This window comes from Nitrososphaera sp. AFS, assembly GCF_009898475.1.
GTDB lineage: Archaea > Thermoproteota > Nitrososphaeria > Nitrososphaerales > Nitrososphaeraceae > Nitrosopolaris.
On record NZ_QURE01000006.1, the window covers coordinates 1 to 53,637 of the forward strand.

55 protein-coding genes and 1 pseudogene are annotated in these 53,637 nt (G+C 41.0%); 33 read left to right on the top strand and 23 right to left on the bottom strand.

Annotated elements, in window-relative coordinates:
- Positions 1-291 precede the first annotated feature (291 nt).
- Positions 292-942, top strand: coding sequence for a CDP-alcohol phosphatidyltransferase family protein (locus DYY65_RS01085; RefSeq protein ID WP_201449245.1), 651 nt, complete (start codon positions 292-294; stop codon positions 940-942).
- Here DYY65_RS01085 and DYY65_RS01090 read toward each other — a convergent pair.
- The 3 genes from DYY65_RS01090 to DYY65_RS01100 form a co-directional block, all read right to left on the bottom strand.
- The gene (locus tag DYY65_RS01090) at positions 934-1,221 is read right to left on the bottom strand and encodes a 30S ribosomal protein S26e (protein ID WP_162476151.1); all 288 of its coding nucleotides are present in this window, start codon (positions 1,219-1,221) and stop codon (positions 934-936) included. The genes DYY65_RS01085 and DYY65_RS01090 overlap by 9 nt on opposite strands.
- Positions 1,222-1,346: 125 nt before the next feature.
- Positions 1,347-2,231 (bottom strand): prephenate dehydratase, encoded by an 885-nt coding sequence (gene pheA / locus DYY65_RS01095; protein ID WP_162476152.1) that lies wholly within the window; start codon positions 2,229-2,231, stop codon positions 1,347-1,349.
- Positions 2,185-2,775: an exosome complex RNA-binding protein Csl4 gene (locus tag DYY65_RS01100; RefSeq protein ID WP_162476153.1), complete on the bottom strand. Its 591-nt coding sequence runs from the start codon at positions 2,773-2,775 to the stop codon at positions 2,185-2,187. The genes pheA and DYY65_RS01100 overlap by 47 nt, the downstream gene beginning before the upstream one ends.
- Before the next feature lie 289 nt (positions 2,776-3,064).
- Between DYY65_RS01100 and DYY65_RS01105 the strand changes: the two genes are divergently transcribed.
- The 9 genes from DYY65_RS01105 (at position 3,065) to DYY65_RS01145 (ending at position 12,820) form a co-directional block, all read left to right on the top strand.
- Positions 3,065-3,793, top strand: a complete 729-nt coding sequence (locus DYY65_RS01105) for a 6-hydroxymethylpterin diphosphokinase MptE-like protein (RefSeq protein WP_162476154.1) — start codon at positions 3,065-3,067, stop codon at positions 3,791-3,793.
- A gap of 240 nt (positions 3,794-4,033) precedes the next feature.
- Positions 4,034-4,735 (top strand): hypothetical protein, encoded by a 702-nt coding sequence (locus tag DYY65_RS01110; RefSeq protein ID WP_162476155.1) that lies wholly within the window; start codon positions 4,034-4,036, stop codon positions 4,733-4,735.
- A gap of 8 nt (positions 4,736-4,743) precedes the next feature.
- On the top strand, positions 4,744-6,276 hold the full coding sequence (gene guaA, locus DYY65_RS01115; RefSeq protein WP_162476210.1) for a glutamine-hydrolyzing GMP synthase: 1,533 nt from the start codon (positions 4,744-4,746) through the stop codon (positions 6,274-6,276).
- Positions 6,277-6,726: 450 nt separating this feature from the next.
- Positions 6,727-7,827 (top strand): DegT/DnrJ/EryC1/StrS family aminotransferase, encoded by a 1,101-nt coding sequence (locus tag DYY65_RS01120; RefSeq protein ID WP_162476156.1) that lies wholly within the window; start codon positions 6,727-6,729, stop codon positions 7,825-7,827.
- Positions 7,828-7,870: 43 nt separating this feature from the next.
- Positions 7,871-9,076 carry an ArsA family ATPase gene (locus DYY65_RS01125; RefSeq protein ID WP_162476157.1) on the top strand — a complete coding sequence of 402 codons (1,206 nt, stop codon included), beginning with the start codon at positions 7,871-7,873 and terminating at the stop codon, positions 9,074-9,076.
- 81 nt (positions 9,077-9,157) lie between these two features.
- Positions 9,158-9,694, top strand: a complete 537-nt coding sequence (locus DYY65_RS01130) for a 4Fe-4S dicluster domain-containing protein (RefSeq protein ID WP_162476158.1) — start codon at positions 9,158-9,160, stop codon at positions 9,692-9,694.
- A 310-nt stretch (positions 9,695-10,004) separates the two neighbouring features.
- Positions 10,005-10,598, top strand: coding sequence for a hypothetical protein (locus DYY65_RS01135; RefSeq protein ID WP_162476159.1), 594 nt, complete (start codon positions 10,005-10,007; stop codon positions 10,596-10,598).
- 295 nt (positions 10,599-10,893) lie between these two features.
- Entirely contained in the window at positions 10,894-11,802 is a 909-nt protein-coding gene (locus DYY65_RS01140) for a ribose-phosphate diphosphokinase (protein ID WP_162476160.1), read from the top strand.
- Positions 11,803-11,890: 88 nt separating this feature from the next.
- On the top strand, positions 11,891-12,820 hold the full coding sequence (locus DYY65_RS01145; protein WP_201449251.1) for a ribonuclease Z: 930 nt from the start codon (positions 11,891-11,893) through the stop codon (positions 12,818-12,820).
- An 82-nt stretch (positions 12,821-12,902) separates the two neighbouring features.
- On the opposite strand, the gene DYY65_RS01150 is transcribed toward DYY65_RS01145, so the two are convergent.
- The 3 genes from DYY65_RS01150 to DYY65_RS01160 all read right to left on the bottom strand — a co-directional run bounded on the left by DYY65_RS01150 (position 12,903) and on the right by DYY65_RS01160 (position 14,568).
- Complete coding sequence (locus DYY65_RS01150; protein ID WP_162476161.1) at positions 12,903-13,592, bottom strand: hypothetical protein; 690 nt, start codon at positions 13,590-13,592, stop codon at positions 12,903-12,905.
- Positions 13,593-13,631: 39 nt separating this feature from the next.
- On the bottom strand, positions 13,632-13,769 hold the full coding sequence (locus tag DYY65_RS01155) for a hypothetical protein (protein ID WP_162476162.1): 138 nt from the start codon (positions 13,767-13,769) through the stop codon (positions 13,632-13,634).
- Between the two features lie 124 nt (positions 13,770-13,893).
- Positions 13,894-14,568 (bottom strand): hypothetical protein, encoded by a 675-nt coding sequence (locus tag DYY65_RS01160; protein WP_162476163.1) that lies wholly within the window; start codon positions 14,566-14,568, stop codon positions 13,894-13,896.
- A 238-nt stretch (positions 14,569-14,806) separates the two neighbouring features.
- Here DYY65_RS01160 and DYY65_RS01165 point away from each other — a divergent pair, with 238 nt between their 5' ends.
- The 5 genes and pseudogenes from DYY65_RS01165 to pcn all read left to right on the top strand — a co-directional run bounded on the left by DYY65_RS01165 (position 14,807) and on the right by pcn (position 18,384).
- Positions 14,807-15,025 (top strand): hypothetical protein, encoded by a 219-nt coding sequence (locus DYY65_RS01165; RefSeq protein WP_162476164.1) that lies wholly within the window; start codon positions 14,807-14,809, stop codon positions 15,023-15,025.
- 74 nt (positions 15,026-15,099) lie between these two features.
- A pseudogene (guaB, locus tag DYY65_RS01170) lies at positions 15,100-16,520 on the top strand (IMP dehydrogenase).
- Positions 16,521-16,875: 355 nt separating this feature from the next.
- Entirely contained in the window at positions 16,876-17,154 is a 279-nt protein-coding gene (locus DYY65_RS01175; protein WP_162476165.1) for an RpoL/Rpb11 RNA polymerase subunit family protein, read from the top strand.
- Between the two features lie 19 nt (positions 17,155-17,173).
- Positions 17,174-17,512, top strand: coding sequence for a transcription factor S (locus DYY65_RS01180; RefSeq protein ID WP_370519260.1), 339 nt, complete (start codon positions 17,174-17,176; stop codon positions 17,510-17,512).
- Positions 17,513-17,631: 119 nt separating this feature from the next.
- Positions 17,632-18,384 (top strand): proliferating cell nuclear antigen (pcna), encoded by a 753-nt coding sequence (gene pcn, locus DYY65_RS01185; protein WP_162476167.1) that lies wholly within the window; start codon positions 17,632-17,634, stop codon positions 18,382-18,384.
- A 443-nt stretch (positions 18,385-18,827) separates the two neighbouring features.
- Here pcn and DYY65_RS01190 read toward each other — a convergent pair whose 3' ends face one another.
- The gene (locus DYY65_RS01190; RefSeq protein ID WP_162476168.1) at positions 18,828-19,754 is read right to left on the bottom strand and encodes a dihydroorotate dehydrogenase; all 927 of its coding nucleotides are present in this window, start codon (positions 19,752-19,754) and stop codon (positions 18,828-18,830) included.
- Positions 19,755-20,198: 444 nt separating this feature from the next.
- Here DYY65_RS01190 and egtD point away from each other — a divergent pair, with 444 nt between their 5' ends.
- The 5 genes from egtD (at position 20,199) to DYY65_RS01220 (ending at position 24,778) form a co-directional block, all read left to right on the top strand.
- The gene (gene egtD / locus DYY65_RS01195) at positions 20,199-21,173 is read left to right on the top strand and encodes an L-histidine N(alpha)-methyltransferase (RefSeq protein WP_162476169.1); all 975 of its coding nucleotides are present in this window, start codon (positions 20,199-20,201) and stop codon (positions 21,171-21,173) included.
- Between the two features lie 621 nt (positions 21,174-21,794).
- Positions 21,795-22,007, top strand: a complete 213-nt coding sequence (locus DYY65_RS12340; RefSeq protein WP_162476171.1) for a hypothetical protein — start codon at positions 21,795-21,797, stop codon at positions 22,005-22,007.
- Complete coding sequence (locus DYY65_RS01210; protein WP_162476172.1) at positions 22,004-23,083, top strand: transcription initiation factor IIB; 1,080 nt, start codon at positions 22,004-22,006, stop codon at positions 23,081-23,083. Before DYY65_RS12340 ends, DYY65_RS01210 begins: the two co-directional genes overlap by 4 nt.
- 258 nt (positions 23,084-23,341) lie before the next feature.
- Positions 23,342-24,331, top strand: coding sequence for a DHHA1 domain-containing protein (locus DYY65_RS01215; protein WP_236561583.1), 990 nt, complete (start codon positions 23,342-23,344; stop codon positions 24,329-24,331).
- Between the two features lie 138 nt (positions 24,332-24,469).
- Positions 24,470-24,778, top strand: coding sequence for a MarR family transcriptional regulator (locus tag DYY65_RS01220; protein ID WP_162476174.1), 309 nt, complete (start codon positions 24,470-24,472; stop codon positions 24,776-24,778).
- Here DYY65_RS01220 and DYY65_RS01225 read toward each other — a convergent pair.
- The gene (locus DYY65_RS01225; protein WP_162476175.1) at positions 24,766-25,149 is read right to left on the bottom strand and encodes a cyclophilin-like fold protein; all 384 of its coding nucleotides are present in this window, start codon (positions 25,147-25,149) and stop codon (positions 24,766-24,768) included. The two genes, DYY65_RS01220 and DYY65_RS01225, sit on opposite strands and share 13 nt — an antisense overlap.
- A 90-nt stretch (positions 25,150-25,239) precedes the next feature.
- On the opposite strand from DYY65_RS01225, the gene DYY65_RS01230 reads away from it, so the two are divergent.
- Positions 25,240-25,737: a DNA-directed RNA polymerase subunit K gene (locus DYY65_RS01230; protein WP_201449246.1), complete on the top strand. Its 498-nt coding sequence runs from the start codon at positions 25,240-25,242 to the stop codon at positions 25,735-25,737.
- 30 nt (positions 25,738-25,767) lie between these two features.
- On the opposite strand, the gene DYY65_RS01235 is transcribed toward DYY65_RS01230, so the two are convergent.
- The gene (locus DYY65_RS01235) at positions 25,768-26,280 is read right to left on the bottom strand and encodes a cupredoxin domain-containing protein (RefSeq protein WP_201449247.1); all 513 of its coding nucleotides are present in this window, start codon (positions 26,278-26,280) and stop codon (positions 25,768-25,770) included.
- A gap of 388 nt (positions 26,281-26,668) precedes the next feature.
- Between DYY65_RS01235 and carA the strand changes: the two genes are divergently transcribed.
- Together carA and carB are read left to right on the top strand one after the other, a co-directional pair.
- On the top strand, positions 26,669-27,895 hold the full coding sequence (carA, locus tag DYY65_RS01240; protein ID WP_162476213.1) for a glutamine-hydrolyzing carbamoyl-phosphate synthase small subunit: 1,227 nt from the start codon (positions 26,669-26,671) through the stop codon (positions 27,893-27,895).
- 40 nt (positions 27,896-27,935) lie between these two features.
- Entirely contained in the window at positions 27,936-31,301 is a 3,366-nt protein-coding gene (carB, locus tag DYY65_RS01245; protein ID WP_162476176.1) for a carbamoyl-phosphate synthase large subunit, read from the top strand.
- Here carB and DYY65_RS01250 read toward each other — a convergent pair.
- The gene (locus DYY65_RS01250; protein ID WP_162476177.1) at positions 31,291-32,010 is read right to left on the bottom strand and encodes a metallophosphoesterase; all 720 of its coding nucleotides are present in this window, start codon (positions 32,008-32,010) and stop codon (positions 31,291-31,293) included. The two genes, carB and DYY65_RS01250, sit on opposite strands and share 11 nt — an antisense overlap.
- Positions 32,011-32,015: 5 nt before the next feature.
- Between DYY65_RS01250 and DYY65_RS01255 the strand changes: the two genes are divergently transcribed.
- Positions 32,016-32,183, top strand: a complete 168-nt coding sequence (locus DYY65_RS01255; RefSeq protein WP_162476178.1) for a hypothetical protein — start codon at positions 32,016-32,018, stop codon at positions 32,181-32,183.
- Here DYY65_RS01255 and DYY65_RS01260 read toward each other — a convergent pair.
- The 3 genes from DYY65_RS01260 to DYY65_RS01270 all read right to left on the bottom strand — a co-directional run bounded on the left by DYY65_RS01260 (position 32,180) and on the right by DYY65_RS01270 (position 34,046).
- The gene (locus tag DYY65_RS01260) at positions 32,180-32,566 is read right to left on the bottom strand and encodes a 30S ribosomal protein S8e (protein WP_162476179.1); all 387 of its coding nucleotides are present in this window, start codon (positions 32,564-32,566) and stop codon (positions 32,180-32,182) included. The two genes, DYY65_RS01255 and DYY65_RS01260, sit on opposite strands and share 4 nt — an antisense overlap.
- Positions 32,567-32,783: 217 nt before the next feature.
- Positions 32,784-33,296, bottom strand: a complete 513-nt coding sequence (gene scpB, locus DYY65_RS01265) for an SMC-Scp complex subunit ScpB (RefSeq protein WP_162476180.1) — start codon at positions 33,294-33,296, stop codon at positions 32,784-32,786.
- A 48-nt stretch (positions 33,297-33,344) separates the two neighbouring features.
- Positions 33,345-34,046, bottom strand: coding sequence for a chromosome segregation protein ScpA (locus DYY65_RS01270; RefSeq protein ID WP_162476181.1), 702 nt, complete (start codon positions 34,044-34,046; stop codon positions 33,345-33,347).
- Between the two features lie 596 nt (positions 34,047-34,642).
- On the opposite strand from DYY65_RS01270, the gene DYY65_RS01275 reads away from it, so the two are divergent.
- Positions 34,643-36,835, top strand: coding sequence for a beta-CASP ribonuclease aCPSF1 (locus DYY65_RS01275; RefSeq protein WP_370519257.1), 2,193 nt, complete (start codon positions 34,643-34,645; stop codon positions 36,833-36,835).
- 228 nt (positions 36,836-37,063) lie between these two features.
- On the opposite strand, the gene DYY65_RS01280 is transcribed toward DYY65_RS01275, so the two are convergent.
- Positions 37,064-37,354, bottom strand: coding sequence for a UPF0147 family protein (locus DYY65_RS01280; RefSeq protein ID WP_162476182.1), 291 nt, complete (start codon positions 37,352-37,354; stop codon positions 37,064-37,066).
- 1,024 nt (positions 37,355-38,378) lie between these two features.
- On the opposite strand from DYY65_RS01280, the gene DYY65_RS01285 reads away from it, so the two are divergent.
- The 3 genes from DYY65_RS01285 to endA all read left to right on the top strand — a co-directional run bounded on the left by DYY65_RS01285 (position 38,379) and on the right by endA (position 40,780).
- Positions 38,379-39,389, top strand: coding sequence for a homoserine dehydrogenase (locus tag DYY65_RS01285; RefSeq protein ID WP_370519261.1), 1,011 nt, complete (start codon positions 38,379-38,381; stop codon positions 39,387-39,389).
- A gap of 186 nt (positions 39,390-39,575) precedes the next feature.
- Positions 39,576-40,229: a DUF47 domain-containing protein gene (locus tag DYY65_RS01290; protein WP_162476184.1), complete on the top strand. Its 654-nt coding sequence runs from the start codon at positions 39,576-39,578 to the stop codon at positions 40,227-40,229.
- Positions 40,230-40,237: 8 nt separating this feature from the next.
- Positions 40,238-40,780, top strand: a complete 543-nt coding sequence (gene endA / locus DYY65_RS01295) for a tRNA-intron lyase (protein WP_370519262.1) — start codon at positions 40,238-40,240, stop codon at positions 40,778-40,780.
- Between the two features lie 3 nt (positions 40,781-40,783).
- Here the strand turns inward: endA and DYY65_RS01300 are convergent, their stop codons facing one another.
- A complete protein-coding gene (locus tag DYY65_RS01300; protein WP_162476186.1) occupies positions 40,784-41,428 on the bottom strand; it encodes a hypothetical protein in 645 nt (214 codons plus the stop codon).
- 131 nt (positions 41,429-41,559) lie between these two features.
- Here DYY65_RS01300 and DYY65_RS01305 point away from each other — a divergent pair, with 131 nt between their 5' ends.
- Positions 41,560-43,377: an SDR family NAD(P)-dependent oxidoreductase gene (locus tag DYY65_RS01305; RefSeq protein ID WP_162476187.1), complete on the top strand. Its 1,818-nt coding sequence runs from the start codon at positions 41,560-41,562 to the stop codon at positions 43,375-43,377.
- Between the two features lie 207 nt (positions 43,378-43,584).
- Here the strand turns inward: DYY65_RS01305 and DYY65_RS01310 are convergent, their stop codons facing one another.
- The 3 genes from DYY65_RS01310 to DYY65_RS01320 form a co-directional block, all read right to left on the bottom strand.
- Complete coding sequence (locus DYY65_RS01310) at positions 43,585-43,881, bottom strand: TRAM domain-containing protein (protein ID WP_162476188.1); 297 nt, start codon at positions 43,879-43,881, stop codon at positions 43,585-43,587.
- A 65-nt stretch (positions 43,882-43,946) separates the two neighbouring features.
- Positions 43,947-44,876 carry an aspartate dehydrogenase gene (gene nadX, locus DYY65_RS01315; protein ID WP_236561586.1) on the bottom strand — a complete coding sequence of 310 codons (930 nt, stop codon included), beginning with the start codon at positions 44,874-44,876 and terminating at the stop codon, positions 43,947-43,949.
- Entirely contained in the window at positions 44,821-45,000 is a 180-nt protein-coding gene (locus tag DYY65_RS01320) for a 30S ribosomal protein S30e (protein WP_162476189.1), read from the bottom strand. The genes nadX and DYY65_RS01320 overlap by 56 nt, the downstream gene beginning before the upstream one ends.
- Positions 45,001-45,158: 158 nt before the next feature.
- Between DYY65_RS01320 and nadA the strand changes: the two genes are divergently transcribed.
- Positions 45,159-46,100, top strand: coding sequence for a quinolinate synthase NadA (gene nadA / locus DYY65_RS01325; protein ID WP_162476190.1), 942 nt, complete (start codon positions 45,159-45,161; stop codon positions 46,098-46,100).
- Between the two features lie 16 nt (positions 46,101-46,116).
- Here nadA and nadC read toward each other — a convergent pair whose 3' ends face one another.
- The 4 genes from nadC to DYY65_RS01345 all read right to left on the bottom strand — a co-directional run bounded on the left by nadC (position 46,117) and on the right by DYY65_RS01345 (position 48,435).
- Positions 46,117-47,004 (bottom strand): carboxylating nicotinate-nucleotide diphosphorylase, encoded by an 888-nt coding sequence (gene nadC / locus DYY65_RS01330; protein WP_162476191.1) that lies wholly within the window; start codon positions 47,002-47,004, stop codon positions 46,117-46,119.
- Positions 47,004-47,192, bottom strand: a complete 189-nt coding sequence (spt4, locus tag DYY65_RS12345; RefSeq protein WP_370519258.1) for a transcription elongation factor subunit Spt4 — start codon at positions 47,190-47,192, stop codon at positions 47,004-47,006. Before spt4 ends, nadC begins: the two co-directional genes overlap by 1 nt.
- Positions 47,193-47,801 carry a DNA-directed RNA polymerase gene (locus DYY65_RS01340; RefSeq protein ID WP_162476216.1) on the bottom strand — a complete coding sequence of 203 codons (609 nt, stop codon included), beginning with the start codon at positions 47,799-47,801 and terminating at the stop codon, positions 47,193-47,195.
- An 82-nt stretch (positions 47,802-47,883) separates the two neighbouring features.
- Complete coding sequence (locus DYY65_RS01345) at positions 47,884-48,435, bottom strand: hypothetical protein (RefSeq protein WP_162476192.1); 552 nt, start codon at positions 48,433-48,435, stop codon at positions 47,884-47,886.
- 412 nt (positions 48,436-48,847) lie between these two features.
- Between DYY65_RS01345 and DYY65_RS01350 the strand changes: the two genes are divergently transcribed.
- Entirely contained in the window at positions 48,848-49,153 is a 306-nt protein-coding gene (locus tag DYY65_RS01350) for a Rieske (2Fe-2S) protein (RefSeq protein WP_162476217.1), read from the top strand.
- Positions 49,154-49,263: 110 nt separating this feature from the next.
- Positions 49,264-50,643 carry a cysteine--tRNA ligase gene (gene cysS, locus DYY65_RS01355; RefSeq protein ID WP_162476193.1) on the top strand — a complete coding sequence of 460 codons (1,380 nt, stop codon included), beginning with the start codon at positions 49,264-49,266 and terminating at the stop codon, positions 50,641-50,643.
- Between the two features lie 915 nt (positions 50,644-51,558).
- Here the strand turns inward: cysS and DYY65_RS01360 are convergent.
- Entirely contained in the window at positions 51,559-52,122 is a 564-nt protein-coding gene (locus DYY65_RS01360) for a CBS domain-containing protein (protein WP_162476194.1), read from the bottom strand.
- A gap of 121 nt (positions 52,123-52,243) precedes the next feature.
- Between DYY65_RS01360 and prf1 the strand changes: the two genes are divergently transcribed.
- On the top strand, positions 52,244-53,557 hold the full coding sequence (gene prf1, locus DYY65_RS01365; protein ID WP_162476195.1) for a peptide chain release factor aRF-1: 1,314 nt from the start codon (positions 52,244-52,246) through the stop codon (positions 53,555-53,557).
- Positions 53,558-53,637 lie beyond the last annotated feature (80 nt).

The following is a 53,637-nucleotide window of genomic DNA, read 5'->3' on the forward strand; positions in this document are numbered from 1 at the left end:
TTAAACTAATGTCGTATCCATAGGTATCAAACCCTCTTTCTTTTACATACTTTGCTACAGGAAGTCCTAATTGTCCTAATCCAACAATCAGAACTTTTTTCAACTGCGCAGAAATACGTGTGTCGTTGATCTCAAGCAAATAAGTCGATATAACAGAGAAAGCTAATTATTAAAGAATTAAGAAACAATGGCAGAGAAATAATTCCCTATTAAAATTTATGTTTAGTGACTATAGAAGTGTAAATATAATACATTCAGATACAACAATATTTTCTCTTTTGATTTCTGCTCATGAATAAAGCTTCCTATAGAATTTATTATTCTATCGCTTATTTCGTTTTGAATTTGCTCAATAGGATTAGGGACACAATGGATCCGTTCATGACAAAGGTCGGCACAATCTTTGCGTCTACGGGTTTATCCGCAAACTTCTTCACTTGGTTAAGTCTAATCACTTTCACACTTGCGGGAATTCTATATGCATGTCGATCACTTGTGGGAGAATATTGGGTATACCTCCCACTCATAGGCAGTTGCCTAATACTATTGGGAGGCTTCCTGGATATAGTCGACGGAAGTGTAGCAAGGATAACCAAACAAGTGTCAAAAAGAGGATCTTTCCTTGATTCAACAGGGGATAGAATTTCCGAAGCCGTTATATTCATCGGAATTGCTAAAGGAGGTTTTGCTGAACCGACTTTATGTATGATAGCTTTGTCACTATCATTTCTCGTAAGTTATACCAGGGCCAAGGCTGAGTCTCTTCAGCTGGGCTTGGCTGGTTTAGGGCTAGGAGAGCGAGCAGAGCGGCTTTTACTTTTGGCTGTTGTAAGCTTAATCCCTGTTCCCAGGGCAATGGAGTGGGCGGTAATATCAGTGTCAATTATTGCTTCTTCCACTGTAATTCACAGAATTATTGTAGCAGCAAAAAAGTTAACGTAGTCTACCGGCGGTCCGCCGATCTAATTCAGACCTTACTTTGACTATACCCCTATGAACAGCACACGAGACACAATAGAACTTTACATCAGTAGAAGGTGCTATGTATGCCCCCTGCGATCGCAGTTCTTTTGCGAGCATGGGTTCAACCAAGGTAATCCGTCCTGTCACTTTTTTTGCCTTGTCTCGTGGTACCATTGCACCACATTGACTACAATGTACTGTACTTGAGCTACCCTTTCCACCCTTTGTCCTTCCCCTGCTAGCTCGTTTTTTTGGCATTGTTTAAAATTTATTTTTCCACCCTTTAAATCTTCTGATAATTTTGAAGTTAACCGACCATAAGATCAGAATAAATTCTCGTCTGCAAGCTAGCCAACAGTTAGAGCAACTCAAATTGGTCGATCCTAAAATCCGGAATAGCTAGCTTTGGCATATGAGCCTAATATCTTTATAAAGGCAGTTTTCTGCCCGATTGCTATTATCGCCTCCTTAACGAGTTCATCCTTAACGTGGCCTTCAAAATCTACATAAAAAAAATACTCCCAAGGCGTTTGCTTTTTAGGCCGCGATTCTATTTTCGACAAATTGATTCTTCGAGCAGCGAATTCTTCAAGTATGCCATACAATGCACCGGGTGCATGTTTGACTGAAAATATGATGGAAGTACCGTCGTGGCCAGTAGGCTCAGTTTGAATCCCAGATATAACTAGAAATCTAGTAAAATTATTCTTGCTGTCCTCAATCCCTTCCTCCAAAATCTCCATGTCATACAACTCTGCTGCTCTCTTGCTAGCAATAGCAGCCACATTCATTTTTCTATGTTGTTTGATCAATTTTACAGCACCGGCTGTGTCGTAAGCTTCATTGGTCAATAATCCTCTTCTCCGTATGTAATTCCTGCATTGGGCGAGTGCTTGGGGGTGAGAATATACAGATTTGATTTCTTCTTTCGTCTCCCCCCTGTTGCCGATTAGACAATGTATGATCCGAAGATAGATCTCCCCAGACACCGTCAGATTTGTATGGAGTAGCAAATCATAGGTTTCGTTAACACTTCCTTCTGTAGAATTCTCTATAGGAACAACTCCACATTTTGCGATCCCCCTTTCCAAACCATCGAACACTTCATGGAGAGTTTTCATTGGTACTAAGCCCGAGTTTTGAAATCGTGTAATCGTTGCTATTTCGCTAAAGGCGCCTGGCTCGCCTTGGAACGCAACTCTATCTAATAACTGACCCGACCTAAATACCTCCTCCTTGATGTATTGACGCAACTGTTTGTTTTCCATAATCATCAGTCAACTTTCTATCTTCGCTTGCACTACACTCGACGCATTTTATACCATTACCGTGAATGCGTACCGTATCTCCGCTGCAATTGGAGCAAAGCGTGTAAAGTACACCAAATTCCTTGTCATCTATTGCTATATGTATAGAAGAGTTTAGCAAGCTAATGACGCGACCTCTTATAATATCACCTACCCGGAATATCGATCTACCTCTCCTATCACGTTCACGCCCTGAAGAGCCTACTCTTACAGATGCAATAGCAGAAAACCCTGACGACGATTTTTTGTCATTTATATAAAGTATCCTCATAGACATCATGCTTCCGAAGAGCATTTCAATGAATCCTATAGTGATGTCGCCAATTTTCGGTATCGCTCGGGCGTTAACTTTGTCAGTCCTAGCTACGTGCTTCTTGAAATCATAAATCCTAGCTCCTATTGCAGTCGATCTGAGAGTGCCATCTAAAACGTAAACATTTTTGCCAGCTTCGAATTCTTCAATTAAAGCAATACTATCCCCAGGCAAGGTTGGAGACCCTGACATTTTCCTAGCATGCATAGACATAATTCAGCCGAATAGCTATAATAGTTTACTTACACAACGTAAAGGCCAATTCTTTGTACCTCTACTCCCAAAGCGATAAAAACTTACTTTGGCCATATGAAATATTCTGCAAATGTACTTCATATGGGATACAGGTCAAATCAGAAAATCGGGATAAACATATGACACATTAAGCTGTTTGCCATGAAAGTGTGCATACTCACAAGCAATCTATGGCTTGTATTAATATCAGCAAACAACCTATTAATAACTTACATGTAAGCTAGATATGAGATTTTCCGAATGGTTTCCTTATTATCAAGCAATTAGACAAGAATTTGGCTTTAGCACTGAACAAGATCAAGTAGCAGCAAACATCTTATCCAAACTGATCAAACGAAAAGCACTCGGCATAAAAGTGCTACAAAGGAAAATAGCTGGGAAGACCACGCTTATCATTGGCGCCGGTGATAGTCTAGATTCAAAGATAAAGTACATAAAGAAAAATCGAACCTATGTAAAAATAGCAGCAAATGGCGCAACTAGGACTCTAATTGAAAATCATATTACGCCAGATATTGTTGTTACCGACTTAGACAGCGATCCTGCAGTTTTGAAGAAGGCTGAGAAGGCGGGTGCAATAATGGTAGTTCACGGTCACTCAGATAACATTCAAGCTCTAAAGACTTTGGTTCCAAAGTTTAGACGGGTTTTGGGCACCACACAAGTAATGCCTGTAGAAAGCGTTTTTAATTTTGGAGGATTTACAGATGGCGATCGGTGTGTGTTCATGGCAGATGAGCTCGGGGCCAAAGAGATCATTCTGGTTGGAATGGAATTTGGTGATCGAATTGGACAGTCTTCAAAAAATATAATAACCGACGTAGAACTAAAGAGAGCAAAACTAAAGACTGGTAAGCGACTTCTTGAAATGCTTGCAAAACGTTCACGGTCCCACTTGTTCGACACTTCAGCTAGGCCGATTAGGGGATTCACACACCTGGACTCTAGCTCTTAACAGACTTGCTCTGATATTCTTTCACCTAGACCCATCTGCACATTGATTATTATAGTAAGGTAGAGGCGAGTGCTTTATAGCACTTACCAAGAAAGAGATAGGAAATAGTCGAACCTGTTTTCAAAGGCAGTGGACGAATGTGATTGAACCAGAAACCACCAGGCTTCAATGACAAGTAGGTTAGGCATAGCAATACTAAATGTGAAAACCTATTATAGCTTATGCATCAATTTGCCTGCAATGTCGAATATTTCTGAAGAGGATGTTAGACGCGCCGCCGATATTCGAGAATGGCTCACAAAGCAGATAGGTGACAAACAAGAAGAAATTGAACGTTTGCGCACTATTTTGTTAATTATAGATATGTTGTTAAAACGAGGTAGTTTTAAAACTGCCGCAAGTCTTGGAACCCTTTCAACGATTCCCTCGAAGAAATTTTCGGAAGCTTCGTCTTCGAATAGAAGTCATGATGAAGTAAACACGATTTCAGAGAGCGACAGTCCGGAATCAGAATTAGGGAAGTCGATCCCCTTACAGAGCCATCAAAACGAACCCAGAGATCAAGGAAGGGGAGAGAGATATTTAGAGACCAAGGAGCTCCGACGCATTAAAGATAATCTTCTACTTTGTACTGCGTCGATCTCTTCTGCTTACGTAGAAATAATCCCTGCGGAAGGAATTATGTTGAGCGTCGAAATCCAGCCCTTTAAGTCATTTTTCCAGAACAGAATATTAGAAGGAATGAGATCGAGAGATTTGGAGAAAGCAAACAAGGGTGAAATCTCGGAAACCGACTGTCTTAGCTATCAAATTGATACAGATGATGAATCTCACATAAGGAGAATCGTAATCAGAAATTATAGAGCAAGAGATCGACTAAACGAGATATTCAATACTTGCACTTGGGTGCTAACGAGAATGGTGGAACGGAAGGGTGGATAACGGTGGAACTGGATAAAATTATTGTGTTCGACTTCGGATCTCAGTATAGTAACCTTATTTGCCGAAGGGTTCGCGAAGCAAACGTCTACTGTGAATTATTACCCTTTGATACTTCTGCGGAGGAGATTGGAAAGATGCGTCCAAGCGGAATTATTTTTTCTGGCGGGCCTTCCAGCGTTTATTTCAAGAATTCACCCAGACCGGATAAGAAAATATTCGAAATGGGAATTCCAATTTTGGGAATATGCTATGGGCACCAGCTTATCGTGGATAGGTTTGGAGGGGTAGTAAGAAAGTCCGATGGTAGAGAGTACGGACATGCTGACCTAATTGTGGACAACAAGACCGATCTCTTCAATGGGTTGGCTGATAGGATAAAGTGTTGGATGAGCCATGGGGATGCTGCTGAAATGCTCCCTCCAGGATTCGAAATATTGGGTCATACTGAAAACTCATTCTCCGCTGCGATAGCAAATCGGCAAAGAAAGGTTTATGGTATCCAATTTCATCCCGAGGTTGTTCACACAGAACACGGAATAGAAATATTAAAGAACTTTGTCCGGACGATAAGCAAGGCAAAACCTTCCTGGAACATGAAAAGTTTCACTGAAGCGGCAATAGATGAGATCAAACAAAAGGTTGGTGAAGAAAAAGTACTGTGTGCTTTGAGTGGAGGCATTGATTCCGCCACTGTTGCCATGCTCTTGGATAAAGCTATAGGTGAGAACCTAAAGTGCGTGTTCGTGGATCATGGACTACTTCGCGAGAATGAGTCAGCTTTGGTGAGCAAATTGTTCAAGCAACACTTGCAAAGTGAAGTAATATACGTGAATGCGGAAAAGCAATTCCTTGAAAAGTTGAAGGGGATTTCTGATCCCGAAATGAAGCGCAGGATTATCGGAGAAGAATTTGCAAGAGTGTTTATGGACGTTGTGAAAGAAAACGGGCCATTCCAGTGGCTTGCTCAAGGGACACTCTATCCAGATGTAATTGAAAGCGGGGTCTCAAAAGGTCCGGCTTCGGCGATAAAAAGCCACCACAATGTGGCCGGCCTTCCAGAGTGGCTTAGTTTAAAAACCATTGAACCGTTGAGGACATTATACAAGGATGAAGTTAGACGCGTCGCAAGGCTTCTGGGCATGCCAAATGAATTCATACAGAGACACCCATTTCCAGGTCCTGGCTTGGCTGTCAGAATAATTGGAGAAGTGACTAGCGAAAAAATACGGATAGCTAAAAGTGCCAGCAAAATTATAGAAGAAGAACTAGTCGCATCAGGTCTCTACCACAATGTTTGGCAGGCCTTTGCTTCGGTTGGCGACGATAGAGCGGTAGGCGTGGTGGGAGATCAGCGGCTCTACGGCCATATAGTTATCATCAGAATCGTCGAGTCGATTGATGCCATGACGGCGGATTGGTGTAGATTGCCATATGATCTACTAAGAAGGTTAAGTGATAGAATTACTAACGAAGTGGAAGATGTCTCATGGGTCACATATGCGGTCTCGAGCAAGCCACCATCGACAATCGAGCCGCAATAGCCTTCAGAATTGATGATTCTTGGTATAAACTGAAGTAAAATTGTAACATTCAAGGTTATGCTAGTACCATCCTAGCTTAACTTTGAATCTTAGATATAAGAATACGAGGTAACGAATTGTGAGGTAAACTTTATTTCCTGTATACTTCCGAATTCGTAGGAGTCTATATTTTAGGAACGACATCCAACTCTATTTGTGAAGTCATTATCTATTAACTTCTTCGTAAACAACGTCTCGGTTTGCGAGGAAATCGAATAAGCGCACTATGTGTCCCCGTTATCGCTTCGAGCCTCTTCAAGAAAAGAGAATTTTTGTGGAAGACGACTGTATTACTAAGTAGCAGGCGAATAACAATAAAACGGATAATTAATACTGAAATACCAAAGTTTACTTTGTGCATTTGTAAAACGCATATACATTTATGGACACTTCAATTTGATATATTGATTCATGATTTCCATTAATCAGCCGTGGATTGGAGAGGAAGAAAAGTTAGAAGTTATGAAAGTGCTTGAAGAAAATGCACTAACGTCAGCATCGAATGATGGAGGAAAACGAGTTCAAATTCTGGAAACCCTCTTGGAGCGCTTTCTCAACATCGACAATGTAATAGTTTTAAACTCTGGAACCGCCGCAATATATGCCGCTTTGCTTTGCCTAGGGATCGGACCAGGCGATGAAGTACTCTTGCCTTCATTCACGTTCGTTGCCACAGCAAATTCGGTGATCGCAACCGGGGCAAAACCTGTTTTTGTAGACATAAATACAAAAGATTACACCATGGACATAAAGGACCTAAAGGAAAAGATCACAAAGAGATCAAAAGCAATCATGCCTGTACATCTTTATGGTCATCCAGCGGATATGGAAGAAATCTTAGAGGTTGCCGCCACGCAATCATTGGAGGTAATTGAAGATGCATGCCAGTCACTTGGCTCGACGTATGATAATCTACAAACTGGAACAATTGGAAAAATTGGTTGCTTTAGCTTTTATGCAAGCAAGGTCTTGACAGCCGGTGAGGGCGGCGCGGTATCGACTAAAGACAAGGAGTTGGCATCTATACTAAAAATGATTAGGAATCACGGTATGCTTGAAGGTAATGACACCAGAAGACTAGGTTTAAACCTGAGACTCCCCGAGTTATGCGCTGCTATAGCCTCGGTGCAAATGAACAGATTACCAGCACTTCTGGGTGGTAGGAGAAAAAATTCAAAAATATTGACGGAGTTGCTTTCTTCGATCCATGGCAAGTTGAATATTCCTTTTGAGAGTGAGAGGAAAAAGTTCAACTGGTACTTGTATACAGTTGCCTTTCAGAGCGAAAGTACTCGCGACAAGATCCAAAATGCACTTATTCATGAGGGAATCGCAGCAACCATATACTATGCTCCGCCAGTTCATAAGACCCCTTATTATAGTAATGTCGGCCTGGTTCATCTTCCCAATACTGATTGGGCAGCATCCCACGTTCTTTCCTTGCCCGTTCATCCTCGCCTTTCAGAAGAAGACATGAACCTTATCGTCAACTGTATCAAAAAGAAAATTTGAAATCACCCTATATTCACTTTATTTCTCGGCATAACGCGAAGACATGCGATTAATAATTTATACTGGCAAAGGTGGCACTGGAAAAACCGTAAGTGCGTGTTCTACAGCAATTTTGATTGCAGAAAAGGGATCACGTACGTTGCTTCTATCTTCTGACCCTGCTCACACTCTGGCCGATGCTTTGATTAGGCCAGATCTTGGCACGGAACCAAAGGAGGTTATTCCTAATTTGCAAGCAGTTCAAGTTGATCCGCTGGTTGAGATGAACAAACACTATTCGAGTATCCTCTCCTATGCTGCGTCTATGCTTCATACAAAGGGTTTAGACGAAACATTGGCATATGAGCTTGCCATGTTACCAGGGATGACTCAGCTGTTCTCATTGCTAATGATCGAAAATGTCGCCAGAACAAAATCCTTTGATACAATAGTTCTGGATATGGCGGCATCGGGTGAGGCGTTGAGATACCTATTTTTGCCGAAAATTGCTGGGAGCGTTGGACGAAAGCTTAGCAGTTTGGCTGGAGTTTTCAGCGGTTTTTCTAAGATATTCCAACCATTTGCGAAGGCTTCAGGGGTGCCAGAAGGGGTCTTGGAAAATGAGCTCGAGTTGTTGGATAGGCTGGGCAGGCTCAGTAAACTAATGGTAGATCGAGATCAAACTACCATCAGACTAGTCGTCAATCCTGACACTTTTAGCATCGAGAATGCTAAAAGAACATTCATGTCTGCAAGTCTATACGGTATGAGCGTAGATCTTGTGGTAATTAACAAAATCATGCCGGTAGGGAGTCCTGACCCTTACTATTCTCGCTGGGCTGAGTCCCAAAGATTGAAGGTAGAAAATGCAAAGGCCAGCTTTTATCCACTTCCAGTAAGGGAAGTTAAGCTCTATGACAATGAGCTAATAGGCGTGGATATGTTGCGGGAAAACGGCCGCGTGCTCTTCGAAACGAGTCATCCAGCCGAAGTCCTCTTCAAGGGAGATTCATATAGGTTTCACAAAGAAGGATCATCATTTCTAATGAACGTCAAGGTTCCATTCACCAAAAAGGATGACTTTGATGTAGAACGCTATGGAGATCAGATCACCATAAAGGTAAAAAATCAAACTGGTTTTATGATCAATACAATACCTTTGCCTGCTATAACCTTTAACATGAAACTTAGCAAGGCTAAGTTAGTTGGAGACGAGCTTGTCATTATATTTGAGGACACTGCCTATTCAGGAAAAAATACGAAAGCATAGAGCGTAGCAAGTCCTAATCCCAGTTCCAGTTGAGCCCACACATGATTTATATAATATGAGATCACGATTAACAGCAGATATATGCCAATAGACCCAGACTTTCCAAGAAATCACAAAGTACTTGGTAAACATATGCATTCTGACGGTGAGCACTATCACTATGTATGGGGGCCAGGCAAAACAGCTGAGGCCGCCGAGAATGAAGAAGTCAAGGCAGCATTTGCTGCACGAGGAGAAGAGATCGCTCCAGTTGGAGTACACGGAACTATGGTAGCTGTTGATTGGGATTCCTGTGTGGCAGATGGTGCTTGTATTGAGGCCTGTCCTGTCCAGGTTTTTCAGTGGTATAGGACTGAGCAGGATTTGCCGGCTTCAAAAATGGTGAATGAAACTAGTAGTGGCACTGGTAGTACCGTAAAAGAGGAGAGAAAAGATTATACAGACAAGGCTGACCCAGTACGGGAACACGATTGTATTTGGTGTATGGCCTGTGTTTCTGTCTGCCCGCCTCAAGCAATTAAGGTCGATCAATCCAACCTTGAGTTCCATGAAAAAGCCTCAGGTACTTTCAATGAATCACTCTCGAAAGGAAGTGCACCTCCACCACACGCCCATTAAAACCACATTTTTTTGAAGCCGTCACCTTTCGATGAGCATGGTAGACCTTGTGGCTAACATGCACACTCGAAGGAGACGAAAAAAGATCTTTTTTTCTAAACAAGAATTATTGCGATCTCGTAAAATCTCCGAATGAATCGACTTAGGGTGAGTCTAGTTTTTATGGGCTAACAAATACCAAATTACAATATGCAAATATTTTTCGTCTTGATAAATGACAAGTGTTTAAGTTTATTGGATTATCAATTTCACAGAACACGAACCATTGTGTTGATCAAAGGTTGTTATAAAATTCAAGAGCTTGAAATGGATGAAGCGAAATAGTTCACATATGCAAATGATACTTCCTGAGGATATCCATTGGAGGCTAGCTAAATTCATGCAAGGAAGGAAGGTTTTTCCATTCATTGAGAATAATGAACTGGTATGTATTTTCTATTTATACCTAATATCTGAGAACCATGACGAACTTGAAAGGAAAAAAGCTGTGGACGTTGCCACTCAGACTGTTAAAAGAATCAGTTTCGAGATAAATAAAAACACGAAGGGTAATAGCTATATGGACTCTGATATGGTTCGCGAGCTGTATTTAAAAAGACAGCTTCAAATCGCAGTAGACCAAGTAGAGAACATTAATTTTCGCTATGACCAAATACTGAATGATCCTATTATTCTCTCCTATTGCTTTTCTCAACATGTCTCATACTACAAACAAGATTATTTTTTTCAGATTTATGGCCCGCTTAACGAAGGAGAATACCTTAACGAGATGAGATCAACTTTGCAGGGAGCTATGATAATGCTAGGTTTTAACCGGAAAGATGAAACCATGCTGCCATTCAAACATCCCTTAATCCCATTGTATATCTGGCTTAAAGATCATCAGATTAGAGTTGGACTCTAAGCCACTGTGACACTTGCAAATTGGCCCTCGATTTTCAAACACGCAGATCATTGCGTGTAAATCATGACAACTCAAGCTAGATCAGTAATAGATCCAAGGATTTACCTGAAGGATAGATGGAGCAAGTCTTAGTAGAACCCAGTGATTTAATGGTCCGGCCCTGGAGGCGGGAATATGACATATGTTGAGTTTCCCTTCTGTGTTATACTTTCCTCCATAGAGCTGAATCTCTGGGATAGCAATTTGGATTTCTATAATCAACATTTTTATGAATGCTAAGTAAGATGAATATGGTTTGGGCAGGGAAATCTCCGTAATTGCAGGGCCTTCGTCTGTCGATTTGGCAACCAAAGTCGCCAGTTGTCTAGATGCAGATTTACTTTCTGTTGATTTTCGAATATTTAAAGATGGCGAGACAAAAATCAATATGAGTAAGCCATTCGGGAAAAATTGCGTATTAATACAATCGACTTATCCACCAACCGATAGGCATCTATTGCAGGCCCTTATGATGTTAAAGAAGTGTTCTGATAGTTCGGCAGATATCGTAGCGGTTGTGCCGTATATGGCGTACTCTCGCCAAGATCGGCAATTTTTGGAGGGAGAAGTGGTTAGTATGGCAATTGTCGCAAGATTGTTCGAGTGTGTTGGGACTAGACGATTAATCACGGTAGATATTCATAGTCCAGCTTCATTGTCCTATTTTTCGATTGACGCTCGCAATTTGAGTGCTACTGGCCTTTTGGCCAAATACGCAATCACTAATTTGAAAACAAGCCGTCCTGTAGTTGTATCGCCAGATAAAGGTGGTGCTAAGAGAGCAATGGAATTTGCTAGAATTCTAAAGGCAGACATGTTCACCTTGTCGAAAAGGAGAGATATGCAAACGACGGAGGTATTTGTGGAAAAGCAGAAGCTAAATTTCGACATTGCTGGCCGAGATGTAATTATCATAGATGATATGATAAGTACTGGTGAAAGCATTGTAAAGGCTTCTGAGTTTCTGATCGAGGCTAATCCGAACAATATTTACGCGATGTGTACTCATGCAGTTATGATCGAGGATGCTCCTAAAAAAATCGAAGCAGCTGGAGTTAAGGAGATCATCTCTACCAACTCAATTCCAAGTGCTACTGCCAAAGTAGACCTCTCATCAGTGATTTCTAGAGAGGTCGCAAGTATAATTGAACAAGCAGCCATTTGATGAAGGAAATCTTGAGTTCTCGCCACTCAGAACGGATGAAATATAGTTGTAGAAGTCAACTTAAGGCTTGGCTTTTGCGGGAAAGAATATGGTTAACATGAAGCTGATCTTCCTAGGGACATCAGCGTCCACCCCTACGGCAGAACGAGGACTTTCGTCGATGGTGATTCAGAGGGATGGCGAGTTGCTATTGTTTGATGCGGGCGAGGGAATGCAGAGAAACTTCATCAGATCTAGGCTGGGGATGAATAAGAGGATGAAAATATTTGTGACTCACATGCACGGCGATCACTGCATCGGTCTACTTGGGCTTCTACAAACATTGTCATTACATGGAAGGTTGATTCCCCTTGATGTATACGGACATGGTAAGTTGGATGAGTTTCTCAAAGAAAATATGCGAATAGTGAATTTCGGTTTGGGTTTTGATGTTAATATGCATACAATTAGGAGTGAGGGGGTAGTTGTTAGAGAAAAGGATTACGAAGTTACTTGCTGCGAAGCAGATCACCTGATCCCTTCATTTTCATACTGTCTTGTTGAGTTTGACAGGCCGGGGATTTTTGATGTTGGTGCAGCTAGGCGATTTCACATCCCCGAAGGCAGATTATACGGCATTTTACAAAATGGCGAGGATATTGTATACAATGGTGAGCTGATTAGATCATGCCAAGTAATAGGACAGCCAAGGGCCGGGAGAAAAATAGGTATCTCAGGGGACACAAGACCAACAAGAAAATTGAGGGACTTTTTTAGAGAATGTGATCTTCTGGTTTATGAATCTACTTACGGTCAAGACAGGTATAACAAGGCACTTGAAAACTTTCATTCTACTGCGTTAGAAGCGGCATCATTAGCTAGAGACTCGGGGGTTAGAAAGCTAGTTCTTACGCACTTTAGTACAAGGTACAAAGAAACATCTGTGCTCCTAAATGAGGCAAGGTCAGTTTTCAGGAACACTGAAGCCGCAGAGGACCTTAAAATAGTAGAAATCCCATATAAAGAATCTGTATCGTAATATGGCAGTGGAGTATCACGTAAATGTGTAAATTATGACTGGGTAACTCCGTCCAAACGTTGGGACATGGTTTTCCCATTTCTTATTTATTGGCCTCAGAAGGCAATTTTTCAATGATGCTTAAGATAATTGTACTAGTATTTAGGAGCACAATTCTGTGAAAAGTTGGATTGAATAGGACAACGTCGATTGCAACGGCCCTGCCATGTTCATTGACGAACTCAGACGATGACAAGTACGTGTTATACATGCATAGGTATCCTGGTTTTGACAATTGTTTGATAGGTATCATCGATGCTGGCTTGAGACTTGTAGTTTCCCCAACTAATATAAGAGCGAGGCTGCGAAAGTTGCTATCGCATGGTAGCTTTGCAGTTAGGTATCCTTTTGCTATTGTGTGCGGGGCCGAGTCATAAATAGTTATGAAATCTCTCGGAGGTAGGGTTTGATGTGACAATAAAACTGTTGCAGAATTCCTGAACGAGGGAAATACTGAAGAATTTTCATTGAATGTCATGTTGTCATTGGTTATGTTATGGTTTTGACCTTTTGCAGCTGATAAAAAAACGCTGGGATCTAAAATTTCGTTCATGACAGTCTCAACCGATTTGTTGTTTTTTGCAAAGTGATTTGAAAATACTGCCGTCATTTCTGGTTGTAGTGCCTTCGAGAAGGCGACATTCGTTTGTATAGCACCTAAAAGTATCGATAGTATAATAAAGCATGTACATGCGAAATATATCGAGTAGGATTCAGGATGATCCCCGATCATTTATGTTACCCAATATTGTCGGGTAGAAAAGAATAATTGTTATTTTTTATTGATATGTTTCTTAGCTTCGCTATTCAGGTAATGCATATCAAAATGTACTATGCCTAAATTATTAACCGAATCTCGCTTTCTCTCTGAACCCTGAACTATTTGTACTTTGACTGAGTCAATACTCAATAGTTGTCCCCATAAAATAAGGTCTGTTGCAGTAGCTTGGTTCGCGAATAATATAGAACAGTAGATACTTTTTTTGATGATAACTAATGGAACCAAATGAGAAAAATACTTTATGCATAAAAACTCAACTAATAAGATCAACGAATTGTTTAATAATTTCCAATTCCTTGACTCCTAAACGGCTAGAGGAGTCAATGATCTCCTTCTCGATCCCAATTTCCGACGCAACAACTGAACGTAACTTTTTGATATCGATGGGTATCACGCCATTAACTAAGCCTGCGCTATAAGCACGTACATATAGATTAACAATCTTCCCCATGAAGGAGGGAATGAATCGAACAAGCAGTAGCATTGCTTGACGAACAGCTTCATCGTCAGGGTTACAAATCGAAACACATTTGATAAGCGATTCCAAGATTTGCATCCGGAATCGACCTAGTTCGTCCAAAGCAGAAGCAACAATAAGGCCTGATTCACTCAACTCGTAAAATGGTACTCCTTCCATCTGTAAGGCTTTAGGGCCACGGCGCAATGGTAGTCTCCCTCCCTCCTTGACGACGCCAGAAGGAATCAAAACTTCATCTAAATCTCTAAAAATACCGGAGTACATATTTTGCCATAAAATACCCTGTTTTTTTGCAATTATCTGGGCAATTGAAGTTCTGGTTCGCAGCTCCGGACTTTGTTCTGTCGCGAGGTGGACAATAATTTCCCGTTGTCTCCTTGCTTCGCCAGTAAATTTATTGTCTTGACTTTTGAATGTGTCGAATATCCCTATACCTTGTTTTGATCTCAAACTTCTTACTTTATAAGGCTCAGTTATGTTAATATTTTTGTCTATCAGCTTTGTGAAAATTTTATGGACATCATCATATTTGGGATATAATAAGTATGGATTATTGAAGTTGTTTAATGGAATCCTTCATGAGGAATAAATGTGCTCTTCTCAAAAGTTTCAGTTGGATTGTTAGACCGCCAAGTTGAATAAATCCCAGATGCTAATTTCATATAGAGTATTGATTCTTCCAAAACTCTTGAGCGAGCTAAACAAAGAGTCCTTCAATCCACGCTACTTTATTCCTATTGGTAGGGTAGGAAACGGTATGATTTTTCGTTTCCCAGCTCTAGCTATGCGAGTGCGAGACGAGGAGGGTTTTGAAGGAACCAATTCACTTATCTTCTATTGGCTCTTCGAACCTCACTACCGCAATAAACAAGCTACAGCCAAACTGAAGGGAAATTCTATAGTATAATAAATTGCCTTCTAGACGAGCTCTAATAGAGGAAGGCTTATAACGCCATATGAGACAAGTATTTCAAAGAAAATTTGGAAATAAGGGAAGGTTTAACTTTTGATGATGTATTACTTGTTCCAAGACGTTCAGCGGTAATTTCAAGATCCCAAACTGATCTTAGAACCAGGCTATCCTCTAACATTTCACTAAATATTCCCTTGATAAGCGCAAACATGGATACCGTCACAGAGGCAAGCATGGCTATTGCTATTGCAAGGGAGGGGGGCATTGGGATCGTTCACAGATTTATGACAATTGATGATCAGGTGGATGAAATTCTGAAGGTAAAGCGCTCTGAATCAGTCATTATTGAACAACCATATACTATCAAAACAAATGCTACAATGAAGACTGCAAAAAAAATTATGGTGTATCGGGACTTCTTGTCGAACAAAGCGGCGGATTTTTAGCAGGGATTATCACGCAGCGGGATATTAGTTTAGAAAAAAACACAAGTTGTAAAGTTGAGGATTTAATGACTAAGAACGTAGTCACTTCGAAAGAAGGGACAACTATTGAACAGGCAAAGGAAATCTTGCACAATCATCGAATCGAAAAGCTGCCGCTGGTAGATAGCAATAAAAAAATTGTTGGGCTCATAACAAGTAAGGATATCCTTAAAATGGAACAATATCCACATGCTTCGAAAGACAAAAAGGGGAGATTGCTTGTAGGGGCAGCCGTCGGAGTTAAGGGTGATTATCTTGAACGTACTGAAGCTCTCCTAGAGGCGGGATCAGATGCAATAGTAGTTGATATTGCGCATGGTCACAGTGACAACGCAATTAACACAGTACAAATGATCAAGAAAGCATTCCCAAACTGTGAATTGATTGCTGGCAACGTTGCAACAGCGGGAGGAACAGAGGACCTGATTAAAGCCGGTGTGGACGCGGTCAAAGTTGGTGTTGGCTCAGGGTCAATCTGCATAACTCGTGTAATCACTGGCTCTGGTGTACCTCAGCTTACTGCAGTTATGGATAGCGTCAAAATAGCAAGTCATTACAATATACCGGTGATCTCAGATGGAGGTATAAGGACATCCGGCGACTCTACCAAAGCGCTTGCAGCTGGAGCATCTACCGTGATGGTAGGTGGCCTTTTTGGCGGTAGCGATGAGAGTCCGGGCCGAACTCTGGTAAAAAATGGTAAAAAGTATAAAATGTATCGAGGTATGGCTTCGTTTTATGCCTCACTCGGAAGAAAGTACAAAGAAGGCGTTCCTTTGGACTCGGACGATTTAAACGATTATGTTGCTGAGGGTGTTGAAGCAATGGTCCCATACAAAGGAAGCGTTGTTGAGATCATTAGGCAGATGGTCGGAGGCATAAGGTCAGGCTTAAGTTACTGCGGTGCTCATACAATCAGACAGATGCAGAACAATGCCGAATTCATAAAAATGACACCAGCCGGCAATTCAGAAAGTCATCCTCATGATGTAGACGTACTTTGACAGATTTAATTTGATTTGCCTTAAGGTTAGAGGCTAGAAACTACTGCAAGTATTCTACTCGATGTCATTTAGAATGTATGCTTCTTGAAGGTGAATAATAGAAGAAGACCATGATTACGATTGTTTTGGGATAAGAATTAGGATGAGATGCCTTGTCAACCAAATAACATAACCCCTATGAAACTGATTCAACACTCGGGTGGCTAAACATTGAAAATAGTCTAGGGATTAGCCTTACCGAAACCATGGGGCTAATTTTTCAGAAGTGTTGACGCTCCTTTTTTAGAAAGACTCAAGGCTAATAGTTTATTCTCAAAGGTATAATTTATATCCTCATAACACAAATTTGTGTCCAATGCTTGCTGAAATTCTGGATCTGGAAGATAGGGAGGTAGAAATAAAGCTGCAAGACGAGGACATATCGGTGATGTATATAATTCAGCACGAATTATTAAAGGAGAAGAATGTTGAATTTGCGGGTGTCATTCTAAAGCATCCACTTGTCGAGGACTTCTTAATTAGAGTAATAACAAAGAAAAAAGATCCAATAGCCGCATTCCAATACGCGTGCGGTACAGCATCAGAGATTATACAAAATCTTAATACTGTTCTAAGCGAAGTGTTGATTGAGTAATAGAGCGAGGTTAGATTCGGTGAAGTTTTGTCCTAAGTGTGAGAGACGTATGAAGCCAAAGATTGAAGAAGGCATATTGTCTTGTCCGAAATGCGGCCTGATTATAAAGAGAGACGAGGAGTACATAGAAGATAGAGTGGTATCAACTCGCGGGCAGGATCAATCTTCACAAAGTGCCCTCAAGATCATGGAAGGGGATAAATCGCTGGATACTATGCCAACAACGTCTATTGACTGCCCAAAATGCAAGAATGACTCGGCATACTGGTGGCTTCTGCAGACTAGATCTGCTGATGAACCCACAACCCAGTTTTATCGTTGCACTAAATGCACCCACACGTGGAGAAATTACGCATGAATACATTGCGATCGTCGAATTTTCTCGGGATATTCGTCGGTTAAAGTGGCATGCCTCTGATCACGTCTATTTCAGCAATCTTTAAAGTAAGTGGATAACTGCCTCAAGATAGAATTGAATTGGTTTTCGTAGCAAAAACAAGGTCTCCGGACGAATGGAAGGTTATATTATCTACGATCTCGACACTTGTTGACGAGGCAACTTTCGAGGCTACTGTTGAGGGAATTTCATTCAGGGGAATGGATCCCTCACATGTGGCACTTATTGATATTCAATGGCCAAATTCGACCTTTGAAAGGTATGAATGCGATGATTCAGTAAAGTTTGGTGTAAGAATTGACGAATTGTCGAAGTTGATCAAAAGAGCTAGCAAGAAAGATTCGATCGAGGTTAGTATGCTAGAGGATGGTTTGTTGACAATCAAAACACAGAATGATTATCTAAGGGAGTACAAGATAAGGCTCATTGAGAGTTCCGCAAGTTCGACGCCTTTGCCAAAGCTGAATTTTAGCTCAAAGGTTGTGTTATCAGCAAGTGAATTTGACAAAGTCTTGTCCGATGTCCAAGTCGTCTCTGAATATATCTCAATTGAGACTGAAGCCAAACTAGTAGAATTTCGTGGAAAAGGTGATTCCGGTGAAGCAACTATCAGCTTAAATTCAGAGAGCGTAGGGTTGGAAGAGATTGAGGTTAAGGAAAAAAGTCGAGCAACATATAGTCTCGATTATCTGACGAGGATAACCAAGGCAGTAAGTTCATCAGGAGGAACTATTGCAGCTGAGTATTCTAGTAAGATGCCACTGAGGCTGGAATGCAGGATAGCGAATATCGGTAGAATTCATTTTTACCTCGCTCCTAGAGTGCAAGACTAGTTCTCATAACAGACATCTGCACCAATGATAGAAATAGATTAGTAGCACTGATATTATTTACGATTCAGATGGGCTGTGATGCCATTCTGTTAATGAATACAACGAAATCGAAAAGCGATTTCATTATCTGATTATTTCAACTCTTCACAAAGTCACAAAAAAATATTTGCATTAGAGAAGCCCCGTGTAGAGAACCATACATATGAACCAATTACTCTTCAGCCAAGTCAGTAAATCTAATGAATATGATGGCGGGACCCAGGTTACTGGTCCCCCTCTATTGCATTTAGGCGAGTCGATTGCTACAATTAGCATCAATAGTGATGTGCTCCCTCGTCGCTGTTATGATGACCAGCAAGAATTTCGCGTTAGCGATTCGTCCTTATAATTTGGGGCATCTAAGATGTTAAAAATAGGTAAAGGGCTGATATTTAGAAGCCTTACTATCTATGGGCTAAACCCACCAACTCTCCTGCATTCTTCAGCTGTTTTTTTTCCAGGTACAGCTTGAGTCCTGTAATAATACTTCTAAATACACCTAAACCTTCGTAAGCGATTGCACTCCCTATCTGCACAGCAGATGCACCAGCAAGCATAAACTCCACGGCATCTTCCCATGAGAATACTCCTCCACATCCTATTACAGGTACGTCAACTTTCTCATAGATCTCATAAACGCACCTGATTGCTATAGACTTAATCGACTTACCGGATAATCCACCAATCTTATTGCTTAGAATCGGGTGTCCACTTTCGATATCTATTGCCATGGCTCGAATTGAATTGATAGCTGTAATAGCATCAGCGCCTGATTCAGTAGCGACTCTAGAAATTTCAAGCAAGTCTACATTTCCGGTTCCGACTTTAACAATTACCGGCTTTGTAGTAGCAGATTTCACGGTTTTTACGAGTTTTGCTACCATCTCCGGATCGTCTCCAACTTCTAATCCTAATTTGGCCACGTGGGGACAGGATAGGTTAATTTCGTAGCCTAAAACCTTTGAGTTGCCAAAACTACTTATTAACCTTGAGAAGTCATATTCGGAAGATCCGATCAAGCTTATTATCAAAGGAGTACGAATATTGGCTGATGCTTCAGTTGAGAATGCCCCTGCTCCAGGGTTAGCTAGACCTACGGCATTTATATAACTCCCATCTTTTAAGCAAACAACTGTTGGATTTCTATAACCCAATATAGGTTCGTAACTAATCGATTTGCTCACAATCGCTCCGGCATTTACTCTGTCAATTCTTTTGAATATATCCCCAGAAAGGCCCAAAAATCCAGAAGCAAGCATCGTGGGATTTCGCATTTCTATTCCGCCTACATTTGTCGCAAGTATGTTAGAATTTGTGTCTCTGTCTTCCATCTTACAATCATCCCAAGTCGACTTGCAGGCACTGTGGCTCAGCCGGATTATTGGACAGAAGTGATGCCTTCAAGAACTGACTATAAAATACTACAAAAGGGTTTAGGATTAATATTATTTCATGTTCCTTCGCCAGACTGGTCAAGGTACTGCTCAAGTCCTCACTTCAAATCTATATTTATTTTAATACTCTTACGTACTGAGGTTAAATTGAAGTAGTAGTATACATGCGAACAAAATTTCGCTAGTGCGACGGAATATAAAGTCTTAATCATGAACCGCCCCAAGACATTTTCTGATCTTCTTCGGAATAAGAGTCAGACATGCAAGTGAAGCTCAGTCAAATTGCTGGTAGAGAATCAATAAATAGCTAAGTTTGTTGTCTCCTTAAATTATATGTCGCGCCAATATCACACGTCGATAATAACTGGGATGAGATGATGAATGTATACAAGCCAGATAGATAATGACTTTGCTCAAAGCGTTAAAAAAGGGTTAGGAAGCAGCCGCCAAAAACGCATAGAGTCAAAATATTTTTACGATGCTGTGGGATCGACGCTTTTCGAGGAAATTTGTCGTCAGCCGGAATACTACCCATGGCGGGTCGAGACCTCGTTGCTTAGGCACCATTCCAAAGAGATAGTTGGAATGTTCGACGAGAATTTTGCGTTAATCGAGCTTGGCAGTGGTAGTTCAATTAAGACAAGGATACTGCTGCACGATCTTATATTGAGACAACCGTATGTGTATTACTTTCCGATAGATGTTTCAAAAGAGATGCTCTGTACGGCAACAAGGGGACTAGGTTCAGAATTTCCTAATCTTAGGGCTTCTGGCATTTCATCTGAGTATGTCGAAGGAATTAATAGAGCAAACAAGCTGATTTTTTCCAACCCCCAAATACCTCGTAGGAAATTGATAATTTTCTTAGGATCAAGTATAGGGAATTTTGAGCCAAAAGACTCAATTTCTTTTCTACAACAATTAAGATCTACAATGGATAAAAAAGACGGGCTCGTGGTTGGGATTGATCTTCAGAAGGACAAATCTGTTCTGGAAGCGGCTTATAACGATAGCATGGGATTCACAGCTAGATTTAACCTAAATCTTTTGACTCGAGTAAATCGGGAATTGGATGGAAATTTTGATCAACATCACTTCGTCCACCATGCCTTTTACAATTCTAGATTCAAGAGAATAGAAATGCATCTGTTGTCTACCAAAGAACAGGAAGTATATGTAGGTAGGTTATGCGAAACTTTTGGCTTCCAGGCAGGGGAGACGATCCACACGGAAAATTCATATAAATATTCATTGGAAGACATAAGGAGCATGGCTGAGAAAAGCCAATTTACTCTCAGAGCTGCTTTTATTGACGAAAAAAACTGGTTTAGCCTGGCTGTCTTTTCCCCTGGTTGATATATTCGGTTGTTTGGCAGATGTTATTTTAGATGTCATCGAATTATAACTTTAGCGGGATGAAACTGTAGATACATACATACAATACAATACAATTCAATACAATTTCAATAAGATTCTAAAATCCGTCAAGTGAAATTAGACCGAAGAGCTTCGGTTAGCCCATAACACAATTGTAAAGGTACTTATGGCTGATCCAGCTACGCCCGTAACTAATGCTCCAATTACAGCCTGGTTTAAGAAGCTCGGCACGTTAAGAGCAAACCAATGACTAATATTAGGTAAAGAGAGATACCCAATAAACCCTATCCCAAATCCCAATAGCCAAAAGGCAAAGATGGCAATTTTTCTAGACATTTGCTTGTTCACTACACAAATACAAGACACTACAGCCTAGGTTTTGAACACCGTTTATCAGATTTTGCATATTCTAAATGTTTCAATCCCGTAATAAGCATAGTTGTCAGCTTTTGTAATATATGCGACAAAAAAATCCTCGATGACAAATCCAATTTCTATTTATTTTCCCTCGGCAGGAGAGAAAGGACTAAAAAAACTTCTAATTATGGTTAAATGTTGTGACCATGTGAGATATATAGAATAATCTACACCTACTCCCAAATGGGTGTTGTGATCCATGGCCATATTTTTACAACAATTACCGTATACCATAGCCGTTGTATAGTGATTGATACTTCAGTGTATAGATGCTCAGGTTATATTGCTCATTTGGATGGAATTCACAGCAAGATTGTTAACAATTTGTGTGCAATAGATAGATCGACTCAAAGGTCGGGGATAAATGATATACAAGAGGAGTTAACTTCAGGATGAATTCAGCTGAATACTATACGCGTTGCCCCGAATGCGAGTCGGCTCTTATCCATGATTTCGCGATTGGGGAATATATATGCCAGAAATGTGGCTACGTTGTTATAGATCAGATTGACGATTATGGGCCGGAAACTAATTCATCTGACCTTGATGAGCGAATAAAGAAAACACGTGCAAGTGGATGTACTAGCCTGTCATTACATGATTATGGGATAAGAACTGAAATCGGTTTGGGCTCTAAAGACTATAGTGGCAGATCAATAGATTGTCAAATGGTGGAGCAGCTGAACAATATGAGAAGGTGGCATTCGAGAATTAGAGTAGCTACCCCTAAACAGAGGAGGTTATCAAACGTCTTATCCAAAATTAATGAAGTATGTTCAGCATTATGTTTCCCAAAAATTCTGGTTGAAACCTCTGCGATGATCTTTCGAAATTTTGAAAACAGGAGCGGAGCTAAAGGAAAATCTATAAATTCCATGGCAGCGGCGACGATATACTTGGCCTGCAAAAGATGTTCTATAGTCAGGTCTTTGGAAGAAGTCGTTTTGGCGACTGGCGCCTCAAGAGAGGACCGGTCTAGCTTAAAATTGGCATCGAAGTATTATAGAATGATGGCTATGGAAATGGGAGTATTTACAGACCCCATACAGAGCGCTGGATGTGCCCCTAGCCACCTACCAAGCGTAGCTGTGGCCGTAGGCTCACAACCTGTTATCATTTCATCTTCTTCAATCGCATCTTCATGCAGCATTCCGATACCTGTGACCTTGGCGATAGATCATTATATTGCCAAACTCGCAAATATGTCGAGGATTGATTCAAAAGTGGAAAGATTGGCAATTGAAATTGCCCATAAGTCAAACAGTCACCTATTAGCCGATGGTAAATCTCCTAACGGCATAGCAGCAGCCTACATTTATCTTGCTGCGATTTTGCTTGGAGTCAACCTTTTGCAAATTGACCTTTCAAGCCTAGCCGGGGTAACTGAAGTTACTATCCGTAATAGATGCAAAGATATATTGACTAATTTCAGGGTTATTATAACTGTAAGACCCATGGTCAAAGTGACTTGATTCTGAAAGCCAGCTGTAAATTTGGGTATTTTGGTTAAACTTCTGTTGCACTGCCTATCAATGATTAGAATAAGGCGGCTATGATTCCGTCGGACAGGTCAATTCAGTGCTGTAGACAAATAACTGAGCGCTTATGGTTCTTTTCACTAATTCTTCTGCATTCAGGAGGATTCACATGTAGATTTTATTGATGTAATGCTGAAGAGTATTCAGGTATCAAAATCTTTATACCAAGGACTTTTAGTACGAAACCAAAAGATGTCAGCAACTGCATGTCTATCTCATAAAGAGGACGTGGACGGCGTAGTATCGGCCGTGTTGATTAAGGCTGCATTCGAAGCCGATACAGTTGTCCTGACAGATTATCAGAACATTATCTCAAAATTGGATGGATTCTCATCGCCTGATTTATTGCCTAAGTTTAACCGGATTTTCGTGAGCGACCTAGGGTTAAGCAAGAAAAATGAGGGCGAATTTGTTGAGATACTGGGAAAATTAGTATCTGCTAACACTAAAGTAGTGTACATTGATCATCACGATTTGAGCGCAGATGTGGCTTCTCTTTTAAAGAAAATGGGTGTCTTGCTTATTCATTCAGTCGATGAATGTAGCAGCGTGCAGATTTACCAAAAATTCAAAAAGAGGCTTTTGCCACATGCTGCTTTCTTTGCCGCGGCAGGTTCTTTAACTGATTATATGGATACTAGGCCAATTGCATCTGCCATTGTCTCAAGGTATGATCGGCAATTTTTAATGCTTGAGTCGACTGTTCTCTCATACATTATCTCGGCAAAACAAAATGATGATGAATTTTTGATTGATCTGGTCAACTTTCTTTCTGAAATGAAATATCCTCATGATATAAAAGGTGGTTTTTGTATAGCCGAGAAATATGCACAAAAGGTTTCAGAAGCAATCAAAAAAATAGAAGGATCTATAACCAGAACCAAAAATATAGCTTACGTGCAAAACAATTTGGCACTTTCTGCGAGTGGGATTGTAAACTTTGTTCTTGGAACTTCTGACAGACAAGTCGCAATAGTTTATAAACTCAAGCAGGAAGTGGACTCCTATGTTCTGTCAATACGTGGCAACAAATCTTGCAGGGTGCACCTTGGCAGAACTGTTAACCGAATAAGTTCAGAGTTAGGAGGAAGCGGAGGTGGACATGATATGGCATGCGGCGCCCTTATTCCAAGGGACAAACTTGATCAGTTCATTCGTATTTTGGACAACCATCTGGCTTAGGTGTACTTACTTTTAAATGTCATCAAATCCTAGATAAGCTAATGCTAACGGTAGTGCAGATAACAAACCGGCCTGCGTACAATTTATAAGCCTTAATAATTTTTAACTTTACTCTTGGGCGGCGGCAAAAAAAAACCTTTGGGATCCGACAAGAGGTCTGGAACTTCTGATAGTGCAGAGATTAAGCAAGCAAAAAAAGAAGAGGCTAAGAAGCCTTCAGGAAAAATGCAGCAGAAACAAAAGCTTTCTGTTTTAATTGAAGAATCTCAAGGTAGTAAGGCAATTCAGGATATGAAAGCAATTACGATACAAGGACTTGCACGGGTTGTTGGCGTAAAGATCTCTGTAGCAAACTCTTATCTTAGATCATTGGAAGTAAAGGGTGTAGTCAGGAGCGTAGGAGGGTATAGCGGCCATAGAGTATATCAGTTAAATCAGTCGTCATGATTACGCCTCAGTATCATAACATCGCCTGGGCCAGCCCTTTCTGCGACGTCTAGGCTCATAGTAACCATTCCCAGAGGATTCATACTGTATGCTAGTTTATCTCTAAGGAAAATACATAGGGATCCATTAGATGGCAAATAAGCCACTTCACCAAGTTTGAAGGTAGACCTTTGCTTCTCCTTACCTAACCTTAATCCGGTTTCAACATATATGAAATCCTGACCCATTTTGTGTATCCTGCCCTTCATGGGGAGATGGCTTAGCAGCTCAGAGACAGTAAGAGGTGACAAATGACGAACAATCTCGCATTCCATTACCCCCTTGGATACGATCTCTAAAACGAGGGGCACTCTGGAGATACTTTTAACCATATATGTGTCGTACGGTATTTGTTACCTGCTGTGACATTAAAAAATTCGCAACATTTAATTATATATTTGTTATCTTTTGGAGCATTCTTGGTGGCTAAAGATTCCAGTCAGCGGACCTCCAAAAAAATTAGATCAAAGACTGTCAAACGAACCCAGCCTACAAAAAAAACCACACCTGAACGGGGGACACCCGTCTCAGCTAAAAAAATAGCCCCAGAACCGGAAGCCAATAGTGAATACCCAAAAATGCAATTGGAAGAACAGACATTAGCGAAGTCTACTCGTCCAATTGAAGAGGTAGTTACCTATGACGAACCGGATTTTTCATTAATGGAGATATCTTCTAATGGCCCCCAAGTTCTGATCGGGCCTACGCATATAACTAGGTTTGAAAAGGCAAGAATTACTGGGACAAGATCGTTGCAACTTTCCTTAGGAGCTCCTTCCTTTATCGTTGTACCACCTCGTGTTAGAGATTCAGTGTCCCTGGCTACTGCTGAGCTGCTTTCGAAATCGCTCCCAATATCGATCAGGCGCGTTCTACCCAACGGGTTATACCAGGATATCCCGATTGATTGGTTGAAATGACTATCTGAAAGAAGTATGTTATATAACTGGTCACTGCTCGACCTTTATGAGTCCTCTCATTTCAGGATGGATACTGCAGTAGTATACAAATGTCCCGATCTTGTTCGCAATGAACGTCTGAGACTGGCTTTCAAAATAGCCTAAATTCCTCGTGTGTACGTTAAAAGCATCGATATTCAAATTATGTAAAGATCGTGTATCTGAGTCTTCATTTATCAAATGAATCGAGTCAAGCGCCCCAAGCTTTAAGACAATCGTTGGACTGTTATAGCCGCTAACATTAACCGGCCGTGCGGCTGTTGACGATTGGGTTGTGAATACGTAACCAGTTTGAGGAGAATATGTAGCCTTCATGAATGTGTTTACAGGAGGGGAAAAAACTGGAACATTGCTGTTAACTGGAATCAATGAATGTATTCCAAAATATGCGGCAACTGCAACAACGGCCGCAATTCCTGCAAAAATTGCGATAGTATATTTATATTTGGCGAATATGAATTTTTTATCCTTGACATTTTGTTGGCGCCTACCTTTCTTTGGCATCCAAAAAACAAGCCCATGAAGTATATATTTACTTAGTGATCTATTGGCTCATCAAAATTCGTTGAATGGTACAATCAGGTTAGTTATTTGACGTAGTAAAGAAATGCCTGACCATTATAGAATTACAATCAGGAATTGAAGAGTAGAGCTGACCGTTGATTCGAGTTCTACTGACATCAGAATCAGGAATAACGACTTAATGACGTTTAAGAGCTGACCAACACGCATTGATGCCGATATCCGAAGTTTATCGCCAAGTTGAATTTGGCTGCACGGCGATGAAACGCTCTTGATTCCCTCAAGAGCAAAACTTAAATTTGCAGTTCCAAGGATTTGCCACTGGTCTAAAATTCCAACCCTTCGTAGAACGTACTTCGGAGACCGTGGCATGCTTTTGCTAGAGGATGGTAGTATGTTCGAAGGTATTGGGTTTGGTTTTCCAAGTGAGGTTGCAGGAGAACTCGTCTTCAACACAGGTATGGTCGGTTACACCGAGACGCTTACTGACCCTTCTTACCGTGGACAGATTCTGTGCTTTACTTATCCCCTCATCGGAAACTACGGGGTCCCAAAGTTCGAAGACATTGATGAATTTGGGCTGCCCAAATATTTTGAGTCCAACCAGATCCAAATAAAAGGCCTAATAATTCATGAATTATCAGCAGCAGCGAGCCATTGGAGTTGCGCTAAGACCCTAGATGAGTGGTTATTCGAAGAACGCATCCCGGGAATTTATGGTGTAGATACCAGAGAGTTGACCAAAAAGCTAAGGATAAATGGGTCCATTCGCGGGGCCATGGGTACCTGGCCTCAGCAAGTCCATGAAACTAGTGAGTCAGAAGTGCCAAAAAGATTGTCGCTTTTATTGGAAAATTATGACTACGAGGAACACAACTTTATGCCGGAAGTCTCTAACAAGACACCTAGAGAATACGGTGCCAAGTCTTGCGAAACAGTCGTACTCCTTGATACTGGCACAAAAAACAGCATTATACGCAATATAGTCAGGATTGGTTTCAGAGTCGTATGTTTACCCTGGAATTCAACTTTTGAGGAGATCATGTCTTACGATCCAAAGGGCATAGTGATTAGCAACGGACCCGGAAATCCGAAAGAGTGTAAGGTAGCTATAAGGACTGCTGGCGATCTTATAGAAAGATCTGTCCCCACATTAGGAATATGTCTTGGACACCAAATCCTAGCTTTGGCTGCGGGTGCAGACACTTATAAACTAAAATTTGGCCATCGGGGCCAGAATAAGCCTTGCGTTGATCTCAGGAATAGGCAAACCTATATCACTAGCCAGAATCATGGATACGGTATCGATCCTGATAGCTTGGAGGGAACTGGCTTCAAAGTGTGGTTTTCCAATGCGGACGACCAGAGTATAGAAGGTATTGAACATACATCCAGACCTATTATTGCAGTCCAATTTCATCCCGAAGCTTCACCAGGACCTTATGATTGCAAATTCGTTTTTGATCGGTTTAAAGAGTTACTTAATAAGGAGAATGTGGATTCTCTATCAGCTAGAAGCAATGGATTGAGCCATAACAAACATAATCCCCAGACTTATAAAGCTAGTACTATTTTAAAGAGGAAAGAAAACAAGTGAGGAGGAAATTTGCCAAAGAATGAAAGTCTAAAAAAAATTCTTGTACTCGGGAGCGGGGCAATTAAAATCGGAGAAGCCGGCGAAAGTCAGCCAAGATGACCGCCATTTTGACTATTCCGGTTCACAATGCCTCAAAGCGCTGGGAGAGGACGGAATTACAAGTGTCTTAATTAATCCCAACATAGCAACTATTCAGACGGATACAAGATTTGCGAATAAAGTTTATCTTCTTCCAATTAACCCGAGCTATATTGAGAAAGTCATTGAAGCCGAGCGACCGGATTCAATCATGCTTAGCTTTGGGGGACAAACCGCATTAAATTGTGGTGTCGCGCTAAACAAACTTGGAATACTTGAGAAATATGGAATTAAAATACTAGGTACGCCGGTTAGAGGAATTGAAGTAACCGAGGATAGACAGCTCTTTAAAGAAGCAATGGTTTCGTGTGGGGTGCCAACCTTGTGTAGTGCTTCAGCATATTCTCTTGAAGAGGCCTATAAAGTTTCTGATGCAATTGGTTATCCAGTCATAGTTAGGGTGGCTTATACCCTTGGGGGGCGAGGGGGAGGAGTTGCCTTCAATGAATTTGAACTTCAAGAAATTGTGAGAAGAGGACTTTCTCTCAGCATGGTCGGACAAGTACTTATTGAAAGATATGTCGGAAGCTGGAAACAAATTGAATATGAAGTGATGCGAGACAGTCAAGGTAATTGCGTTATCGTTTGCAACATGGAAAATATCCTCGGAATGAAAGTCCACACAGGGGATAACATTGTAGTGGCACCTTCACAAACATTGAATAATTCTGAGTACCATTTACTAAGATCTGCCGCCCAACGAGCTACTTCTCACTGCGGCGTTATAGGGGAATGCAACGTGCAATTTGGACTTGATCCAACTTCTGAAAAATATTGCGTCATCGAGATAAATGCTAGATTATCTAGGTCATCAGCTCTCGCCAGCAAAGCGACAGGCTATCCGCTTGCTTATATGGCTGCAAAGATTTCACTCGGCTATACGTTACCTGAGCTGATTAATCGTATAACGAAGGCAACTACCGCATGCTTTGAACCATCACTTGACTACGTCGTACTCAAACTCCCTCGTTGGGACTTTCGCAAATTTGAGCTGGTTAAACGAAAGCTTGGTAGTACAATGAAATCCGTGGGAGAAGTAATGTCTATTGGACGAAGCTTCGAAGAGGTGCTACAAAAGGCAATAAGAATGGCTGAAACTGGAAAAGATGGCCTTGTAGCGAATTCCAGAATAGTATCTGCCGTAAACCCTATTCTAGGTACTAGGTCATATGATCAGTTCAACGCATCACACGGAAGTCGAGCGGGTGTGTTAAAGGATACAATTCGGGAAGATCTTACTAATAGCATTCAAGAAAAAGAAAACATCGATAGTATCGAATCAATAGAACAGGCATTACTTTACCCAACAGATGAAATTTTATTTGAGGTAGTAAGGGCGATGCGAGAGGGAATGACTATTAAAAGGATCAGTTCGCTTACTTCCATAGATCCGTGGTTTTTAATTCGGATCAAAAATATTGTCGACATGGAGTATGTCTTGCTTGGGCAATCTGGCATAAATCTGGCTAACATTAAAGAAGCGAAGAGGCTTGGCTTCGCAGACAAACAAATAGGAAGATGCTTAGGAATAGATGAGTTGAAAATAAGAAGCCTGCGACAGAGCTTCGGGATTAAGCCAGTAATCAAGCAGATTGATACATTGGCCGCGGAATGGCCAGCTAGGACAAATTACCTTTATTTGACTTATGGAGGCCAATTCGATGATATCGAAGTTAAAGCAGACAACAATGGACGGATAATAGTCTTGGGTGCCGGGCCATACCGGATAGGAAGTAGTGTGGAATTTGATTGGGGAACGGTCAATACGGTATGGGGATTAAAAGAGAACGGCGCGAAAGACGTATCGATAATCAATTGTAATCCTGAAACGGTATCCACTGATTACGATATTTGTGACAGGCTGTATTTTGAGGAGCTCACATTTGAGAGGATACTGGATATAGTTGAAAAGGAAAACCCAGAAGGCATCGTAACCTGTGTAGGTGGACAGACGGCGAATAATGTTGCTCCCAGATTAGCCCAACAAGGTATTAAAATAATTGGTACAAGTAGTGAAGACGTAGACAAGGCAGAGGATAGAGAAAAATTCGGAATATTGTTGGAAGCTTTGAAGATTGGCCAACCATCATGGAGAAAGTTTACTAGTATAGAGGAAGCCAAAGAATTTGCTCTATCTGTAGGATATCCTGTTTTGGTCAGACCATCGTATGTTCTTAGTGGCGTAGCCATGAAAATAGTCTGGGCAGAGCTACAACTGGAACAATTCTTGAATGAGGCTACCAGGGTTAGCCCCGATCATCCAATAGTGATAAGCAAGTTCTTACAGGATGCATCAGAAGTAGAGGTCGATGCCGTGGGCAGTGCAAACGGAATTTTAATTGGGTCAGTTATAGAACACATTGATAATGCAGGCATACATTCTGGCGACGCTGTGATGTGTATACCACCTTGGAGGCTTGACCGGAAAACGACCGAAACCATAATAGACTACTCTAAAAGAATAGGCAACGCACTAAATATCATAGGTCCCTTTAACATTCAGTACATAGTCAAGGATGATGAGGTACTTGTAATAGAGGCAAATATCAGAGCTTCTAGATCAATGCCCTTTGTATCAAAATTCGTAGGATTAAATCTAATTAACTTGGCGGCAAAAGCGATGATGGGAAGGAGCTTGCCAACAGTCCCGAACCAGAGTTGGGCAAAAATTTCAGGATTCGGGATTAAAGTTCCGCAATTTTCATTTATGCAGCTCGAAGGTGCTGACATCGTATTGAGTGTTGAAATGCAATCTACAGGTGAAGTTGCATGTTTCGGAGATAGTTTCTATGATGCACTCACAAAGGCCTATATTGCTGCTGGATATACGCTACCATCGACAGGATCAGCCCTTGTTACTATTGGTGGCCACAAAAATAAGGAAAAGCTGTTGCCTTTAATGTCAATCCTCTCACGATTAGGATACAATATCATGGCTACAGAACATACAGCCGAGTTTTTGATGAGCAACGGACTGTTAGAGATTCAAAAGATCTACAAGATTAGCGAGCCTGACAGAAAGCCGAATATATCAGACTTGCTTTTTGACCGCAAAATCAACTTTATCATAAATATCCCCTCGACTTCAACGATTGAAAAGTATCTTGGAATGTTGGACGATGAATATCAAATTAGGCGAAAAGCTGTTGAGGCCGGCGTACCAGTCCTCACAACTTTAGAAGCTGCCAACTCATTTATTAAATGTCTTGAGTGGTTGAGGACAAATACTCCAACACTCACGGCCTTGCGAGATTATATTAACCCCTAAGAGAGACTTTTGTTTCGGCAGAACTATTTTTAGGCAGGAGCAGCGCCAATGCATCATGCCTGTCAGCAATAATTGAACCGTCAAGTGTCACGGCAATCGCGCTCTCTACTGCATCATGCTCAAAAACTCTCTTGATGATTGGAGAAACCTGGCTGGAAGTCTTTTGTACCTCTGGATACATTGCACTATTGAGAGAGGGTAAAATCACTATATCTACCAACCCTTTTGCACAGTTGAAGATCTTTTCCTTTCGCGCCTTGAGAAATATCCACACTCGCTGTGAATTTAGAATACTATTTGCTTTTGAAAACTTCGGATGGACGTGCCCCATCACAATCCTTTTGATTGATCCTCTGCTAGCAGTGGGCATCACATGACCATGGGTGAGCAATGTATCTCCCAAAACGATACCTTTCACGCTGCAGATAGTGACAGACTCAGGGACCAACAAGCTAATGTTACCGTCGTGGTTACCAGGTACTATGTATGTGCCTGCGTATTTCGAGATATAATTGAAAAATTCTGGGACTTCTTGCCATTCGTACTTGGATATTCGCTTTATAGAGGCTTTTATGTCTCCAAGGAGGATCAGCTTGTTTATACAATACAACTGAATAATCTTTCTGATGTCATCCTGGACCTTTGATTTGGAACTCAAGTCAAATAATATCCTGTTTTCCTTAAAAGCAGCTTCAAATCCAAGGTGCAAATCTGATGCCACCAGGTACGACTCATTTAGACCACGCTCTTGTGTCTGAAGTAGCAGCGCGGGATATGGATAGAGTGGCCGGATATAGCTTAAAACAAATCACTAACTTGAGGCAAGGGGATCTGGATGGTCTTATCCCTCCATCAAAACCGTACGATCAAACAACAACCTAGCTTTGAACTAAAACAGCATTTACGCTGCCGTCCTGCCCAGGCCTCGATACTACTCTTGCCATTCCTTGATCCGTTTCTAACAATGCTCCTTTACTTATCACTCCCCTTCTTTCGTAGTCTTTGTTAGCTGGATTTTTGATCACATTCTTGATAAGTAATTTAGTAGTCCTTCTTGAAGCAGGATTGGTAACGTTTACAGTTTCGGCCGTCTTTAGGGATGCTTTTATGTCATTTCCTCTCGTTCTTCGAGTAACTGTGGTGGTAGTACCTAAACTTGCTTCATTTGGGTATCTGTCGATCTCGAAACTGCGTCTACTTCTTGACGCAATCCTTCTACCCCCAGAAGGTTTCCTCTTAGCAAGATTTTCCAGCGACTTGCGCATTTCACTCTATACTAACTTTCCTGTAATTAAGACTTTGCGAGTTACTTTTTAGATTTAAGCCAGAAACTATTTCCGTGATATTAGCTGACCTGTTGCACAACCACATCAGTCGGGATTAGTTGACCCAGCTATGTTCAACTAAGCTCAAATTTGGATCCGGTTAGTTGTCCTAGACTTGCTATCATACATGGTTGGTATAACGAATTACAGAGAATGATTAGCCAATATATTTCGGAAGAGAGCTCTTTAAGGATTCAATGTCGGTTAGTCCAAAATATGCTTGGAACTTCCGGGTAGTCCTGTACGTTCGTGGCCTTTGATTTTCGTATTCGATGAACCCCATTCGCCTTAAGATTCTTAGATGACTGTATACCTGGCTACCTCTAATCTGTAGGAGACGTTTGGACGTAACGGGTTGTTCATATGTAATATATGATAAAGTTTTGAGAGAAGAAGCTGGAATTAGTGGCCGTTGAGCATATCTTCTTATCATTGGACTGTAGCTAGGTTTCAGCTGAAAAACAAATGTCCCATCTGCTAATTCCTTGACCTCTAAAGCACTGAAAACCGATTTTGCCTTCTGGATCAAGTTATTTAGGACTTTCAAAGTTGTCGATCGTGAAGAGCCCGAAGCTTTTACTAGTTCATCTACAGATAGAGGACGACCAGCAGAGTAGAGCGCAGCCTCGATCCTAGCTGAAACTTCCTCTATTGGAAGAGCTTTGGCCAATGTTGTCCTCCCTAGCAACTCAAGAAGTTAGCGTAACTTCATAACCGCTTATCTAGAAATGATTTTTATGTCCTCGCGTTCTTCGCAATGCTGGAGGCTAATCTTTTCTTTAGTTGCCAGATAGAGCAATGCTATAAAATATCTCGCAATTTCTATCGGTTCTAAGCCATTGACAAGCAGCTTGAACATTACTTCACCAGACAACAAAATTGCATCTAGGATCCTTTGTTCATAATCACGTATAATTTGCTCAAACTTGTGTGAATATTCCTTAAAATCAAGTGGCAGTATAGGTTCCATATTGAAATTTTTCCTCCCATGCCCTTGACCTGATAATTCAAGGATCATGTTCTCCATCATGCGCATTAGATCTTCCAGAGAGACTGGGTAAGTAGATTCAACTCTAAACGGGAGCTCTATCGCTTTCAAATCCGTAATAGGCAAGTCAGAATCTGGGACTGTTGCCGTTTTTCGCTGCCCTCCAACCTTATCGAGCCTAAAAATGCTTTCTACCTTAAGGCGATGAATCATCGATGACGATAAGGCAGCGACTCCACAAAGACGCAGATCCTTCTTTCCAGTTTCGCTTAGAAGTTGTAGGAGCATCTTAAGCAACATGCTAACGTCTATTTCCCAAATATCTCTTCTGCTTACAAGAGAAACGTTGAATAATATGTTTAACGGGGGTTCGGCAATCTTTTTTTTGGAACCATAATCCGACTTTAAACGAAGATTGTCTGCGCTTGACAAATTCGATACCAGCTATATCAAAATAACATCGTAATAATAAAGTAGCAATTCAGCAATCTTGAATCACCACAACAAAAGGATTTTACTTCGCCTTTCATGATCAAGTAGAAATTCCGCCATGCTCCTTTTAAACATAATGCCAACCGGACAAAAATGCAAGAGTTCAAATGTAAAACTAGCAACTAAAGATAGAGTTCTAGCGTAACCAATAACTTTTCAAAGAATGCAGTTTCGAAATCTGGTACTGAGGCTGTATTTGGGAAATGCTGAAAAATTTAACTATTCTTTAACTTGAGCTGTTGCTGCCGGTGCGCACATAATAGTATCGTCCTAGAACTAGATCACAAAACTGTCTTCAGCAGCTTATTCTCTCTAGCCTAATTGGTGTTGAGCGCGTCAATACGGCGATTTGAGTTAATCTCGGGTAATCGCAAATTGTTCCTTCTATGATCGTGCTACAAAAATATATTAATGGATGCATTCCATTGATGGATGGCTTATTGTCGGTCTAAATGTTCACGATATACTCTCAATTTAGTGCGCAATCTTGTATATACTTGTAAGGAAAATACCGAAAAGAGCTGGATAAGTAAGACGTGCGAGAAAATCAAAAATCAAATAACCTTCGTGAGAAGGAAGAGAAATCGGATAATCGACACAGCGGTGAAGCTTCACATATAAAAGGGTCAGATACCAATTATGATGAGGATCACCGTTCTCAAGGGCTGCCTACCCACCAGCGGCTGCAAAGGAATTCGTCTGAGACTACTACTAAACAAGCAAAGGAAAAGGATAGCCATGGCGCTAAGCTGACATTAGACAAGGAAAGTGGCCTTTCAAAGGCCATTTTAAAGTCTATTCCACCTGAATCCCAAATATCATATGCAAAATTTGAAGGCCCGAATATTGCCCTTTATACTCGCAATCCCGGCTTTTCTCTAACAGAACTGACATACCACCTGTCAAACCTTTCAAAAAGCTTGAAGAAAAGGTTTGTAGTTCGTACAGACCCATCAATCAGAATGCCCGAGGATGACACTAGGAGGACCGTAGTCAAACTACTCCCAAAGGATGTTTTAGTTTCTGCAGTGTTCTGTGACGATGCTACGGGGGAAGTTATCCTAGAAGTTAACAGACCTGACGCTGTAACTCCAGAAATTGTCATAGAAATAGCCAAGTCTACAGGTTGGGTTGCCCATACTCGACTTTCCCCGCACCTGCCGTCTTATATAATTAATACGATTCATTCTACCTTAAAGAGCTCTGCAAAGGAAAGATCGAGTTTTTTACAAGAGTTAGGATCCAGAATATTTAGGACTCCCCTTGTAGAAATAAAAAGCTTCAATTCAAAGAGCTCCATGATTGCCATGGTTAATTCCTTTGAATCATCACACAGCCAAATCTCTCAACCAAATAACAAAGAGGTTATCTTATTTTGCTTGGGCGGAGTAAAGCAGGTAGGAAGATCTTGTTTTATAGTGGTAACGCCTGAGAGCAAAGTGATGTTAGATTGCGGTATCAATCCAGGTGAGAGTAGTGGTACTGATGCTTATCCGAGGTTAGATTGTTTTAATTTTAATTTAAGCGAGCTGGACGCAGTGGTGGTGAGTCATGCACATATTGACCACCAAGGCTTTCTTCCTAGTCTATACAAGTATGGATACAGCGGTCCAATTTATTGTACTGAGCCGACGTTACCCTTAATGACCCTGTTACAAATGGACTCAATAAAAATATCGAAAGCCAATGGGACATATTTGACGTACGAAGGTAGGGATGTAAACGAAGTTATTAAGCATTGTATTACTCTTCCATACGGAAAGCCAACTGATATTTCCCCTGATATCACGATCACACTGAATAATGCCGGTCACATCCTCGGTAGCGCTACAGTCCATCTAAATATTTCTGGTGCACACAATATACTTTATTCCGGCGACTATAAATATGCAAAGACACAGCTCCTTGACAGCGCCTCCTCAATGTATCCTAGAGTTGAGACTCTCATTACAGAGAGTACCTATGGCAGTAGCGCAGATATAATGCCTGATCAAACAGCGGTGTATTCCACTTTTACACAGAGCATAAACAAGACGTTAGTTGATGGTGGAAAGGTGCTTATTCCGGTTCCAGCGGTAGGCCGCGCTCAAGAAATAATGCTAGTGATAGACAAAGAGATGCGTGAAGGAAGGCTCATTGAGACTCCTATATACATAGAGGGAATGATTTCGGAGGCTAGTGCTATCCACATGTCATATGCACATTATTTAGGGTACGACGTACGAAAGTCCGTTTCTCAGGGCACTAATCCCTTTGAGTCGGAGTATTTTACCCCCATTAACGGACCAAATAAAAGAGAGGAGGTTTTAGAAGATGAGAATCCTGCAATAATTATGGCGACCTCAGGGATGCTTGAGGGAGGGCCTTCAGTAGAGTACTTTAAAGTGATTGCTCCTTCGTCAAAAAAGATCGTATTCGTTTCTTACCAGATAAACGGTACTCTGGGAAGAAGGATCGTGGAAGGAACTCTAACGGAGGCGAGTATGCTGGATCAGGCTGGCAAGGTCAAAGTTATTCCAGTTAAATGTAAATCTCAAAAAATCGACGGTTTTAGTGGACATAGTGATTTTAATCAGATATTGAGTTTCATTTCTAGAATAAGGCCTAAACGAGTCTTAGTTAATCATGGAGAGAAATCCAAGTCTGAAAGCGTAGCAAGTACGGTGTATCGGAAACTTAAGATTAGATCAAGTGTACCGGACAATAGAGAAATTATCAAACTAAGATAATCGAAAAAAATAGGGAATTTCGCTTACGGAGCATTTTTAGCCTTGTGTCGCGGCTTATACACTTAGATTAGTGATTTGGCAATAAGATATAGATGCATAGATTGTAACATTGTTTTGAGCGGAGAAGGAGCTTCAAGACATTATTTGGCAAATCCGACTCATAAACTAGAAAAACTTCCTCCGCCGCTGAAGCCGGTTAGAGATACTGACGTCACTCGATAATTTAACTCACTCTCTAATACTCTCCAAGGTTGAAACTACCTGCCAGAGCATGGTCCTAATATGAGATTGCATTTGGGGATTTTGGGTAATTGTGTCTAGCATACTAATTGCGTTTGCGGCTCGAACAGATACGCTACCTCCTTTTTCATCCTTTAGTGCAAAGAAAAGTTCTTTAATCATATTCCGTATGTTCCTTTGAATATTGGTATTCTTTGAAATATTATCCAAGGTAGAAATTGCACTTGACAAACGATCTTCATTTTCTTTGCGTTTTACTTCCTTTTTTGTTGACGTCATTTCCATATTCATCCTTTAAGATTGGATTATTTTTTAGTTAGCAACTGGTAGCTTTTGAATCTTTTTATTCCCATAAATTGATTCGTCGTACCACGAATGCCGATCTGTACAAACAACGTTGGTTCAAAGATTGCGGCTGCAAGTCTGTCTCAAGATCTTCTAAGTTTATTGTTCCAGATCGTAGCTTTGAAACTGTTTCTAATACTATTCTAGCTCATCTTGGGCACAACAATTGATTTCTTTATGTACCCTTACCTAGCCTATTTCGCACTTTGTTTTTTTTGCTCAAACGGACTAACTTTACTGTGTTCTTGACCTTTTGTCGAAATATACACTTCTTCCTTTTGAGTGTCATGAGTGAAGTAATAGGCATCGGTAGCCTTCCCACTCACACTTATTTAGTCGACCAATCGGAACCATGTTGTCTGCGGGGGCTACAAAGTTTAAGCACAGAGTATGAGTACACCATCCCATACATAACCTAAATTCGAACATGAATTTTAATAATACGGCTATGAAACATTTTGAAAGCAATTTCAGCGTAATCTTTCCCTTAGATTGTGGGATATTTAGGCACCAACTACCCCGAAGCTCCAAGGAGCAAGTACTGTAGCGTAAAGGAATTATGTGCCCCAAACGGAATGTGTAATACGACCGATCGATGATCCCAGTTCTCTCCCGATCATCGATCCAATATTCCGTGCCTAATCTAATCATAATGAAAAGGTTTTGCTGTAGTAAAAGTGTCAGATTCTAACCCGAATCAAAAATTATGAACGTTGTCATCAAAAAGTAAATTTCACTCGACCGGCTACAGACCTCATAAACTTTATTTTGATCTGTTCTGGCTACTAGAATAAATCCAATTGATAACTGGCAGTCAAACCTTCTGGATCGAGTATTGCTATGGATAGAAGCCAGTTCTAAAATATAAAGTGTTTCGATTGCTATCCACAATCATTATTTGAGCCTAAAAGTCAAGTTGAATTTAAATATATTAAACCCAATTTCACAACCAAATCTCGTGCGATTACTGTTAGTTGGTTTTGGGGTGGTAGGTCAAAGCCTTGTAAAGTTGTTATTATCACGTTCGACCGATCTACATAAGTTATACGGGGTGAATCCCCGCGTCGTTGCGTGTATCGACAGTCATGGCTCTGCTGTATCGACCGCCGGACTGGATCTCCAGAGGTTGCTGGAGGCAAAGAGATTGTTGGGCTCTGTTGGGGGTTACGATAGGTCCAAACCAAATTATGAGTTGCCTTCTCTTATCGAGAAGGCTGATGCCGAGATTGTGGTTGAATTAACACCTACGAACATAGACAGCGGTGAGCCCGGCATTTCTAATATTGTTGCATCACTAAAATCAGGAAAGCATGTTATTACAGTAAACAAGGGTCCGCTAGCTCTTGCTTTTCCATCGCTTTTAGAACTTGCGAATTACAACGACGTTAAGCTTCGTTTTAGCGGCACGGTCGGAGGAGGAACCCCAATATTGGAGTTTGCCAAGCGTAGTTTGAAAGGTGACAATATACTATCGTTTCGTGGCATTCTTAACGGCACCACGAACTACATACTTAGTAAAATGGAACAAGGCCTCGAATTCAACGATGCCTTTAATGATGCCAAATTGAACGGATATGCTGAAGCATCCTCGCTTCTTGATATTGATGGTTTCGACGCAGCGGCCAAATTGGTAATCATGGCAAATTGGATCATGGGGATGAAAGTCACCATTAAGGACGTGTACAGACGTGGGATTGGTGACATAAATCTGACTGATGTCAAAAGAGCCAATAAAGCAGGGAAGGCTATAAAATTAATTGGCAAGTGTGAAAATAGACGTCTATGTGTCGAGCCCACGGAGCTGTCAAATACGGATCCAATTTGTGTGAATGGTACTCTAAATGCCGTGACCTTTTGTTCCCAACATTCAGGCGATCACACAATTATAGGCCAGGGTGCAGGAGGGTCACCAACTGCAAGTGCCGTACTCAGAGATTTAATAGACATTCGTACCGCCTTATTGTTGTAGGATATTCCGCAATTTAACAGCAAATGGTTATTCACGGATTTTTTATTAGGTTCGATCGAGAATATACAAACTTCCTGCCTAAAATTTCGACTTCGTGCTATTTTGAATCTTTCAAAAGAATGACGAAATTAATTGCTGCGATGCTCGTCAAAAGAATTAATAGCCTGGTAACGCGGATATAAATGAATGTACAGTGGGGAACTGGAGCTCCAAGCCAAAAGGAAAGCATTGGCAGTGTTACAGGATGAATTCAGTAGGATTCTTAATTCTGCTAGAGAGTTGTCTGCACTAACTACCTCACTTGTCAGGGCTGAAATAAAGGACATACAGACTTCATTGGAAAAAATGAGGACAGCTGAGGAGGAAGTAGAAAATCTTCGCCGCAAAATTACTAGAGAAGTTACAGAAATAGGCAGCTTGATGGTATACAGAGAGGATGTTTTGAGAGCCGCCTATCATATGGACGATATTGCAGGATACATCAGTGGAGTGGCCTTTAGGCTGGGCAATATGAAGTTTGCTTCATTGAAAAATGGGCGATTTGATGACGACCTGCAAGATCTAGTTGGAATGGTTGTCGACGCTATTTTCAAATTAAATGATATGGCTAGAGCTTTAAGTATTAATCCGGTAACTACAATAGAACTTGCCCAAGGAGTTGAGAAATTAGAGAGATTGGTTGATACAAAATATAGGGCCACCATCATCAAGGCCCTGAACGAAATCACGGTTACTAAGGATCTGCTTTTGTTCAAAGATGCTGTTGAAGGAATTGAAGGGATGGCCGATAAGTGCCAGGAGACTTCCGACTCGTTGACTATTTTAGCGCTGAGTATGTGATGATGCTAATTGAAGGCCTATTAATAGAGAATCGAATAATTATCTGGAACCAGGATCACTCCCACATGCTATTTGGAAATGGATACTTTGGAAAGCCACTTGGAATATCAAAGCCAAAAGGAGTTCAATTCGATTCCCCTCTAATATTGGATTTAATGGAAGGTTGTTATCTAAGCCAAATCGGTGCTCTCACAATCATAAACAAGTTTCTGAAGAGATTATCATATAAGGATATAAGGGCTATTTGTAAGAAAGAGTATGCAAACTTCGAAAGAAAATACGTTGTCTTCAAGCATCTGCGAGAAAGAGGCTATATAGTATCTCCAGGACTTAAATTTGGATGTGACTTCGCCGTTTATGAAAAGGGGCCGGGCATTGATCATGCACCATACTTGGTTCAGGTCTTTGAGCAGAATGAGAATTTAACAGCTACGGGAATTGTTCTTTTCGGAAGGTTGGCTACAACCGTTAAGAAGCAATTCATTTTAGCGCTCCCACGGTTCAAGGAAGATAAGGTAGACTTTATAGGATTCGAGTGGTGGAGAGCCTAATTTTTATACTCCTGAGCCAGATAGCGAGCTTCCAGGTTGGATTATAACTTTTGTTCTCTGCTGAGGGAGGTCAAACTTTACAAAGTTTTCTCCGGAAATTGTCAGGCGCGCTGTATATTTGTCCGATCCAGGCTCGAGCCACCCCTTGTATCTGATGGTATTTTTGATGATGTCTGTTATGCTAGGTTTTTTCTCATCCACCTCTTCATAGCATGATAGGAGCTCACCATAGCGGACTTCGGATTGGCGGTTATGGTGGACTAAATAATAGGCGAAGACGGCAGTCTTTTCGTAATGATTGGCCGGTTTCTTTTGTGAATAGAACTGGCGAAGGCCCAATTTATCGCCATTTCCCTTCAAATCAACTGGAATGGGAGGAAGTGATGAAGACTGTCTCGGAACGCTATGCTTAGAACTACCAGTTGGAGCAATTGATCGCTTGCTACGATCCTTGAAGGCAGGCATATTAAAACACTCCTTGTCCGATTCTAATATTGTGCCAAAACGACTAAGTAAGGTCTCTCCTATCTCGGAGTTGAAGATCTGTTCAAGCTTCTGAAGATGCTTATCGACAAAAGTTGTTGGTCCCTCTATCTCTACAGTCCCATCCTTTGAATTAAGCATAAATTTGGCCTCTGGAATTCTCAATATATTATAACCAGTTGCTGCCACTTAATAAAGGTGAAATAGTGCCGTAACATGGTTACGTACTTGTCATTCTTGACGTTGCTGCAAGTTCACAACTAGTTCATTACCTTTAATAGTAATGTGAGGGTCGTATGGCCGTGGTAAGTCATTTTCCTGCCCCACTCAAATTTTTAGACAAAGTAGTCGTGATTACTGGCAGCGGAACTGGTATAGGCCAATCGATTGCAAAAAAATTTGCAGAAAATGGTGCGCACATTGTTATTATGGGAAGAAGAAAGGAGCCCCTAGAAAATACATTAAATCTATTAACTGAGACCATGAATATCGTAGGTTCAAAAGCAACTGTCAGAAGCTTTCCAGGAGTCGATGTCTCAGATGAAGTTGGAATAAACGAAATGTACAGAGATATCGAACAAAAATTCGGTAAAGTCGATATAATTGTAAATAATGCTGGAATATCAGGTCCCGTAAAAGCCTTCACTAATGCTAGCTATGAAGAATTCAGGGAATGTGTGGCCATTCATTTGACTGGGACTTTTTGTGCTACGACACATGGCATCAGGACGATGCGGCCTGGCGGTAAGGTCATAACTGTGTCCACATTTTTTACTGAAGAGAATAAATTTGAGCAGAGGCCGTATCGGTTTAGAGCTCCATACACTTCTGCACAGGGATCCAAAAATAGATTGACAGAAGCCTTGGCGTGGGAGCTTGTAGAAATGGGGATTAAATCAATAGCAACTAATCCAGGGCCTGTCCATTCGGATAGAATATACAGGACTGTATACCCAAAGGCAGCTGCCGAGTTCTTAAGAATAGGTGGCTTTGAAGGCCTTAGTTCATCAGAAATCGAGAAAGCAACAAAATCCTTGTTGGATTTACTTGGCGAGCCGGAGCCAGTTATTAATATGGGAGTTAATAAGATAGCTAGCGAAATTTCTAAATCCCGCGAAACGATCAAACCTGAACTTCCAGAATCAAATGGTTTAGCTTCACTGATCTTCGAATTACTTAGAAAACTACAAGAAATAGCTGAAAAGATTCAGTCAAACACGTCAAAAATGATAGTTGACGGAGAGTTTTTAACACAAGATGATGTGGCAAATATGGTTCTGAATCTGTGTGATGACAATATTAGCAAACTAATCAACGGTAGAATTATTCCAAACGACCGAGTGTTCTATCCTGTTAAACCTATTATCGGGACGTCTATACTGGATTCCGACCAGCAGCGTTCTAACCTAGCCAACAAGGTTTTCGTCATAACGATAACCTCCTCGGTGGAAAAGGATTTGGATAGAGCTTATAGTATTGCTACTGATCTTAGATCTAACAAGGCCAAACAAGTAATAATACTCACGAGAAATCCAAAGGATGCGATAAAGTTCAGAGAGTTTCATTACCATTCAATAGATTTTTCAGATGAAGGTCGCGTACGGACGATTCTCAAAACTGTAAGGTCTAAATTTGGGATTCTTGATTCATTGATCCACATTACCGGCGATTACAACTACAATATGCCACTAATGTCGATTGAGAGATCTACATGGGATCAATTGGTTGACAATTTCATTAATCTGCCTAGTTTAATCGTTAAGGAGGCTGTTAATATTATGGCGCCTCCAGGATCTATTGAGAACCCAGAAAACTATAAAGGAGTACAAGGTTCTATCATAATTATCGGGCCGGATTCTCCAGTAGGAAAGAAGATTTCTGGACTGGTTAGAGCAAGGTCGGAAATCTTCAGGGGTGCACTAAGGCCTTACACCGCCACTGTAAATCAAGAGCTTCGGGACGTGCTCGGCTCGAAAATACATGTTTATTTGCTGCTGCCAGGTAACATAGCGGGCGATAGCCCTAGTACAGCGTTGCTTACCAGTTCAGTGGCCGGAATATTGACCATGTCATATCAGCCCAATAATCAATCAATATTTTATATAGGCGAATAATTAGTATGGCAAATCTTCCGTTAGCACGGTTCCTTTCTAGAAAGAGTAGATCGCTATACGTGATCTAATGGTTCTTACCTTATTCAACAACAATCAGCTCTGAAAATGAGGTCTCTCTCCACGTGGCAATGAAAAAAATACAGCATAAAAAACTGCTGCCGAGTACATCTGGTGCCAAAAGCTGCGCGATGTGTCGAATCGATCGTTTTAGCTCGTTACTTGTTCGCTAGAAGATTCCGCTGCACTACTCGAGGTTGTGGACGTTGGCGCAGATGCCTCGCCATCAACAATTTCGGCTGTAGCGAATCTATTGCCTACTTGAACTACTCTAATCTTTGCGTTCTGACCCACTTTGCCATTCTTCACAAATATTACGAATCCCTGGATCCTGGCAATCCCGTCTCCTTTCCTACTGATCTCAGTAATCTGTACGTCATACTCTTTGCCTGTTTCAACCGGTTTTGGACCAAAGTTGTCGTTCCTTCTGAATCCTCCATAACTCATACTTGATACCTTTACTGAAGTCAGATCACCATCCATATATAAACTGTCAAAGTTATGTTAATCTTCTATGACCTCTTAAACCAACTTCCGCATGCTTGTCGTAAGCATTCAATTGCCGAATGCACTGCCAAGATACTAGTCTTAGGATTACTGGGGGTTTGTACGCTTCTAACATTTATCAGAACTTCTCCGAATGGCCCGGTAGCTCTGATGTTGTGCTGATTTACGTTAATATGCGGATCTGCAATTATTTCGACTCTCGTTTTCCGAAGACCGACTCCTGCGAGGCCCAAGGCCACTGCAACATTGATATTTGCTGGGAATTTCTCAGCAGCGTCTAGTGCATCACCCTGATATACAAGTGTACTTTCCTTTATAGTCTCTAATTTTACTGGATTAGAAGCAAAAAATGGGGCATCCGCCAAGGCTTTAGGATTTTTCGTTGTCGTAAGCGTAACTGAATCGAGATGTCCTTTAAGGCTCCTTATTGCATCTAAACCGGCTATAGCGCCGGTGGGCACGTATATGTGATTCTTGTTTGTTAGGGCTATATCAAGCAATTCGGACGAGAAAGAATCGTCAGACAAGGCGCCGACGCTCATTAAAAAGAGATCTTTTTTGTATTTTAACACGAATTTGCCATATTGCTTAGCAGCAGCTTGTGAGGCGGCCTCAATCACGATATCAGTGATCCTAAATTCTTGAGAGCAAACAAAGTCAGTAAAGCTAGAAAAGGAAACTACATTGTGATTATGAAGACGAAGTTTCAACCTTTGAGTGGATATCTGCTCGGCATCAAATATGGCAACTAAGTTTGCGTTCTCTATTCTCCCGGAATCTATGGATATTGCTAATTCGCTGCCAATTGCCCCACATCCAATTATAGAAATATTCATGAGATAGCCCAGGGCTTTCAGAACAAAATCATGCCATAAGGAATTATCTCCTACCGCCTCTTTCCGGCCTTTTTTGTCCTGGTGGCCTTCTCCTTTCAAAACGCTTGACGAAGTTGTTCTTATTGCGAAGCTTTGACACAGGACTTTGCCTGACCTTGCCTTGAATTTTAGGAGTCTGACCCCTTACTTTCCCTGCCTTGGTCAAAGATCCATGAGTTGGCATTGCCTATATATACTGAAAATCAATCTAATATATACATATCCATAGTACTGTGTAATATCAATGTGGCAAGTATTGCCATACTTTGGAATATCCAGGGCAGCCATCTCCTCGAATATACTCGTTTAAATGTGCTTCAATGTTGGTTGAAGCAGTAGACAATGCTTGAAGAGCGCAAGAATAGACTGCAACAATTAAAGAAGTCAAAAAATGCAATAATAATCGCACATAACTATCAATTGCCGGAGGTGCAAGAGGTAGCTGATGTCATCGGTGATTCGCTAGCGCTATCAAGAACTGCTGCACAATCTGATGCACAAACAATAGTGTTCTGTGGTGTGCATTTCATGGCTGAGACAGCAGCTATTCTTTGCCCTGACAAACAAGTTTTAATTCCTGACTCCGATGCCGGGTGTTCTCTCGCTTCCAGTGTAAACACAGCGGAAGTGAAGTCTTGGAAAGCTAAACATCCAAACGCAATTGTAGTGAGCTATGTTAATACCTCGGCTGAAGTAAAGGCTTTATCAGATTATTGTTGTACTTCATCCAACGCAGTCAAAATAGTGAACAGTATTCCTTCAGAGCGAGAGATTCTTTTCCTTCCAGATATGTTTTTGGGTTCATACGTAGCAAAAATGACGAATAGAAAAAATATGTACATTTGGCCGGGCGAATGCCACGTTCATGCAGGAATAAAGCCAGATGATATTAATATTATGCTCAAGAAATATCGACATGCGGATTTTCTGGTACACCCTGAATGTGGCTGTACTTCGACTGCCCTGTATCATACTTCGACTGGAGAATTGGAGAAATCAGCACATATTCTTTCAACTGACGGGATGATGAAGCATGTGACTACCTCGAGCGCTAAGCAGTTTGTAATTGCTACAGAGACCGGTATTCTAAACAGAATGAAGAAACAAAATCCAGATAAACAATTTATTCCGATAAAGAAGGACGCGATTTGTAGGTATATGAAATTAATTAACCTGGAAAAATTAGAAAACTCGCTCCTTAACAATGTGTACCAGGTCAAAGTTCCATCCAATATTGCGTCGAAAGCAAAAGATGCAATTACACGTATGCTTTCTATTGGTTGATTTGAAAATCTTGATGCTAGTCTAGCTGGCTAATTATTCTCAAGCTGAAATCAATTGCCCTAGGTGAATGTGTGAGGTACCCTAGCGAGATGATGTCAGGTCTCAACCGTGCATAAGACATAATATTTTGCAACCCGATTCCGCCGGATATTTCTGTTTTAATCTTTTTGCGATGTGCTTTTTTCCTAATTGCGACCATCGCAACTCCCGCTTGCACCAATGAAAAGTTATCGAGCATTACGATGTCCACGTCAGCGTTTATCGCGGAATACATTTCCTTCAAATTCTTAACTTCGCATTCAAGCAACAGACCGCCGTGAGTTTTTTCAGTTGCAGTTCTGGCAGAGTCTCTGATAGACGGATTCAAAGTTAGATGGTTATCCTTTATCAATAGCATATCGTCAAGCCTCATTCTATGTGACCAACCGCCCCCGAGTTCTACTGCCTTCTTATCAAAGTAGCCTAGCCCAGTTGCTGTCTTTCGGGTACATGCAACTGTTGTGAATCTGTTAACCTTTCTTACCAATTTAACGGCCTTCCGGGTTTCCGTTGCAATACCGCTCATCCGCATTATGAGGTTTAATGCGGTTCTTTCTGCTTTCAGTATGGCTCTAGCTAAGCCTATGACTTTCATTACTACGCAACCCTTTTTAACGCTCCCTCCATCTGAAGCAAGTGCCTGAACGCTGCACCCGCATATTTCGAAGACCATGCCTGCTTCTCTCAACCCTGCGATTGTCGCAGGCTCATCTGATTTGCAGACAATCTCTGCTGAAGTGGAGATCCCTGGCGCAATAATGCAATCAGTTGTTATATCACATGTACCCACATCCTGCGCCAAAAAATTTACTAGCGATTTTCTAATTGTAAGATATGTATGTAAATCCTCCGTAATCTCTGGCATTACGCTACCTTAAGTGCATATTTGTGAGGTACTGTCAAGTCAAGTGTAGCAGCAACCATGGATTTTGCAGGATTAAAGATCAAAATTATTCCCGACCAATCTGGGCTCAGATCAACAGACTTACAGAGCGGACATACCTTTCCAACGGTAACCGCCTTGCATTTTTTACATGCTACTTCCCTTGCCACCTATTTGGCACCCCCAGCTCCACCTTTCTTTTCCTTTGGTGGTGTTTGTGCCTGAGGCTGTTTCGCCCTGACAACCTCTTGTTCAATCCATTCGCTAGCACCAAGAAATGGCTGTCTACAAGTTATACCTATTTTTCCCATGGCGGCTCCTTTTCCTAAACTTATCGCCGTAACCCTTGCGCGAATTCTTGACCCAATTCGCAAACTTTTTGCACTCTGATTTGCGATTATAACTCCTTGCTTCACATCGCTCCTAAGATAGTCATCAGTTATTTGCGAGAGATGCAACAACGCATCAGTAGGGCCTATTCTGACAAATGCACCGAAGTCAGTAATTTCCACGATCTCTCCTTCTACTACCTCTTGCAATTTTGGATAAAAAGTTAAGGCACTAAAGCTTACTCGATGGTATGTAGCCCCGTCGCCGGCTATGAGCTTACCTACTGAATTTGCACTGGCATCTATGATCATTATTACATATCCGAGCTCGGTGCTTATCATGCTCTCGTATTTTTCTTTTAGAATACCGACAGCCGTATCCCTTAATGAATTCTTTAACCTGCTTGGAGGAATTCTAACAACGTCACTCATATGAACTATTTCAAACATTCTGAACGTTGGGTTGTTGATCAAAAGATCAATTTATGAACCTTTGGTATTTTCACCGTGGTTGTCTGCGAATGATCCAATGTTAGCTGTTTTGGATGAAAAATTTAATCGAGGACTCAGTTATCTCGAAAATGGCATCTCTCATAGCGGTGTTCTTTAAGGTAGATTTTAAATATCCTTCGAAGAATATCGAACCTTTAAGGCCTAACCTATGTCTTATAACAACAGTTCTACCGTTTGATTGCAAGGTTTCATCATATGTTCCAAGATGACCATAACGACAAATTATCTTTTCAATATAATCTAGGACAGTTTGCTCGGATAGCTCTTTCTTCCAAAACAAAATTGTGTCTTTGGAAACAGTTTCGCCAAGTTTTTGACCTATCTCACACAGTCTATCATCCTCATAGGATCCAATTAGCGCAGTAACAAACTCTCTGTTAATTACTATCATGTCTATTTTTGACAAATATCTGGTAAACTCCACATATCTTTTGATAATGATTCCCACCAATGCATTTACTGATATCCCCATCCTCTCGGCCTCCTTCTCCAAAGTTCTTGAAAGGGCTAAGTCGAATCTGAATGATCTGGTAGTTGTATCAGACCGAGAATCAAACTTATTGCGCTTCAAGGCTCTACTTAACTTTTCCAGATTTATAAGTCCTGTGTTCATTGGTGATGAAATGTGTCTAAAACTTTAGCATTGGCTTGCGTACAAAAGTATATCTTCCTTTTCGCTCTAGTTGAACGTAGCCTGCTCGTTAAGTTCAACTGTCTATCAAGCAAATTTCCGAGTTCAAAGGCTTAGATTTGAACCACGTTTTTGAGCTAGGTCTTCTGAGCAAAGACGTTTGTGGGCCAATCGTGATTCAAATAAATTTGTATATATTATTTAATTAGAACCAACTTAAGAACTTGAGATCAGCTTAAATCATCACTCTGATTATCACGCAATCGTCCTTAAAGAGTGAAGATTGAAAGGAAATCACTGGAAGCATATTATAGACAACACTTTATATCCTGAAAGTGAATTTCAATATGAAATGACTAACGTTAGGGTAGCAGCGACTGACGAAATTGCTGAAGGCAAAGGCAAAGAGTTGGACGTGAAGGGAATTAAGATAGCATTGTTTAATGTTCGTGGGAAGTACTATGCAATCGAGGCCCTTTGTAGACATCAAGATGGCTCACTTGCGCCTGGAAGGACACAAGGAGAGATAGTTGAATGTCCTCTGCATTCTTGGCACTATAACTTGACAACTGGCAAACTAATTGATTATGTTGATGGAGTCAATCTTCTTACCTATCCTGTAAAGGTTGAGGGTAATCAGGTATACATAGACATTTAGCATGCCAAGTGGCGTCATCATAATAGTTCATACGACTTTTCTTATTTGCAACTCAAGTGCGATGAGATGAATCTTTTAATCGTAGATTACAACACTATGGACTCAACTAATTGAAAGTCTTTAACACCATGTCGAAAAGACTATCCAACCTAGATCAATCTACACCTGTTAGGATATACGTGTGTGGAGTAACTGTCTATGATGATTCACATATTGGGCATGCACGAACTGTCATCATTTTCGACATACTACGTCGCTATCTCCTCTCGAAAAAATATACAGTGCAATATATTCAGAACTTTACAGATGTTGATGACAAAATCATAAGGCGGGCCCTTGCCGAAGGAGTTGTGGCCGAAGAAATTTCTTCTAAATATATCTTAAATTACTTTAGGGATTTCGATTCACTAAATGTACTTCGGGCTGATCTGTACCCAAGAGCAACAGAGCATATGCAAGACATGGAACGGATTATTGGCGTGCTTTTGCAAAAAGGTTATGCATATCTCTCTCAAAATGGTGTTTATTTTAGAGTCAAATCTTTTAAAGATTATGGCAAGCTGTCTAAGAAACCGATTGCTGAATTGGAAGTTGGGGCTAGAATAGAGATAGACCATCATAAGGAGGATCCTCTCGATTTTGCTTTGTGGAAATTCGAATCAAATTCTCCAGCATGGGACTCTCCTTGGGGAAAAGGTCGACCCGGGTGGCATATTGAGTGTTCCGCGATGGCTTTAAAGTACTTTGACTGCCCTTTCGAGATTCACGGTGGTGGATATGATCTGGTTTTTCCTCATCATGAGAATGAAATCGCACAATCTGAATCATTTTCGGGTAATGAATTCGCAAGGATTTGGATGCATTGTGGCATGGTTACGGTGAATTTAGAAAAAATGTCTAAATCGCTCCGGAATATTGTGACAATCAAAGATGCGTTATTTAGATATGGACCTAACAGTGTGCGCCTTTATTGCATGTCAGTCCATTATTCTAAACCTTTAGACTATTCAGAGGCCTTGTTGAATGAATGTAAGCAGAAATGGCGACAAATAGAGATATGCGCATGTGAACTGAGTTTTGCAAGCGGTAGCAATGGTGCTATAACAGCTGTGGATAAGCTTTCTACTAACACAAAAAATGAATTCGATGATGCGATGGAAAGTGATCTAAACACTTCCTTAGCCTTAACAGTGTTCCTCAGATTTGTCTCCGAGTTAAATCGACTCGCCGCTCAGGAAATAATTACACTAAATAAGGCAGAGGCCGCAGGAAAGGTATTCAGGAACATCATTAATGTTCTCGGGCTAAAGCTGAAAGAATTGAGCGAAGGAGAAAAAAGCGTAATCGAGAACATGATCCAGACCAGGAATAGTCTGCGAGAACAAAGAAAATTTGAGGAGTCAGATATAATTAGAAAGAGGCTTTTAGAAGAATTTTCTGTCGAGTTAATTGACCATAAAGAGAGAACTATTTGGACTGCAGTAGAATAAGACCAAGAAGACTTCATTTTCAATCCCTAGTAACAGAATAGTTGCGCCTGTCCCAATTATACACTTGAACTGATATGGTTAATGGGTGTGAAGGATCCATTTGGATTAAAGGAATACAATATGCTAAGTTACGGAAGCCAATCTGTTAACTCATCTTGTAATAATCTTGTGCAACTGTATCTAATGTGTATTGAACCACTTTAGCTCAGACCAGTTACTCCTTGAGGAGAAAAATTGGTTTCTACTTTCAGGAAGTTATTATTTTAATGTGGTCTGTATTACTTCAGCATTGGAGATTCCTGATTCCAGAATTGAAAGCAAATTATTCGTCTCTAACAAGCACGGAGAAATACCGCATAAGAATTTGATGAATCCTTCGAAATAATATGACTGGATGCTATTACTTGTAAATGGCTTGTCGCTTAGGAAGCCGCTGCTACAAATTCATATGAAGATACGCAAAGTCGGGGATCAGTCGCATGCCAATAAGCAGAGGACATTAATATGAGAAAAAGCTATCGTGCCATTATGGAAAGTGTGGTGAAGAAATGCCCTCTTTGTGGACTTTTGATAGAGGATGAGAGTGAACTGAGTTTATGTTCAAGTTGTTTGAGAGATGCCGACTGTTGCGTCGGATTAGAGAGGATTTTAGAATGAACTCATTGGATTGGGAGCGTCTCACAAAATCTAAAGCGCCGCTGAATAGTTAGGCATTTTTTTGTCGAGCAACTCATTTACTTTCAAGCCGTTCGCTTCGCGGTTTTATCTAAGGAATACCTGGATGGAATTTCGAGCTTCTTTTCTTGTACATGCAGCCCGTAGTTAAACGGGATTTCACGCGACATAATCTCATCCTGTTGACTTAACACTGGAATATGTAACCTAATGAACAATGGTCAGGAAAAGCGATTAGCATCATCCTACCAATTTCAAGGTGTCTGTCAGTGTGATTATCCCAGCTACTACACCTTTTTCGCTTACTAGAACACATTTGGAAAACCTTACTAGAGGAACTAGTGCTTTTGCCGGGGTAGACACGTCCACAATTGGTGGTGGCGGCTCCATTATGCTCGATAATGACATATCGCGATTACGGTCATTCTTTGCTGGCTCAACCATCCTTTTGGCTAGACCGTCCTCAGTTATTATCCCCACAACTTGAAAACCATCGAAGACGGGAATTTGACTAATAGAATTGCTTCTCATTCTTTCAATCACGACCATCATCGTGTCGCACTTCTGAACAAAGTAGAGATTTCGGCTGCATATGTCGCCAGCCTTAAGTGCAGACTGACCTTCAAGTGAACTAAGGAGGTCGAAAATCTTCTGAGCAGTTTCGTAACTTGGTCTACAACGACCAGACTCGATCTGATTGATCATGGATGTGCTTAGGCCAGTTAATCCTGCCAGCTTGCGCTGAGTTAATCCAAGCCTTCTTCTAGCATGAGCTATATACTCGAGCCTTGGCAGAATTTCCAATACTTTTCTATTTCGGGGCCTTAGGTTTTATAATAATTTGGACTCACTATGCTATATGTTCACGATTTTGACGATTGAGTTTTGGTTTAGCTTATATTTGTGCGCTTAAGTAGTCTTAAACATGAATGCCAACACTAGCTCGAATACGCAATCTAAATGGGATTCTGTAAAGCGTTATAAACTTACCAGAATGCTGAATGAGCTAGGTGGAATTTTAGGTCATGGGACGGAACTCGTGACAGTGTATATCCCCCCTCGACGACCAATATATGACGTTATAGCGCAGCTCAGAAATGAGTCTGGTACCGCATCAAACATTAAATCCGATCTGACTAGAAGTCATGTTCAGGACGCATTGAGTAGGACAATAGAGCACTTGAAGCTTTTCAAGGAGACCCCTGAGAACGGTTTAGTCATATTTTGTGGAGCGATTCCGACAGGAAAGGGATTTGGCACAGAAAAAATTGAGCTTTATTCAGTAATGCCACCAAAGCCGGTCCAGATCCAACTTTACCGTTGCGACGACCACTTTTGGATAAGCCACTTGAAGGATATGATGAAGGATGACAAAGTGATTGGCATTCTCGCCATCGATACTCAAGAGGCTGGACTTGGAATTTTAACGGGCGATCGATGGTTGGTTGTAGACACAATGACTTCGGGCGTTGCAGGCAAACATCGGCAGGGAGGTCAATCAGCTAGGAGATTTGAAAGACTCCGGGACAACGAACTCAATGATTATTATCATAGGGTCGCAGATCATGCCCAGAAGGTCTTCATTAATCAATACAATGTTCGAGGAATTATTGTAGGTGGGCCAGGTCCAACTAAAGAGAATTTTCTCAAAGAAGAATATTTAGACTATCGTTTACAAAACAACGTCATAACGACGCTGGATACTTCCTATTCTGGTGATGAGGGAATACGTGAAATCATAGACAAAGTTAATGATCAGGGAGTGATGGCCGAATATAGACTAATGGAGGAAAAAAAAATCGTAAAGAAATTTATGAGCGAGGTTCATTCAGGAGATGGTTTAGGTATTTATGGTATATCCGATGTTCTTGCGTCACTTCAAACAGGAATAGTTGATATGGTCATTGTTGCCGACAATATAACCAAGACTAAATTGGATGCAAAATGCAATAGGTGCGGATACAATCAACAAAAGATCGTTGAAAGAATCGACGCCACACGAGTGAAGCAAGAGATCATATCAAAACCGTGCCCCTCATGTTCTGCGGTCGATTATGAAATTATAGAGAAGGATATAGTGGATTACCTTGAGGAATTGGCCGCTTTGACAGGAAGTAAACTTGAAGTAATATCTGGAGGATCAGAGGAAGGTAGTCAAATTTCTAGTCTGGGCAGCATAGGAGCCATATTAAGATTTAGGCCAACAACAAATAAAAATTTGGTTGCGCATATATCTTGATTTAATTCTTGTCGGCTGCTAATATAGCACACTAATGAAACTGTGACGTGTCATCCAAACTAGCATGAAAGGATTTTAGA

What these genes read in the sequence shown, in the direction of transcription:
- DYY65_RS01085 (WP_201449245.1), top strand. Translation starts at nt 292, where the DNA reads ATGAATAAAGCTTCCTATAGAATTTATTATTCTATCGCTTATTTCGTT.
- DYY65_RS01090 (WP_162476151.1), bottom strand. Translation starts at nt 1,221, where the DNA reads ATGCCAAAAAAACGAGCTAGCAGGGGAAGGACAAAGGGTGGAAAGGGT.
- pheA (WP_162476152.1), bottom strand. Translation starts at nt 2,231, where the DNA reads ATGGAAAACAAACAGTTGCGTCAATACATCAAGGAGGAGGTATTTAGG.
- DYY65_RS01100 (WP_162476153.1), bottom strand. Translation starts at nt 2,775, where the DNA reads ATGTCAGGGTCTCCAACCTTGCCTGGGGATAGTATTGCTTTAATTGAA.
- DYY65_RS01105 (WP_162476154.1), top strand. Translation starts at nt 3,065, where the DNA reads ATGAGATTTTCCGAATGGTTTCCTTATTATCAAGCAATTAGACAAGAA.
- DYY65_RS01110 (WP_162476155.1), top strand. Translation starts at nt 4,034, where the DNA reads ATGTCGAATATTTCTGAAGAGGATGTTAGACGCGCCGCCGATATTCGA.
- DYY65_RS01120 (WP_162476156.1), top strand. Translation starts at nt 6,727, where the DNA reads ATGATTTCCATTAATCAGCCGTGGATTGGAGAGGAAGAAAAGTTAGAA.
- DYY65_RS01125 (WP_162476157.1), top strand. Translation starts at nt 7,871, where the DNA reads ATGCGATTAATAATTTATACTGGCAAAGGTGGCACTGGAAAAACCGTA.
- DYY65_RS01130 (WP_162476158.1), top strand. Translation starts at nt 9,158, where the DNA reads ATGCCAATAGACCCAGACTTTCCAAGAAATCACAAAGTACTTGGTAAA.
- DYY65_RS01135 (WP_162476159.1), top strand. Translation starts at nt 10,005, where the DNA reads ATGAAGCGAAATAGTTCACATATGCAAATGATACTTCCTGAGGATATC.
- DYY65_RS01145 (WP_201449251.1), top strand. Translation starts at nt 11,891, where the DNA reads ATGGTTAACATGAAGCTGATCTTCCTAGGGACATCAGCGTCCACCCCT.
- DYY65_RS01150 (WP_162476161.1), bottom strand. Translation starts at nt 13,592, where the DNA reads ATGATCGGGGATCATCCTGAATCCTACTCGATATATTTCGCATGTACA.
- DYY65_RS01175 (WP_162476165.1), top strand. Translation starts at nt 16,876, where the DNA reads ATGCTTGCTGAAATTCTGGATCTGGAAGATAGGGAGGTAGAAATAAAG.
- DYY65_RS01190 (WP_162476168.1), bottom strand. Translation starts at nt 19,754, where the DNA reads ATGGAAGACAGAGACACAAATTCTAACATACTTGCGACAAATGTAGGC.
- egtD (WP_162476169.1), top strand. Translation starts at nt 20,199, where the DNA reads ATGTATACAAGCCAGATAGATAATGACTTTGCTCAAAGCGTTAAAAAA.
- DYY65_RS12340 (WP_162476171.1), top strand. Translation starts at nt 21,795, where the DNA reads ATGGGTGTTGTGATCCATGGCCATATTTTTACAACAATTACCGTATAC.
- DYY65_RS01210 (WP_162476172.1), top strand. Translation starts at nt 22,004, where the DNA reads ATGAATTCAGCTGAATACTATACGCGTTGCCCCGAATGCGAGTCGGCT.
- DYY65_RS01215 (WP_236561583.1), top strand. Translation starts at nt 23,342, where the DNA reads ATGTCAGCAACTGCATGTCTATCTCATAAAGAGGACGTGGACGGCGTA.
- DYY65_RS01225 (WP_162476175.1), bottom strand. Translation starts at nt 25,149, where the DNA reads ATGGTTAAAAGTATCTCCAGAGTGCCCCTCGTTTTAGAGATCGTATCC.
- DYY65_RS01235 (WP_201449247.1), bottom strand. Translation starts at nt 26,280, where the DNA reads ATGCCAAAGAAAGGTAGGCGCCAACAAAATGTCAAGGATAAAAAATTC.
- carA (WP_162476213.1), top strand. Translation starts at nt 26,669, where the DNA reads ATGCTTTTGCTAGAGGATGGTAGTATGTTCGAAGGTATTGGGTTTGGT.
- DYY65_RS01255 (WP_162476178.1), top strand. Translation starts at nt 32,016, where the DNA reads ATGCCACCAGGTACGACTCATTTAGACCACGCTCTTGTGTCTGAAGTA.
- DYY65_RS01260 (WP_162476179.1), bottom strand. Translation starts at nt 32,566, where the DNA reads ATGCGCAAGTCGCTGGAAAATCTTGCTAAGAGGAAACCTTCTGGGGGT.
- DYY65_RS01280 (WP_162476182.1), bottom strand. Translation starts at nt 37,354, where the DNA reads ATGACGTCAACAAAAAAGGAAGTAAAACGCAAAGAAAATGAAGATCGT.
- DYY65_RS01290 (WP_162476184.1), top strand. Translation starts at nt 39,576, where the DNA reads ATGTACAGTGGGGAACTGGAGCTCCAAGCCAAAAGGAAAGCATTGGCA.
- DYY65_RS01305 (WP_162476187.1), top strand. Translation starts at nt 41,560, where the DNA reads ATGGCCGTGGTAAGTCATTTTCCTGCCCCACTCAAATTTTTAGACAAA.
- DYY65_RS01310 (WP_162476188.1), bottom strand. Translation starts at nt 43,881, where the DNA reads ATGAGTTATGGAGGATTCAGAAGGAACGACAACTTTGGTCCAAAACCG.
- DYY65_RS01320 (WP_162476189.1), bottom strand. Translation starts at nt 45,000, where the DNA reads ATGCCAACTCATGGATCTTTGACCAAGGCAGGGAAAGTAAGGGGTCAG.
- nadA (WP_162476190.1), top strand. Translation starts at nt 45,159, where the DNA reads ATGCTTGAAGAGCGCAAGAATAGACTGCAACAATTAAAGAAGTCAAAA.
- nadC (WP_162476191.1), bottom strand. Translation starts at nt 47,004, where the DNA reads ATGCCAGAGATTACGGAGGATTTACATACATATCTTACAATTAGAAAA.
- DYY65_RS01340 (WP_162476216.1), bottom strand. Translation starts at nt 47,801, where the DNA reads ATGTTTGAAATAGTTCATATGAGTGACGTTGTTAGAATTCCTCCAAGC.
- DYY65_RS01350 (WP_162476217.1), top strand. Translation starts at nt 48,848, where the DNA reads ATGACTAACGTTAGGGTAGCAGCGACTGACGAAATTGCTGAAGGCAAA.
- prf1 (WP_162476195.1), top strand. Translation starts at nt 52,244, where the DNA reads ATGAATGCCAACACTAGCTCGAATACGCAATCTAAATGGGATTCTGTA.